The 57,671-nt window shown below is 42.1% G+C and carries 48 protein-coding genes, 1 tRNA gene and 3 pseudogenes (2 of these 52 running past the window's edge); 28 read left to right on the top strand and 24 right to left on the bottom strand.

Going from position 1 to position 57,671, the window contains the following annotated elements; translation table 11 throughout:
* A protein-coding gene (locus V7L01_RS31505; protein WP_335041965.1) for an acyl-CoA synthetase crosses the window boundary here: on the top strand, positions 1 to 1,030 show its 3' portion. It extends 473 nt beyond the left edge of the window; only the last 1,030 of its 1,503 coding nucleotides appear in the window; its start codon lies off the left edge, out of view; the stop codon is at positions 1,028 to 1,030.
* 107 nt (positions 1,031 to 1,137) lie between these two features.
* Positions 1,138 to 1,797 carry a hypothetical protein gene (locus tag V7L01_RS31500; protein WP_335041963.1) on the top strand — a complete coding sequence of 220 codons (660 nt, stop codon included), beginning with the start codon at positions 1,138 to 1,140 and terminating at the stop codon, positions 1,795 to 1,797.
* A gap of 256 nt (positions 1,798 to 2,053) precedes the next feature.
* Here V7L01_RS31500 and V7L01_RS31495 read toward each other — a convergent pair whose 3' ends face one another.
* The 3 genes from V7L01_RS31495 to acsF all read right to left on the bottom strand — a co-directional run bounded on the left by V7L01_RS31495 (position 2,054) and on the right by acsF (position 5,099).
* On the bottom strand, positions 2,054 to 3,142 hold the full coding sequence (locus tag V7L01_RS31495; protein WP_335041961.1) for a DUF1796 family putative cysteine peptidase: 1,089 nt from the start codon (positions 3,140 to 3,142) through the stop codon (positions 2,054 to 2,056).
* Positions 3,139 to 3,423 (bottom strand): CBM20 domain-containing protein, encoded by a 285-nt coding sequence (locus V7L01_RS31490; protein ID WP_335041958.1) that lies wholly within the window; start codon positions 3,421 to 3,423, stop codon positions 3,139 to 3,141. The genes V7L01_RS31495 and V7L01_RS31490 overlap by 4 nt, the downstream gene beginning before the upstream one ends.
* Before the next feature lie 599 nt (positions 3,424 to 4,022).
* Positions 4,023 to 5,099, bottom strand: coding sequence for a magnesium-protoporphyrin IX monomethyl ester (oxidative) cyclase (acsF, locus tag V7L01_RS31485; protein WP_335041956.1), 1,077 nt, complete (start codon positions 5,097 to 5,099; stop codon positions 4,023 to 4,025).
* Between the two features lie 421 nt (positions 5,100 to 5,520).
* On the opposite strand from acsF, the gene V7L01_RS31480 reads away from it, so the two are divergent.
* The 5 genes from V7L01_RS31480 (at position 5,521) to V7L01_RS31460 (ending at position 10,420) form a co-directional block, all read left to right on the top strand.
* Positions 5,521 to 6,237 carry a biliverdin-producing heme oxygenase gene (locus V7L01_RS31480; RefSeq protein ID WP_335041954.1) on the top strand — a complete coding sequence of 239 codons (717 nt, stop codon included), beginning with the start codon at positions 5,521 to 5,523 and terminating at the stop codon, positions 6,235 to 6,237.
* A gap of 220 nt (positions 6,238 to 6,457) precedes the next feature.
* Entirely contained in the window at positions 6,458 to 7,840 is a 1,383-nt protein-coding gene (hemN, locus tag V7L01_RS31475) for an oxygen-independent coproporphyrinogen III oxidase (RefSeq protein ID WP_335041952.1), read from the top strand.
* Positions 7,841 to 8,276: 436 nt separating this feature from the next.
* On the top strand, positions 8,277 to 8,555 hold the full coding sequence (locus V7L01_RS31470; RefSeq protein ID WP_335041950.1) for a GlsB/YeaQ/YmgE family stress response membrane protein: 279 nt from the start codon (positions 8,277 to 8,279) through the stop codon (positions 8,553 to 8,555).
* A 104-nt stretch (positions 8,556 to 8,659) separates the two neighbouring features.
* The gene (locus V7L01_RS31465) at positions 8,660 to 9,352 is read left to right on the top strand and encodes a manganese catalase family protein (RefSeq protein WP_335041948.1); all 693 of its coding nucleotides are present in this window, start codon (positions 8,660 to 8,662) and stop codon (positions 9,350 to 9,352) included.
* Between the two features lie 327 nt (positions 9,353 to 9,679).
* A complete protein-coding gene (locus V7L01_RS31460) occupies positions 9,680 to 10,420 on the top strand; it encodes a DUF3891 family protein (protein ID WP_335041946.1) in 741 nt (246 codons plus the stop codon).
* A gap of 265 nt (positions 10,421 to 10,685) precedes the next feature.
* Here the strand turns inward: V7L01_RS31460 and V7L01_RS31455 are convergent, their stop codons facing one another.
* Positions 10,686 to 11,810: a site-2 protease family protein gene (locus tag V7L01_RS31455; RefSeq protein WP_335041943.1), complete on the bottom strand. Its 1,125-nt coding sequence runs from the start codon at positions 11,808 to 11,810 to the stop codon at positions 10,686 to 10,688.
* Positions 11,811 to 12,125: 315 nt separating this feature from the next.
* Positions 12,126 to 12,386: a photosystem I reaction center subunit PsaK gene (gene psaK, locus V7L01_RS31450; protein ID WP_335041940.1), complete on the bottom strand. Its 261-nt coding sequence runs from the start codon at positions 12,384 to 12,386 to the stop codon at positions 12,126 to 12,128.
* A 768-nt stretch (positions 12,387 to 13,154) separates the two neighbouring features.
* Between psaK and V7L01_RS31445 the strand changes: the two are divergent.
* Both V7L01_RS31445 and V7L01_RS31440 read left to right on the top strand, forming a co-directional pair.
* Positions 13,155 to 14,390, top strand: a pseudogene (locus V7L01_RS31445) (glycosyltransferase family 4 protein); the annotation flags it as partial.
* A gap of 513 nt (positions 14,391 to 14,903) precedes the next feature.
* Positions 14,904 to 16,631 (top strand): Rqc2 family fibronectin-binding protein, encoded by a 1,728-nt coding sequence (locus V7L01_RS31440; RefSeq protein WP_335041938.1) that lies wholly within the window; start codon positions 14,904 to 14,906, stop codon positions 16,629 to 16,631.
* Between the two features lie 420 nt (positions 16,632 to 17,051).
* Here the strand turns inward: V7L01_RS31440 and V7L01_RS31435 are convergent, their stop codons facing one another.
* A complete protein-coding gene (locus tag V7L01_RS31435) occupies positions 17,052 to 17,429 on the bottom strand; it encodes a hypothetical protein (protein WP_335041936.1) in 378 nt (125 codons plus the stop codon).
* Positions 17,430 to 17,555: 126 nt separating this feature from the next.
* On the opposite strand from V7L01_RS31435, the gene V7L01_RS31430 reads away from it, so the two are divergent.
* Positions 17,556 to 17,756 carry a hypothetical protein gene (locus tag V7L01_RS31430; RefSeq protein WP_335041934.1) on the top strand — a complete coding sequence of 67 codons (201 nt, stop codon included), beginning with the start codon at positions 17,556 to 17,558 and terminating at the stop codon, positions 17,754 to 17,756.
* A gap of 514 nt (positions 17,757 to 18,270) precedes the next feature.
* Here V7L01_RS31430 and V7L01_RS31425 read toward each other — a convergent pair.
* The 4 genes from V7L01_RS31425 to V7L01_RS31410 all read right to left on the bottom strand — a co-directional run bounded on the left by V7L01_RS31425 (position 18,271) and on the right by V7L01_RS31410 (position 21,101).
* Positions 18,271 to 18,343 (bottom strand) — tRNA-Phe (locus tag V7L01_RS31425).
* A gap of 73 nt (positions 18,344 to 18,416) precedes the next feature.
* Positions 18,417 to 19,286 (bottom strand): metal ABC transporter permease, encoded by an 870-nt coding sequence (locus V7L01_RS31420; protein WP_335041932.1) that lies wholly within the window; start codon positions 19,284 to 19,286, stop codon positions 18,417 to 18,419.
* Positions 19,287 to 19,297: 11 nt separating this feature from the next.
* The gene (locus V7L01_RS31415; RefSeq protein WP_335041930.1) at positions 19,298 to 20,074 is read right to left on the bottom strand and encodes a metal ABC transporter ATP-binding protein; all 777 of its coding nucleotides are present in this window, start codon (positions 20,072 to 20,074) and stop codon (positions 19,298 to 19,300) included.
* A gap of 85 nt (positions 20,075 to 20,159) precedes the next feature.
* Positions 20,160 to 21,101, bottom strand: a complete 942-nt coding sequence (locus tag V7L01_RS31410) for a metal ABC transporter substrate-binding protein (RefSeq protein ID WP_442937054.1) — start codon at positions 21,099 to 21,101, stop codon at positions 20,160 to 20,162.
* A 407-nt stretch (positions 21,102 to 21,508) separates the two neighbouring features.
* Here V7L01_RS31410 and V7L01_RS31405 point away from each other — a divergent pair, with 407 nt between their 5' ends.
* A complete protein-coding gene (locus tag V7L01_RS31405) occupies positions 21,509 to 23,128 on the top strand; it encodes an iron uptake porin (RefSeq protein ID WP_335041926.1) in 1,620 nt (539 codons plus the stop codon).
* A gap of 350 nt (positions 23,129 to 23,478) precedes the next feature.
* Here V7L01_RS31405 and V7L01_RS31400 read toward each other — a convergent pair whose 3' ends face one another.
* The 3 genes and pseudogenes from V7L01_RS31400 to V7L01_RS31385 form a co-directional block, all read right to left on the bottom strand.
* Positions 23,479 to 24,507, bottom strand: coding sequence for a DUF6745 domain-containing protein (locus V7L01_RS31400; protein ID WP_335041924.1), 1,029 nt, complete (start codon positions 24,505 to 24,507; stop codon positions 23,479 to 23,481).
* A gap of 67 nt (positions 24,508 to 24,574) precedes the next feature.
* Positions 24,575 to 25,663: pseudogene (locus V7L01_RS31390) on the bottom strand (DUF6745 domain-containing protein).
* On the bottom strand, positions 25,650 to 26,042 hold the full coding sequence (locus V7L01_RS31385; protein WP_335041918.1) for a hypothetical protein: 393 nt from the start codon (positions 26,040 to 26,042) through the stop codon (positions 25,650 to 25,652). Before V7L01_RS31385 ends, V7L01_RS31390 begins: the two are co-directional and overlap by 14 nt.
* Positions 26,043 to 26,382: 340 nt before the next feature.
* Between V7L01_RS31385 and topA the strand changes: the two genes are divergently transcribed.
* The 5 genes from topA to V7L01_RS31360 all read left to right on the top strand — a co-directional run bounded on the left by topA (position 26,383) and on the right by V7L01_RS31360 (position 34,214).
* A complete protein-coding gene (topA, locus tag V7L01_RS31380) occupies positions 26,383 to 29,049 on the top strand; it encodes a type I DNA topoisomerase (protein WP_335041917.1) in 2,667 nt (888 codons plus the stop codon).
* Between the two features lie 258 nt (positions 29,050 to 29,307).
* Positions 29,308 to 29,448, top strand: a complete 141-nt coding sequence (locus tag V7L01_RS31375; protein ID WP_335041915.1) for a hypothetical protein — start codon at positions 29,308 to 29,310, stop codon at positions 29,446 to 29,448.
* A gap of 7 nt (positions 29,449 to 29,455) precedes the next feature.
* Entirely contained in the window at positions 29,456 to 29,917 is a 462-nt protein-coding gene (gene aroQ, locus V7L01_RS31370) for a type II 3-dehydroquinate dehydratase (RefSeq protein ID WP_335041913.1), read from the top strand.
* A gap of 77 nt (positions 29,918 to 29,994) precedes the next feature.
* Positions 29,995 to 30,936 (top strand): ADP-ribosylglycohydrolase family protein, encoded by a 942-nt coding sequence (locus tag V7L01_RS31365; protein ID WP_335041911.1) that lies wholly within the window; start codon positions 29,995 to 29,997, stop codon positions 30,934 to 30,936.
* A gap of 497 nt (positions 30,937 to 31,433) precedes the next feature.
* On the top strand, positions 31,434 to 34,214 hold the full coding sequence (locus V7L01_RS31360; RefSeq protein WP_335041909.1) for an HD family phosphohydrolase: 2,781 nt from the start codon (positions 31,434 to 31,436) through the stop codon (positions 34,212 to 34,214).
* Between the two features lie 23 nt (positions 34,215 to 34,237).
* Here V7L01_RS31360 and V7L01_RS31355 read toward each other — a convergent pair whose 3' ends face one another.
* On the bottom strand, positions 34,238 to 34,888 hold the full coding sequence (locus V7L01_RS31355) for a TetR/AcrR family transcriptional regulator (RefSeq protein WP_335041907.1): 651 nt from the start codon (positions 34,886 to 34,888) through the stop codon (positions 34,238 to 34,240).
* 315 nt (positions 34,889 to 35,203) lie between these two features.
* Here V7L01_RS31355 and V7L01_RS31350 point away from each other — a divergent pair, with 315 nt between their 5' ends.
* From V7L01_RS31350 to V7L01_RS31335, 4 genes and pseudogenes are all read left to right on the top strand, one after another.
* Positions 35,204 to 36,157, top strand: coding sequence for a Rieske 2Fe-2S domain-containing protein (locus tag V7L01_RS31350; RefSeq protein WP_335041905.1), 954 nt, complete (start codon positions 35,204 to 35,206; stop codon positions 36,155 to 36,157).
* 70 nt (positions 36,158 to 36,227) lie between these two features.
* On the top strand, positions 36,228 to 36,827 hold the full coding sequence (locus V7L01_RS31345) for a cytochrome P450 (RefSeq protein WP_335041903.1): 600 nt from the start codon (positions 36,228 to 36,230) through the stop codon (positions 36,825 to 36,827).
* Positions 36,734 to 37,585 (top strand): cytochrome P450, encoded by an 852-nt coding sequence (locus V7L01_RS31340; RefSeq protein ID WP_335041902.1) that lies wholly within the window; start codon positions 36,734 to 36,736, stop codon positions 37,583 to 37,585. The genes V7L01_RS31345 and V7L01_RS31340 overlap by 94 nt, the downstream gene beginning before the upstream one ends.
* A gap of 155 nt (positions 37,586 to 37,740) precedes the next feature.
* A pseudogene (locus V7L01_RS31335) lies at positions 37,741 to 38,337 on the top strand (Uma2 family endonuclease).
* Between the two features lie 138 nt (positions 38,338 to 38,475).
* Here V7L01_RS31335 and V7L01_RS31330 read toward each other — a convergent pair.
* The 4 genes from V7L01_RS31330 to V7L01_RS31315 all read right to left on the bottom strand — a co-directional run bounded on the left by V7L01_RS31330 (position 38,476) and on the right by V7L01_RS31315 (position 41,808).
* Positions 38,476 to 39,711, bottom strand: a complete 1,236-nt coding sequence (locus V7L01_RS31330; RefSeq protein ID WP_335041898.1) for a DUF445 domain-containing protein — start codon at positions 39,709 to 39,711, stop codon at positions 38,476 to 38,478.
* A 135-nt stretch (positions 39,712 to 39,846) separates the two neighbouring features.
* Positions 39,847 to 40,572 carry a bifunctional demethylmenaquinone methyltransferase/2-methoxy-6-polyprenyl-1,4-benzoquinol methylase UbiE gene (gene ubiE, locus V7L01_RS31325; RefSeq protein WP_335041896.1) on the bottom strand — a complete coding sequence of 242 codons (726 nt, stop codon included), beginning with the start codon at positions 40,570 to 40,572 and terminating at the stop codon, positions 39,847 to 39,849.
* The gene (locus V7L01_RS31320; RefSeq protein WP_335041894.1) at positions 40,565 to 40,711 is read right to left on the bottom strand and encodes a hypothetical protein; all 147 of its coding nucleotides are present in this window, start codon (positions 40,709 to 40,711) and stop codon (positions 40,565 to 40,567) included. The genes ubiE and V7L01_RS31320 overlap by 8 nt, the downstream gene beginning before the upstream one ends.
* Before the next feature lie 152 nt (positions 40,712 to 40,863).
* Positions 40,864 to 41,808 carry a response regulator gene (locus tag V7L01_RS31315; RefSeq protein ID WP_335041892.1) on the bottom strand — a complete coding sequence of 315 codons (945 nt, stop codon included), beginning with the start codon at positions 41,806 to 41,808 and terminating at the stop codon, positions 40,864 to 40,866.
* 238 nt (positions 41,809 to 42,046) lie between these two features.
* On the opposite strand from V7L01_RS31315, the gene V7L01_RS31310 reads away from it, so the two are divergent.
* The 4 genes from V7L01_RS31310 to V7L01_RS31295 all read left to right on the top strand — a co-directional run bounded on the left by V7L01_RS31310 (position 42,047) and on the right by V7L01_RS31295 (position 47,792).
* Positions 42,047 to 43,135, top strand: a complete 1,089-nt coding sequence (locus V7L01_RS31310) for a RuBisCO accumulation factor 1 (protein WP_335041890.1) — start codon at positions 42,047 to 42,049, stop codon at positions 43,133 to 43,135.
* A 427-nt stretch (positions 43,136 to 43,562) separates the two neighbouring features.
* Positions 43,563 to 44,336 carry an aquaporin Z gene (gene aqpZ / locus V7L01_RS31305; RefSeq protein ID WP_335041889.1) on the top strand — a complete coding sequence of 258 codons (774 nt, stop codon included), beginning with the start codon at positions 43,563 to 43,565 and terminating at the stop codon, positions 44,334 to 44,336.
* 721 nt (positions 44,337 to 45,057) lie between these two features.
* Positions 45,058 to 47,487, top strand: coding sequence for an ATP-dependent helicase (locus V7L01_RS31300; RefSeq protein WP_335041887.1), 2,430 nt, complete (start codon positions 45,058 to 45,060; stop codon positions 47,485 to 47,487).
* 140 nt (positions 47,488 to 47,627) lie between these two features.
* On the top strand, positions 47,628 to 47,792 hold the full coding sequence (locus tag V7L01_RS31295; protein ID WP_335041885.1) for a hypothetical protein: 165 nt from the start codon (positions 47,628 to 47,630) through the stop codon (positions 47,790 to 47,792).
* A 46-nt stretch (positions 47,793 to 47,838) separates the two neighbouring features.
* On the opposite strand, the gene V7L01_RS31290 is transcribed toward V7L01_RS31295, so the two are convergent.
* The 4 genes from V7L01_RS31290 to V7L01_RS31275 all read right to left on the bottom strand — a co-directional run bounded on the left by V7L01_RS31290 (position 47,839) and on the right by V7L01_RS31275 (position 50,281).
* On the bottom strand, positions 47,839 to 48,414 hold the full coding sequence (locus V7L01_RS31290; protein WP_335041882.1) for a GNAT family N-acetyltransferase: 576 nt from the start codon (positions 48,412 to 48,414) through the stop codon (positions 47,839 to 47,841).
* Between the two features lie 180 nt (positions 48,415 to 48,594).
* Complete coding sequence (locus V7L01_RS31285) at positions 48,595 to 48,840, bottom strand: ChaB family protein (RefSeq protein WP_335041880.1); 246 nt, start codon at positions 48,838 to 48,840, stop codon at positions 48,595 to 48,597.
* A gap of 114 nt (positions 48,841 to 48,954) precedes the next feature.
* Positions 48,955 to 49,623 carry a DUF1345 domain-containing protein gene (locus V7L01_RS31280; RefSeq protein ID WP_335041878.1) on the bottom strand — a complete coding sequence of 223 codons (669 nt, stop codon included), beginning with the start codon at positions 49,621 to 49,623 and terminating at the stop codon, positions 48,955 to 48,957.
* Positions 49,624 to 49,891: 268 nt separating this feature from the next.
* Positions 49,892 to 50,281 carry a DUF1499 domain-containing protein gene (locus V7L01_RS31275; protein ID WP_335041876.1) on the bottom strand — a complete coding sequence of 130 codons (390 nt, stop codon included), beginning with the start codon at positions 50,279 to 50,281 and terminating at the stop codon, positions 49,892 to 49,894.
* Positions 50,282 to 50,559: 278 nt separating this feature from the next.
* Between V7L01_RS31275 and V7L01_RS31270 the strand changes: the two genes are divergently transcribed.
* Positions 50,560 to 51,708, top strand: coding sequence for an alanine--glyoxylate aminotransferase family protein (locus V7L01_RS31270; protein ID WP_335041874.1), 1,149 nt, complete (start codon positions 50,560 to 50,562; stop codon positions 51,706 to 51,708).
* Between the two features lie 534 nt (positions 51,709 to 52,242).
* Here the strand turns inward: V7L01_RS31270 and V7L01_RS31265 are convergent.
* Both V7L01_RS31265 and V7L01_RS31260 read right to left on the bottom strand, forming a co-directional pair.
* Positions 52,243 to 53,646: a hypothetical protein gene (locus V7L01_RS31265; RefSeq protein ID WP_335041872.1), complete on the bottom strand. Its 1,404-nt coding sequence runs from the start codon at positions 53,644 to 53,646 to the stop codon at positions 52,243 to 52,245.
* 640 nt (positions 53,647 to 54,286) lie between these two features.
* Positions 54,287 to 55,315, bottom strand: coding sequence for a DMT family transporter (locus V7L01_RS31260; protein WP_335041870.1), 1,029 nt, complete (start codon positions 55,313 to 55,315; stop codon positions 54,287 to 54,289).
* Positions 55,316 to 55,566: 251 nt separating this feature from the next.
* Between V7L01_RS31260 and V7L01_RS31255 the strand changes: the two genes are divergently transcribed.
* The 3 genes from V7L01_RS31255 to V7L01_RS31245 all read left to right on the top strand — a co-directional run.
* The gene (locus V7L01_RS31255; protein WP_335041869.1) at positions 55,567 to 55,947 is read left to right on the top strand and encodes a hypothetical protein; all 381 of its coding nucleotides are present in this window, start codon (positions 55,567 to 55,569) and stop codon (positions 55,945 to 55,947) included.
* Positions 55,948 to 56,267: 320 nt separating this feature from the next.
* Positions 56,268 to 57,002, top strand: coding sequence for a DUF4079 domain-containing protein (locus V7L01_RS31250; protein WP_335041867.1), 735 nt, complete (start codon positions 56,268 to 56,270; stop codon positions 57,000 to 57,002).
* Between the two features lie 46 nt (positions 57,003 to 57,048).
* On the top strand, positions 57,049 to 57,671 hold the 5' portion of the coding sequence (locus V7L01_RS31245) for a sensor histidine kinase (RefSeq protein ID WP_335041865.1). Its footprint extends 796 nt past the window's final position; only the first 623 of its 1,419 coding nucleotides appear in the window; it begins with the start codon at positions 57,049 to 57,051; the stop codon falls past the right edge of the window.

Raw genomic sequence — 57,671 nt, 5'->3', positions numbered from 1 at the left:
TACAACAGGTAAACCCAAGGGTGTAGTTACAACTCACCAAAATATTCAAGCGCAAGTGGTTAGCTTAAGTACCGCTTGGGAATGGACATCGGATGACCGCATTTTGCATATCCTGCCACTGCATCATATTCATGGGATTATTAACGTTCTGACTTGTGCTTTATGGGCTGGTGCGGAGTGTCAGATGTTGAGCAAGTTTGATGCCGAAACTGTTTGGAACCGAATTTGTGATGGCGACTTAACCCTATTTATGGCAGTACCAACAATTTATGTGAAACTAATTGCTGCTTGGGAAACTGCCTCTAAGGAACGCCAAAAAAGTATGTCAGAAGGCTGTGCGAAGATGCGTCTGATGGTTTCTGGCTCCGCAGCGTTACCAGTTCAAGTTTTAGAAAAGTGGCAGAATATCAGCGGTCATTTTCTGCTTGAGCGCTATGGTATGACTGAAATTGGTATGGCGCTATCGAACCCTTTACACGGTGAACGATTGTCTGGATATGTGGGCAAGCCTCTACCTCAAGTTGAAGTGAGATTAGTAGATGAGAACGGGAAGTTAGTTCCAGCAGGAACACCAGGAGAAATCCAAGTTAAAGGGCCCGGAGTGTTTCTAGAATATTGGCAAAATCCCCAAGCAACTGCCAAAGCCTTCCAAGATGGCTGGTTTTGTACTGGAGACACCGCCGTAGTTGAGAACGGCAACTACCGAATTCTGGGACGGATGAGTGTGGATATCATCAAAACCGGAGGGTATAAAGTTTCAGCTTTGGAAATTGAAGAAGTATTGCGATCGCATCCAGATATTCAGGAATGTGCAGTGGTTGGGGTTGCCGATTTAGAGTGGGGCGAACGGGTGTGCGCCGCGTTAGTATTGCAAGGCTCACAACCTTTAACTTTAGAAGCTTTCAGGAGTTGGGGAAAAGAGCGATTGGCGGTTTATAAAGTGCCAACCCAAATTTTGATAGTTGAAGAATTACCGCGCAACGCTATGGGGAAAGTGACTAAGCCGACAGTGATTGAGCTATTTTGCTGATAGCGATCGTCAACGCCTAATTAGACTTGGAGTTTTAAAGTTGATAGTAGTGTCAGGAATTTATTCAATACGGTTTGTAGTTAGATGAAATTTATAACTAAAACGTCATGTTTTATCTATCTCTACCGAATATCGTTTTGCCAAAGATAGAAGCCAAAGACTTTATAGCGGCTACGTCCCTTTTAATTTCACTTTTTACTGCTTATTGGAATATTTGGCGTGGTGCAAAGTTCGTTAGTCCTCCACTAAGATGGATAGCTTTTGGGCGTTTACCAAATCATACTTTACTTATCAATTTCCCAATTGCGATTATAAACATTGGTAGTCGAACTGGAGTTATTGATGCTTTTTACATTGAACTTACAAACCTTGCAAATCATAAAGTTGAAAGGTTTTACGCTTGGAAAGAAAGCATCCTTGTTGGTCAAGAATTCAATTATAATCAGGTAGAAATACCTAAAATTACAGCTCTTAAGTCTGGTGAAAGTGCCGTTAAATACTACGTTTTTCATCCTGATACTTTAGATTTTATGTATGAGTGTGGACTCCACAAAATTTCTTTATATGCTTATGTCAATCCTTCTGAAAAACCTGTAAAACTCTACGAGCAAAAGCTAGACATTGATAGTGTTTTAAACCCAAGCTCATTGCCGAATGAAATATCTCTGTTGTTTAGTTATAATCTTATCCCTATCAAAATCCTGAGAGTATCGAATTACGGAGTTGAACCATCGATGACGTCTATGATACAGATAGCGAAGGGGTAGTCATGCGTGGTCAAAACTCAGGGTAAGTTGAAAAACTCAAACAACCCAGTCGCCGAAATAACAAATGAGTTCGCCAAAATAACAAATGCGTACGCCGAAATAGCAAATGAGTTCGCCGAAATAACAAATGAGTTCGCCAAAATAACAAATGAGTTCGCCGAAATAGCAAATGCGAACGCCGAAATAACAAATGCGAACGCCGAAATAGCAAATGCGAACGCCGAAATAACAAATGAGTTCGCCTTTACCTAATTTCTCACCCCTTTGGTATTTTAGGCGGACACCAAAAGAGATTTTTGCTGGATACACCAAGGGATTCTAAAATTCCTCGCATCACCTCTGTGCAGTACATCCAATGCCCCAAATCGTCATACATGCTATCGGGATTAAACTCAACATTGTAGTGCAGCACATTGGGAAGGTCTAAAAACTCATCATCGCTTTGGGGAGAAAGAAGCAACAGATGAAATGGCTTCCCCTGACATTGTTTTTCCAACTTCTTGACTAGATCGATCGCACCACCGCGATCGCTAATTCCTGTGCGAACAAAAAGCACTTTGTCGCAGTGCCGCAGTGCGTACCAAAACCTTTCAGCGCGTGCTGTGTAACGAACCCGCATCCGTTCATAGACGGGAGACATATCTTGAACAGCGTCGTCTGTCTCCTCAACTTCATGGGCAAAGGATAAACCCGACCATTTACTGTGGTAAATTCTATCTGCATCGGGACTGTAGTGCAGAAAAGCAGGGTTCCACATATCATCAAAACCGTTTTCGATCGCATCCGCAACATCTGCAATATTGGTGGTGCGCGTTAGATCGAACGGAAAGGCGGGGCCATCGTACTCCATCTTATACAACATCATGCGGATGGCACAGCGATCGCCAAGGGGAAGAATCGCCACACGGCTGATATCCGATAACTCACATTTATATTGGAACAGCACAGCAGACTTCGGTGGTGCTTTAACTCGGCTTTCTAGCCCATCGTTGCCAATCATCATGGTGCGAAACGGGGCATCGGGATGAAGCGGATCTTCATAGACACCCGATGGCATGGCTTTAAGTGCGTTGCAAACCTCCGTCCACATCGGCTGGATGTTGTACTCATTATCTGATTCGTTGATTACCCAGAGGTGGCGTTCGTCCGCTTGCAAAATCCCCAGATGCCCGTCATAAAACAAAACTTGTGAGTTGTTTGGCGAAAAAAGATTGAAGGCGGCACTATATTCTAGGTCGGCACCAGGAGGGATATCTACTGTGGTTGCGATCGCGCCATTCTCTACAGCAAAGAAGGGGAGCGTTCCTGGCTTGGCAGACTTCGCAATGTAAATACCTGGTATCAATCCAGCCTGATTTTGCAGTGCAGTTTGTAGTTCTTGCCAATCGGGAGCGATCGTGTAGCTGTGAGACGCACATACTTGTATTCAACTTTCTGGCCATTGTCTGATTCTAAAGACGGCTGAATGTCAATTTCTGTATCTGTCCACCATAAAGGATAGCGATCGCCACTTGTACGCAGCTGGACACATTTTCTAATGTCCCACAATCCCAACTCTGGAGTAGAACCGACCAGACAGATGGATTCGCCCATTTGCGTGTATGCACGTATCTGGAATCGATACATAGAGATTTATCCTGATTTAGTGAGTACGATACCAAACACTCAGGCTGAATCTTTAAACCTGTTTTGAGAATATCACATAGAATTATTAATAATCCGGTATTAATCTTGTTAAGTACACTGAAGCTCTGATTTACGTCACTCAAAGCTATAGCAGTCAAGCTTTTCAAAAATTAAATCAGATTTTTATAGAAGATTTAATACTAATCAAACAGAATATATTGTATTAAAAGTCTTAGCACAACCAAGAAAAGGATAAGATTAAGTTAAAATTTTTCTTCAATATCGCTGAAATTTGCAAATACTTGGTAGCAAAGGCTATCTATTCCAGTTAACCTACATTTACAGGTTACCACTGCGATCGCTCACCATCGTAGCGGTAAAAATAACTATATTGATAATTTTATAGTTAACAAATTATACCAAATTGAACTTGACAAACATCCTCTGAGTTGTAAAATTTATTGTTTTTTCTCAGCACTTATCGCAGATATTTTTAGATAGGATATTTAGCTGTGGAAACCATGCAATCGGTTATAGAATTCCAGTGAAGAGATTCCCAAAGGAGACTAGTAGATTCAGTTTATCTATGCAGTTACCAGTTAATGAACCGTCCCTCTCAATGATTCAGCATCAACGGGTTTAATTAGGTAAGTCTGCAATAAATGCCCAACAATGGAGGCTATCAAGGGTAATTTTTGGCAGAATTTTACAATTGGTGAGCGATCGCTCTTGTTAATCTCTGCTAGTTTCATATTAAGGTCAGAACACTTCTCTAACCGCCGGAAAAACTCTGGATGATTTGTATTCAAAATCAGAGGAAATGCCCGTGCGGCTGTGTTATTCGTCTCTTCAATGACTCTAGTATTATATTCGCGCGGATCTATCCCAATGGATTGATAAAAGGTTGCGCGTTCAAATACAGTCAAGGTGTGGGTAGCAAAAACAGTCAGTAAAAAGAAACGCACCCACAATCTAGCTCTCCAATTGTTCCATAGTTGAGGTTGCGATCGCAGCAATGCTTTAAAGAAATCTCCATGTCGATTTTCATCCTGACACCAACTCTCAAACTTACGGAACAGCGGATAAATTTGGTGTTCTGGATGTTTTTCCATGTGGCGATACACCAAGATGTAGCGCCAGTAGCCAATTTTCTCAGATAAGTAGACTGTGTAAATAATCCACTCTGGCGGAAAGAAGGTATAAGTGCGATTTTTGGTTAAATAACTTAAGTCAAGAGAAAGATTAAAATCTGCCATTGACTTATTCAAAAATCCCGCATGGCGTGCTTCATCCCGCGCCATAAAATTAAAAGCATCTGCCAAAATAGGATTGCGATTTTTTAGACGACGCGATAATTCTTTGAACAGTAGAAATCCAGAAAACTCTGAAGTACAAGAACGTTCCAAAAAGTCAATAAAGGCGACACGTGTTTCCCCGTCAATGTGATCCCAACACTGCTGAAATTCTTCATCGCGGACAAAGTGATGGCGGTTATAGTCTGCTCGTAACTCCTCTACAATTGCCAGTAACTCCGCCTCCTGCGCCGAAATATCCAACTGCGCCGCAGCTTCAAAGTCAGTGGTATAAAACCGGGGTGTTAATAATGTTTCCTGAACAGGTGCTTTTACACCTGGTTTCAGCAACTCAGATTGAGAGGTTTCCAGAGACTTAACCATAAGAATCCTTTTATTATTTTATGCCTCAAAAGTTATATAACCATAAATATAGTATTGAGGACATCAGTTAAATTATTGAAAGTAAATTGTGAGAAATAAACTTATCGCCCATCGTTTCAGAAGAGTTTAAATGCGTATCTCACAACCATTTTTGTTACTACTCAACGGGGATATACGTGAACGCGAGCACCAGAAAAACATAAAAAAATATTAATATCTTTCTAGTTATAAATAAATTAATAGTTAAATAATCTTAGGAGAAATAAAAATAGCTGGGATTTGCATCGGCAGTGGTAATTGCCAGATAGAGTGATGCAAATCCTCTCTAAACCTAGAATAACAATCTTTTAGCTGGCCCTGGCAGGCATCCTGAGTCGGTGACTGCCCAGAAACCTTGCGCTTGAAAATGAAGGAAGCAACAATGAGTAGCAATCTAGCCATCAAACTGCGCTCTGGAACTCAACAAGCCCACACCTCGGCAGAAAATGTGGGATTCATGAAATGTTTTTTGAAAGGAGTTGTGGATAGAGACTGCTTCGCCAAGTTCTTAAGCAACTTCTATTATGTCTACAGCGAACTAGAAGCAGCATTAAAGAGCCATTTAGAGCATCCTGTGATTAGTGCGGTTTACTTCCCCGAACTTAATCGCCAATCCTCGCTCGAAAAAGACATGGTGTTCTATTATGGCGATAATTGGAGAGAGCAAGTTACACCTTCACCTGCTACCCAGAATTACATTGACCGCATTCGGGAAATTTCTATTAGTGAACCAGTCTTATTGGTAGGTCATGCCTACACTCGCTACATGGGCGATCTTTCTGGGGGTCAAATGCTACAAAAAGTTGCTCAGTCAGCTCTGAAGCTTTCTGGCTATGAAGGCACATCCTTTTACAATTTTGAGCAAATTCCTGACAAAAAGGCATTTAAGGATAAGTATCGTCAGGCATTAAATGCATTACCCGTTGATGATATAACAGCAGAACAGATCGTTGCAGAAGCTAATAATGCCTTTGGATTGAATTTACAGATGGCTCAAGAGCTAGAAGGAAGTTTAATTCAAGCACTCGGTCAAGTTCTGTTTAATAGCCTTACTGGTTCCCAGAATTCAGGTAGCACTGAAGTCGCTGCGGCTAATTAATTTAGTCATTAGTCATTTGTCATTTGTCATTGGTCATTAGTCATTTGTCATTAGTCATTTGTCATTAGTCATTGGTCATTAGTCATTAGTCATTAGTCATTAGTTATTCTCCCCCTGCCCTCTGCCCCCTGCCCCCTGCCCCCCTGCTCCCCTGCTCCCCCTGCCTCCCCTGCCTCCCCTGCCCCCCCTGCCCCTCATACATTCATTGGAAAGCAACTCAATGGTTTTTCTATTACCTGGTGTCAAGTTCGATCTGGATCTGATCCAAAAGTACGACACTCGCGCACCCAGATACACCAGCTACCCGCCCGCTACAGAATTAAGCGAAACATTCACTGAAACTGATTTTAAGGCCGCGATCGCAGCATCGAATCAACGCAAAACTCCTCTTTCTTTGTATTTCCACATCCCCTTTTGCCAAAGTGCTTGCTACTTCTGCGGCTGTAATACGGTAATTTCCAACAACAAGAATATTGCTAAACCTTACGTGGAGTCTTTGGCTCAAGACATTAAAAACACCGCAGCTTTAATCGATCCAGACAGAAAAGTGCTGCAAATCCACTGGGGAGGTGGTACTCCTAATTACTTGGATCGTCACCAAATAGAATTTTTGTGGAAAAACATTAATCACCATTTCAACATCGATCCACAAGCAGAAATCTCAATTGAGATTAATCCTCGTTATATCGATAAAAACTACATTTTCTTTTTGAGAGAGATTGGGTTTAACCGCATTAGTTTTGGCATTCAGGATTTTAATCACCAAGTTCAAGTAGCTGTAAATCGTGTTCAGCCAGAAGAAATGCTCTTTGATGTTATGAGTTGGGTCAAAGAAGCTAAGTTTGAAAGTGTGAATGTAGACCTTATTTATGGTTTACCCTATCAAACCCGCGAGACTTTTCGGGAGACGCTGAAAAAGACTATCGAATTAGATCCTGACCGAATTGTAGTCTTTAACTTTGCTTATGTACCGTGGCTCAAACCTACACAAAAAAATATTCCTCAAGAGGCGCTACCCCCAGCAGACGAAAAGTTAGAAATTCTGAAAATGACCATTGAAGAATTGACGAATAACGAATATCTATTTATTGGGATGGATCATTTTGCTAAAACTAATGACGAACTAGCGATCGCTCAACGCAATGGCACTCTCAAACGCAACTTCCAGGGCTATACTACCCACGCTGAGACAGAACTATTTGGTTTTGGTGCCACATCCATCAGTATGCTAGAAGATGCTTATGCCCAAAACCACAAAGAATTAAAGGATTATTATCAGACACTTGCAGCAGGTGCTTTACCTGTTAGTAAAGGTATTAAACTTACTCAGAATGACATCATCAGACGGGATGCGATCATGGGTATTATGTCTCACTTTCAGCTTCATAAGCAAGACATTGAAAACAAATATCATATCAATTTTGATGAATATTTCTCCGAGGAACTAGAGGCGTTAAAACCACTAGAAGCCGATGGTCTAGTCAGTTTATCAAAAAATCAAATCCAGATTACAGATATTGGTAGATTACTAGTCAGAAATATCGCGGTCATATTTGATACTCACACCAGAACGCGAGAGACAAAATTTTCCCGCGCCATTTGAGATCGCTTCTGCAAATGTTGGCTATATATAATCCCCTCAATCTACCTTAAAAATAACGGTTGAGGGAATATGATAAATTCGATGTTCGCAATAATTAGTGCGAGCAAAATTTTATATTTTGATTTTTCATCCCCAAAAAGTTAGATAAAATTTTTCTTTCTGAAGATAGATATAAAATAATATAAATTAATTAGCTTGTTAGTGTTGTCTATTTCTACAGCCAATCAGGTCTAGAATTATATATACTTAATAATTCATGGCTTAATCTAGAAAAAACTTTTGTTTACCATTTTCATAGTATAAATGCAAATTATTATCCAATACTTGATATAAACTCTTTTGTCTTACTTTTGGATTTAGCATTTATCCCATCTGGTAGAAAGAATTATGAATCAGAGTTGATAACTTAGATACAAGTGAGATTGTTGAGGCAGTTATGAGTATTATTGCTTGGGTAGTTTTAGGACTTTTGGCAGGTGCAATCGCTAAAGCTATTTATCCTGGCTATCAAGGCGGTGGAATTCTGTCCACAATGATTTTGGGTATCATTGGTGCTTTCGTCGGCGGAAGTGTTTTTACTCTGCTACGAACAGGAACTCTACAAATTACTGCGGCTGGCACTGGTTTAACTCTTCCTGGTATTTTAGTAGCTGTGCTCGGCGCAATAATTGCTATTTATCTATGGGGATTAATCAGAAGAAGCAGCAATGCATAATCGCTGATTGAGAGTTATCAACACTGGCATGACTATAAAATAGCCTCTCCTTTCTGTCTGTCCGATCCTTTCTGTAACATCATAATTTTTGGAAGTGTAAATCTATGTTTTTTCACAAAAAAGAGCCTATTCATGCAGTTAACGTTACTGAACCAAACCCTCGTTTTGCTCAGTTGCTTTTAGAGCAGTTTGGCGGAGCTACTGGAGAACTTAGTGCAGCACTTCAATATTGGGTTCAATCATTCCATGTGGAAAATGCTGGCATTAAAGACATGCTCCAAGATATTGCAATTGAGGAATTCAGCCATTTAGAAATGGTTGGTAAACTCATTGAAGCTCATACCAAAAACACGGATCAAACAGAGGCTTATAAGAGTACTCTCTTTGCAGTCCGTGGGATTGGGCCTCATTTTCTAGATAGTCAAGGTAATGCTTGGACTGCTAGTTACTTGAATGAGGGTGGAGATGTAGTGCGTGATTTGAGAGCTAACGTCGCAGCCGAAGCTGGCGCTCGTCAGACTTACGAAGAGTTGATTAAGTTGGCAACTGACAAAGGAACCCAAGAGACTTTAGTGCATCTGCTAACACGAGAAATTTCTCATACCCAGATGTTTATGAAAGCTCTAGATTCACTGGGTAAGTTGACAGATCCATTCTTTGGTAATATTAAGCCAGATGAAACTGTTGCTCTTTACTACAACCTATCTACAAATGGTGACGGTAAAGATGAGCGTGGCCCTTGGAATTCTGAGCCAACATTCAAATACATTGCTAATCCGCTAGAAAGTCACTCTTAATCCCATAGGTTGGAGTTAGACTATAGGGTGATTTGAGGTAAAGAGATTTTTGGCAGATTCTATATAAGTTTCAATCATTCTGTGGAGTTCTGGCTCGCCTTGTTTAGCAATATTTAGCGAACAAAAAGATTCCCGACTTATTATAAAAGTCGGGAATTTCATCTGAGTATTTGGGTATTACACTCAAGTTAAAATTCAGTCCGGCTATAAATATTTAGCCAGACTGAAGAAGTCAGAGCGATCGCCTCTTCAATATCTACATCAACATTTCTGACTTCAGAAATTAATTCAACTCAAAATCAAAACTCAGAATCAGGAGATTTAATTGTGATTGTTAAGGCGACGCCAAATGGTTGGGAAGTCATTTATCATCGTGCTCATGCTTTATTAGCAGCTCAACTGGCAGGACAGTGGCGACGCAAAAATGCTCCAGCAAGATTATATGAAACGATCGCTGCAATTTCTCATCACGATGACTTAGAAAAAGAGTGGGAAGAAGATATTCTAACTGAAGCAGGTGCGCCAAAGGACTTCATGCTCTCCTCAAATGCCGATTTAGATGCAGGTGTCGATGAATTGGCTGAACTGGCAAAGAATGCCCTTTACCGTGGACGATGGGTGGCTCTATTAATTTCCATGCACATCAGCCGTTTAAATGAGTCAAGCCGGGGTAAGTCTTCAAAATTAGACAAACTTTTAGACGAGCAACTTCAAAATCAGCAACGTTGGCGCAAACAGCTGGGCATCAAAAAGGAGGAAGTTGATGCAGCCTATGCATTTATGCAATGGTGCGATCGCCTTTCTCTGATCTTATGTCAGGAAGAACTACCTGACGATGAGCGATTTTTAGAAATTAGCAAGGGCCCTGAAGGTGAACGTTATGACATCATGCAGCGCAGTGATAATTTGGTTGTTGTCAAACCTTGGCCCTTTGAGAACGAGAAATTTACAGTCAACGTCGAAGCCTGCGATCTTTCCCAAGTTAGATATGAAAGCAGCGCCGAACTAAGCCAAGCACTACAAGAAGCTCCCATCAAGGTACTAGAGTGGACATTCGTTAAGAGTTAGATTACACACAGTTGCAAAAAAGACAAAGGTTAGGGCTAGGGCGTGACATCAGTTCGACGAACCTCTCCCTCCCTTGAACTTTAGTTCAAGTCTGTCCCTCTCCGGCTCGGAGAGGGACAGTTTTGCATAGTAAAACCAGGGAGAGGTCTTTTGATTGGGCTAATTAAGCGAATATTATATGAGCCGTCGAACTCACCTCATGTTATGAAAAAACCCTCTCAAGATTTTTGAGGAGGGTTTATAAAAGTATTTTTTGATTGGACAACTATGCAGGGTTAGGTTGAGTTCTACTCTGAAGTAGCTGAATAACCGCTGCTTTTTCTAAAATTCCCACTAACACACCGTTTTGACGAATGACAGGAAGCGCAGATAGCTTTTGTTGTTCGAGTAGCTGCACTACTTCTAATAGTGGTCGATCCGATTGGACTGTGGTAGATTGGGCAATTGGTTGCATTACTTCTCTAACTTGAGTTTCTGACCACATAGCTGTCGGAATAGAACGCATATTATCAACAGCGATCGCACCTACTAATTGTCCCCCATCATCAGTCACTAAGAACCGACGCCAGTTTTCTCCACTCATTACCTGCCGATCGGCAAATTCTCTCAAGGTAAGATTAGCAGATACAACTGGGCTATTGACAGTTACAGCATCCTCAGCCGTCAAACCTGTAAGTTTTTCTTGCACTCTCGCAAATTGAGCTGTATTACCAGCATTTTGCAACAAGAAGAAACCAATTAACAAGTTCCAGAAGTTACCAAGGCTGCCAAAGAATAGTAGTGGAAGGACACCAGAAAGAACCGCTACCCAACCAAAGATTTGTCCAACTCGACTGGCAAAAACTACACCTTTATAAGGATTGCCTGTAATTTTCCAAACAGCTGCTTTGAGGATATTACCACCATCTAAGGGTAAGCCAGGAATCAGATTAAACAGCGCTAATGCCAGGTTAACAGAAGCCAAAACACCAATAACTGCTGCTAAGGGGCCTGATGCGGCGGTAGCAAAACCAATAGCTGTAAGGCTACCAAATAATAGTAGGCTGACTAAAGGCCCAGCGATCGCAACCCAAAAAGCTTCACTTGGAGTTTTCGACTCTTTTTCTAAGCTGGCCAAACCGCCAAATATGAAGAGTGTAATTGATTTGACATCAATTCCCTGGCGAATGGCGACGAAACTGTGTCCTAATTCGTGGGCGACGACAGAGGCAAATAACAACAGCGCTGTCATCAATCCTAGTACTACAGCTAATCCCCCGGATAATAAGGGAAATTGCGCCGCCAGTCCACTGCTATAGCTCCAAGTTACTAAACCTAGAACTAAAAACCATGATGGATGGATATAGAAGGGAATTCCGAAGAGATTACCAACGCGAATTGTGCCATTCATGTCGTTCACCTTTGATTTGATCTGCGAAAGGTTAAGTTTCGCTCCTCTCGATATCTCTTAGTGTAACTAAATGTTAAGTAGCTTTTAATCTTTGTAATTGTAGTGGTCACCGCCCCCAAAGGTGCGGTTAGTGGTAATTTTAGTTTAGCGATCTGTTTAAGAAATTAGAACTTAGCCCTCTTCTGTACCCACGAGTTCTGGAAATTATTAAATTTTCATTCCTTAGTATTCAATAAGAAAGAGCCAGAGAACTAACTTTCTGGCTCAAAGCTGGAGACAAAATTATCATCAAATAAAGCTAACTTGGGTGAGAACCTAAATTCTTCCCAGGTTATGCAGCCCCAAGACAGCGCCCACTCCTAAGATATGACCAAAGGCGGCACTTGCTATAAAAGCTGGTAAACCAAAATCACCTAAGAAATTGACTGAGGGTAGTTTTGGTTCTGCGTTGGGATACTTGATGGTAGATTTGCCAATGGCAATGGCAATGATATTAGCGATAATGATAATCAGTGCAACAGTTGGACTCCATTGCAGAGGTGTAGTTGCAGCAGCGAGTAAGGTTGAAGTAAACACCTGATTTGCTCCTGAAATTTATTAATGATTGAAAACATAATCTGAAACTTTCCGAAGCAAATTCCAGAAAGTACCCAATTTTGCATCAATATTTAACAGTTATTCTTACTACTTAATACAATGTGAGTTCAACGGGATAAATTCAGGACTGACGCAAATTCGCCAAAAAGCTAATTTATTGAACTACCGCCCTTGCAGACAAACCGGGATGGATTTGCCAACTTCTAAAATTCCCCCCCTGCTTCCTCTGCTTCCCCTGCTTCCCCTGCTTCCCCCACACTGTTTTGCATGTGGCTGCTTTTTTAGTTCGTCAAACTCAGGTTAATGCATGTATCGATGGGATTATATCTGCACATAACAAGACGAAAATATGATATTTCCCTATCAAAAGCATTAAATATGCTGAATTAATATAGCAATCCGAATTGAAACAAGAGAAAGTACTGAAGCTACAAGTAAGTAACTATAAGCTTTTCAGCGATTTTATTTCTCAGAAAATATTTAGTATTGATACAGAAAAATATAATTTTCATCTATCAAAAGTATGAAATATAAAGATATAAATTTTCTATATCTTTTCTCTATCTAAAGAAATTAAATCTTTGTATTTTATCTATAAAGTATACTTCTGGCAGAAGATGTAAAAAAATATTAGGCATAGTAAATTAACATCAATATTAATCAAAGTTCCTAAACAATTAAGGCAAGTGTGTTATACACGAGCTTGGAAGAGCCTAAAACTTTGTTAAAATCAGCAACACACAAACTATGAACTCTATCACCGAAAAACGTATTGCCTTAATTTCCGTCCACGGAGACCCGGCGATTGAAATAGGGAAAGAAGAAGCTGGGGGACAAAATGTTTATGTGCGTAACGTGGGTGAAGCACTAGCGCAGCTAGGATGGCAAGTTGATATGTTTACCCGCAAGGCGAGTCTAGAGCAAGACTCGATTATTGAACACAGCAACAATTGCCGAACTATTCGTTTAAAAGCTGGCCCCCTTGAGTTTGTGCCGCGAGATGAGCTTTTTGACTTTCTGCCAGAATTTGTGGATAATTTCCTCAAATTTCAATTAAAAAATGAGATTAAATACGAGTTAGTTCACACTAACTATTGGCTCTCTAGTTGGGTAGGGATGCAGTTAAATAAAATCCAAGAGAGTAAACAGGTTCACACGTACCACTCCTTAGGAGCAGTCAAGTACAACACTATAGAAAATATTCCTTTGATTGCTAATCAGCGATTAGTAGTAGAAAAAGATGTGTTGGAAAAAGCAAATCGAATTGTGGCGACAAGTCCGCAAGAACAGGAACATATGCGATCGCTAGTTTCCACTAAAGGCAATATCGACACCATTCCCTGCGGTACAGATATTCAGCGGTTTGGTTCGATTGCACGAGAAGCAGCTAGGGCTGAATTGGGAATTGACAAAGAAGCGAAAGTTGTATTATACGTAGGGCGTTTTGACCAACGCAAAGGTATAGAAACCTTGGTGCGTGCAGTAAACCAGTCTGAGCTACGCGACTCTAACAATCTTCAGTTAATCATTGGTGGTGGTAGTACTCCAGGTAACAGCGACGGAATTGAGCGCGATCGCATTGAGCAAATCGTCAGCGAATTGGGGATGAGTGACTTTACCACTTTTGCTGGTCGTCTGAGTCAAGATATTTTGCCAACTTATTACGCAGCAGCCGATGTTTGCGTTGTTCCCAGTCACTACGAACCCTTTGGACTTGTGGCGATCGAGGCGATGGCAAGCGGTACACCAGTTGTGGCTAGCGATGTCGGCGGACTTCAGTTTACTGTAGTTAATGAAGCAACTGGATTATTAGCACCACCACAAGATGTAGATGCCTTTGCGTCTGCCATAGACCGAATTCTCTTAAATCCAGAGTGGCGAGACGAATTGGGTAAAGCTGGTAGAAAGCGCGTCGAAACTAAGTTTAGCTGGGATGGCGTAGCAACTCAACTGAGCGAACTTTACACTCAACTGTTACAGCCACAACCAGTAGCGTCAACAGCCAAAGAACTAGTGCAGTCAACAGCCGAATTAGTGCAATCAACAGCCAAAGAACTAGTGCACTCAACAGTCGAATTAGTGCAAGCAACAGCAAAACAGCCAGTTTTGGTTGCTAAATAATTCTCTTGCGTAACAAAGAATGGTGAGTGGGTAATTCGGAAGTAAGCAATAATTTTCTTTCCCTAGTCCCCAGTCACCATTACTCAATCAGTTCAATATTTCTCTAGGGTGAATGATTTCCACTATTAGTTTAATTAGTGGAAATCATTCACCTTACTCTTTAGCTTGGAAAACTCGACGCTAAAAAAACTGTATAAAAAAGTAACTTGTCACCTAAGTGCAGAAGTTTATCTGATGATAGATTTGTGCGTTTTTTTGTTTGCAGCTATCACCAAAGCAAGTAACCGCTATGATAGTTTAGGTCTGCTATGCTTTGACTAAACGAAAATAGAAGCATAGCGATCGCTACCATTTGAATGTTAAAAACTAATCGCTTTGCAACCAGTTGACTTTACCACTCTCACAGCTGCTTGTAGCGAAATCCGCGCTAACTGGCTACCATCACGCTTAGAACAGGTTTACCAGCGCGATCGCTACACTATTGCGATGGCATTACGCACCCTCAAACAGCGAGATTGGCTACAAATTTCTTGGCATCCCCAAGCTGCACATATTTGCATCGGCGATCCACCACCGCGATCGCCAGATACCTTTACCTTTAGCCAACAACTGATACACCAATTGAGTGGTTTGGCACTGGTGGCTATTGAAGCGATCGCCCCTTGGGAGCGGGTTATTGATTTACAATTTGCCCGTCGTCCTGGAGAAAGCGCTCTATATCATGTCTATGCAGAAATCATGGGCAAGTATAGCAACGTCATTCTCACCGACGCCAACAATATAATTATCACTGCTGCTCATCAAGTCAGTCAGCAACAATCTAGTGTCCGTCCCATCCAAACCGGACAACCTTATGAAACACCGCCAAAACTGACTGGGACTGTCCCCAGTTTGAACGAATCACAAGAACGTTGGCAAGAACGGGTAAGTTTAGTGCCAGGAGCAATCAAGCGGCAATTGCTGAAAAGTTATAGTGGCTTGAGTGCCGCACTGCTGGAGTTAATGCTGTTAGAAGCAAATATCGCACCAGAAACATCCACCGATAGCCTCAACCCCGACGATTGGCGACGGCTATTTGAACGTTGGCAAGAATGGCTGCAAGCATTGGATTCGAGTAAGTTTCAACCCGCTTGGACAAAAGTTGGCTACACCGTCATGGGTTGGGGTGCAGTTGAAAAAGTCAAAGATATCCAGGAGTTGCTCAACCGCTACTACAGTAAACAGATCGACCAACAGTTATTTTTACAATTGCGCCATCAGTTGAGTCAGAAATTGAATAATATTCTGGTAAAATTACGCAATAAAGCTCAAACCTTTAAGACGCGCTTGCAGCAATCAGATAAAGCCGATGAGTATCGACAAAAAGCTGATTTATTGATGGCTCATCTGCAAAACTGGGAACCGGGGATGAAGGAAATGATCCTTTCTGATTTTGATACAAGTTTGCCAGTAGCGATCGCTCTCCAACCAGATAAAAATGCTGTCCAAAATGCCCAAAGTCTTTACAAACAGCACCAAAAGCTCAAACGCGCTCGTGCTGCTGTGGAACCGCTACTGTTAGAAGTAGAGACAGAAATTGAGTATTTAGAACAAGTAGAAGCTGCGATCGCCCAGATAGACACCTACCAAACAGCAGAAGATTTACGAGCTTTAGAAGAAATCCGCGAAGAGTTGATTGGACAAAAGTATTTAGAAGATCCAGAATATCGCAGCCGCAGTGCCAATGAACCCCCCAGCACCAACTTTCATCGTTACGTTACCCCCAGCGGCTTTGAAGTATTAATCGGTCGCAACAATCGCCAGAATGACCAATTGACCTTTCGTGTAGCCGGGGATTATGACATCTGGTTCCACGCTCAAGAAATTCCAGGCAGCCATGTGCTACTGCGTCTAGAACCCGGTGCTGTTGCAGAAGAAGCTGATTTGCAATTTGTAGCTAATCTTGCCGCCTACTACAGTCGCGCCCGTCAAAGCGAACAAGTCCCAGTAGTTTACACTCAGCCAAAACACGTCTACAAACCCAAAGGAGCAAAACCGGGAATTGCAATTTACAAGCAGGAAAGCATCCTCTGGGGAAAACCACAAATGGTTATTAGTCATTAGTCATTAGTCATTAGTCATTGGGAACTGGCTATTAATTCTTCTCCCCCTGCCCCCTGCTTCTCTACTCCATTTCTACCTTGCGATTTGCTGAATTATCCTTATAGATAGAAGCTTTTAAGCTTTGTTCGGATATTTTTTGATGAAGTTTCACGAAAAATCTGTGTTGACTGTTACAATATTGTTAAGAAAAGTTGCCCGTTGCATTTTGGGAACGCGCAATTGGGTTTTAACTCTCTTGAGAAGACAACGCAAAAAAACATTTTATAGACCAGCTGTGGGAGGCTGGTCTTTTTGTTTTTTAAGTCCCATTATAAGGTCGATTTTTAGGGTCAAATTTTGACCCTATTTTCCATGCCTACGCACCCATTAAAAAAGCTTCCACAAGGGAAGCTAACAGGCAATGGGCATCAGGGATTGGGTTTACTGGCTTAACAGCCCTAACGCTACCTCTAGGTGATGTTTAGCTTTATGCAGTGCTAGCAGTTTCTCTTGGACGTACCTATCGGGAGCATTTAAAACTCTTCCTTCCAAGCTTGCTTTGATAAGTGCTGACTGCTCATCGGTCGGTGAGTTCATCTGTTCTATAGCGCTTGATAACTCTTGCATAAAGGCAAAAGTGACATTCCTTAGTCCTTTACCTACCTCAAATTGAGAAAGTGCTATTTGAGGGAACACCATAAGGGATGTAATGTAACTAGTCTTATATGCTCTGTTCCCTGTAGGCTTTAACCCATAGCGCAAACACAATTGCGCTAATTCTGGTTTAGTTTTGATTTCGAGTTCCGTTCGTGTAAACATGGAATTGTTCATTTAATAGATGGACACTGGGTAGCTAAAACTTTCCACGGTCAACAGCTACCCACTAAATGATTATTCTCCACTGGTAGGCACGTTAAGAATAGCGTTAGTTATATTTCTACATAAATGACTAAAAACAAAGGTAACCCAGAAAATTTACGGCCGTTCACTACAGATAGGGAAGAGTCGTTAACCGAAAGATTGAATTTACGTGTTACCAAAACAATGAAGGAAAAATTATCTACCAAAGATGACCCGCCAGAATTCTGTAGACGCGCTATTCAAAAAGCACTGGATGAAGACGAGCAATCGAACTTAGATAGCTAAAGATAGCTAAAGATAGCTAATATTATTTTTTTCAAAAAGAATATGAGATAAGACGCTTGTACGAAAGTTAGACAGAGTTACAAGCATCTTATTTTCTTGTTCCATTGTACTTTTAATAACATTGTTACCAAAAATATATACTTGCAGAAAATATTTACTTAATATATATATCTGTAAAATCATATTACACGATAATTCATATATTAGATTTGTCATATAAATATTGAATTACCTTTGCGCTAAACCATCGTGCCAACAGTTAGGCAAAACATACTACGATAATAGGATTTTATAAAAGTTCAGTACTACTGTATGACAATTCATGTATTGCATTCGGCATCATGTACTGAAGATAAAGGATAAAACACCACGGCATCAGCGTTTTTATTCATGCTGTCAACTGTATGACTCACAAGCATTGTTGCTCCTATTGATACCTACACCAGTCCTAGACTGGATGCAAGTTCACTGCGAGTAGATGCAGGATGCAAGTGGTGTTTTTGTCTGTAATGTATGCCAGGAACCGGACTTGAACCGGTGACACGAGGATTTTCAGTCCTCTGCTCTACCAACTGAGCTATCCCGGCTGGGCTTTTGTGAGCCACGATTAATCAATGTAGCAAAGATTAAAGAATATAGCAAGGCCTTGGAGAAAAGTATTTATGCAGCTTTCAACCTCAACTTAAACCAGATGAAAACGGCTACAAATAGCAAAAACTGGACAAGAACAATACTCGGGCCAGAAGCAAAGTTGAAAATACCTGATATAATGATGCCAGCAATACTGCTGATGGAACCAACTATCACCGACATGACTAGAAAGCGGCTAAAGTGGTGACTCATCAGTTTGGCAGTAGAGGCGGGAATAACTAAAAAGGCGTTCACCAGTAAAACGCCGACAGCTTTTATCGCTACAGCAACGGCGAGTGAAAGTAAGACCACAAACGCATAGCGGTACAATTGGACGGGGACGCCTTGAACCTGGGCTACATCGGGGTTAAGGGTCAATAAAATTTGTTGCCGCAGAGTTGATAGTAAGAATATGCTACCTCCCACAAGTACTAGCAACGTCAAAATCAAATCTGTGGTATCGATCGCTAGAATATCCCCGAACAGCACAGTCATCAAGTTGCCACGATATCCTTTAATTAGGCTCGTGAGAATTAAACCGATCGCTAATGCCCCAGATAGCACTATGCTAAGTACGCTATCGCTAGCTAAATCGGTTTTGTCGATAAAGTAAAGGACAATAACGCCAAACACTAAGGTAAAAGGTAACAGCATCCAAGTAGGATTTATTTGTAGCAGCACACCTAACGCCACACCTACTAATGCTGCATGACCAACCGCGTGGCTGAAAAAGGATAACTGGCGCAAGGTGACAAAACTACCTAACATCCCGCCAAGTATTCCCATCAAGGCAGCACCGACGATCGCACGCTGTATTGAGGCAAGTTGTAACAACTCTAGCAAGTCATTACTACTAGCGATCGCAAGCCAAGCTATTTGACAATCATTGAATAAATTCATACTTATGGGCGTTAATGTTGGTGCTGGTAGCGGCTGAAACCTGGGCCATAGGTTGCTAACAGGTTTTGCGGTGAAAGGGCAATTTCCGGCTTACCAGTACAAACAATACTTTGGTTCAGGCAAAGCACGCGATCGCAATGGCGATTTACCATATCAATATCATGGGAAACTTGCAATACTGTCCAATCCTCCTCCCGCTTTAATTCATTTAGCAAAGCGTAAAAATCTGCTGCACCTTGGACATCAACACCAGCAAAGGCTTCATCAAGTACCAAGAGTTTGCGAGGCATTACCAAACAATAAGCCAATAAAACCCGCTTGAGTTGACCACCGCTAAGAGTCCCAATAGCTTGATGCTGTAAATGATAAGCATCGGTTCGCCGTAAAGCTTCTCCTACTGCTGCCGATTTTTCTTGGTCTTGTCTCCACAGCTTGGAAAAAAATGAATCGCCTCTTTTCTCTTCCTTGTCCCATCCCAGCCCCACCAATTCGCTAACAGAAATGGGAAAGCTGCGGTCAAAGATGAAGTTTTGCGGCATATAGCCCAACAGGTGACGTAAACGCCCCAGCCTTGCAATTGGACGACCTAAAATTTCAATCGTCCCAGCGCTTCGAGGGATCAAATCTAAAACCGCTTTTACCAGGGTACTTTTACCGGCACCATTGGGGCCAACGATGGCTGTATCTGTTCCTGGCAATAATTCAAAGGAAACATCTCGAACAGCTAGATAGCTGCCTTGATAGACAGTTAATCCTTCTACTTTCAAAGTAGCAATGTTATTAGTCATTGGTCATTAGTTATTAGTCATTGGTCATTGGTCATTGGTCATTGGTCATTTGCAAAGGACAAAAGACAACTGACTAATGACAAACCTATTTACATGAGGTTTGCAGAGTTTGCAAGTTTGCTTTCATAGCCTTGAAATAATGCTGCGGATCTGTTTCGCCAGTTTCCAGAGAATCCAAAGGACGCAAAGTTAACTTCAAGTCTTTGGAAAGGCTGGATAGAAGTTTGTTATCTACTCCTGGTTCGCTAAATAAAGCTTTAACTTTGTACTTTTTCACCGCATTGACTGCATTTTGCACATCCGTTGGCGAAAGTTGATCTTCGGGAATTTGTACCACAGCAACTTGCTTGAGTTTATAGCGTTGAGCTAAATATGGAAACGCATCATGAAAGGTAATAAAGGTACAACTAGGAGTTTTCTGCAAAGTCTGTTGAAATTCGCTATTTAAACTTTCTAATTCTTTAATATAAGTCGCAGCATTCGCCTCATAAGTAGCTTTGTTCGCTGGGTCAGCAGCAATTAATCCATCCCGAATATTAGTTACCTGCTGTTTTGCCAAAACTGGATCTAACCAAACGTGAGGATTACCTTGGGCATCTTCGTCGTCTTTTTCCTGTTGTCCCGTTTTCACAACAGGTGAAATCTCATTTAAAGGTTTAATACCAATACTTGCATCAATTTCGGCTAATTTCGGATTTTGGGCATTTTTAACAGTATTTTCTAGAAATTCCTCCAAACCTAAACCATTTTTTACTAACACATTTGCAGTTGCGATCGCTTTGACATTTTGGGGTGTCGCTTGGTATTCATGTACCTCCGTACCCGGTGGCACTAGAATTTCTACATCTGCCACATTTCCAGCTACTGCCTTAGTAAACAAATATATCGGCAAAAATGTTGTCACTACTTTAGTTTTTCCCGACTGCGCCCGTAGGGTAGAGGCAGCTTCCTGTGCTTGCGGCGACTGTTCGGAAGTTGTTCCCCGATTCGGATTCGATTGGCTACAGCCAGTAGCCATAGATAACATTAGCAAAGCAATTATGGGCAAGAAGCCGCTTCTTTGCCTGCCTGTGATAATTCCTCTGCAATTCACAATCACGGTATTTTCTCCTCAAAACCGATGCTTACTCTGCCTCTGTCACAATTGCTATTGACAATAAGACGTATTCTAAATTTTATACTATAATAATTCTCATTCTCATTCAATACAGACAAGATCGTTCTGGATTACCTATGTAATGAGTAACAAGAAAAATTTTTCAGACGGTACAGCCCTGTGCAATTTAGTTTTACCTGAATCATTAGGATTTCTTGACTTTTTTTGTTAAAAAGTTTGCTTACTTCTGATAAGATTGCTGACAAATATTCTTATAAAATACACGTTTAAAAAAAACGTGGTTTGGGTGTGAATTGGAGATCGGTGTGAGGAGAAAAATGCAAAAATTCTGGAAATATCTGCTAGTTAGTCCAGCAGTCTGCGGTGTCATGCTATCTTTTCATACTGCTACATTTGCAGGTGAAACATCGAGTAAGTCTGAAATCAATCAACCGCAAGTTTTAGCTAATCCAGATATAAAAGCTACGAACATAGCGCCAGATGGGATAATGGCGCAAGTTACCTCCGTGTCTCAATTTTCCGACGTACAACCCACCGACTGGGCATTCCAAGCATTGCAGTCATTGGTTGAGCGCTATGGCTGTATTGCAGGATACCCAAATAGCACTTATCGGGGTAATCGGGCATTAACGCGATATGAGTTTGCGGCTGGTTTGAATGCTTGTCTCGATCGGGTTAACGAACTTATTGCTACAGCCACTGGCGATTTAGTTAACAAACAAGATTTAGCGACATTACAAAAGCTGCAAGAAGATTTTTCAGCAGAATTGGCGATACTCCGAGGCCGTGTGGATGCAGTAGAAGCACGCACTGGTGAATTGGAGGCGAATCAGTTCTCAACCACAACCAAACTGCAAGGACAAGTTGTCGCAGTCGCCAGCGATGTTTTGTCAGGAAATACAGTCAACGGTGCGGAAATTACAGACAAGAATACAACTTTAGGGGTACGCGCACGGATAGAACTTGTGACCAGCTTCACAGGAAAAGATACGCTGTTCACCAGAATCCAGGCTAATAATATTCTCACCCCTAACATTGGTACACCAGAGGGCAACTTATTTTTTGCTGGCGAAGACGGTACTACTGATGCTGCTATAGATGCACTCTTGTACAGATTTCCGTTGGGCGAAAAAACAGAGGTTGTCGCGATCGCCAACGCAGGTGCAGCAGACGACCTTACCAATACTGTCAATCTCTTTGACGGTGATGGCGCTTTTGGTGCTTTGTCCACCTTTGGTACGCGCAACCCAATTTATGGCCAGATAAACGGCGCAGGATTGGGAGTAACGCACGAGTTCGGTGAGAAATTGGCACTAAGTCTAGGGTATTTGAGTGGTACAGCTAATGACCCTACGCCCAATAATGGTTTATTTAATGGTTCTTACGGTGCGCTGGCACAGTTGACAGTTAAACCAAGCGATCGCATTACTATTGGTTTAACTTACATCAATTCCTACAATCAGCCACTACTTACTGGTAGCAATGCAGCAACTTTCGCGCCCTTGGATTTAGATGGAAATGGTACGTTAGATTCCCGATTTTCTAGTAATTCTTACGGTGTCCAAGCATCCATTGGCATCACTAAGAACATTGTCTTGGGTGGTTGGGCTGGATACACCAATAGCCGCACATTAAATGGCGATCGTGGTGAGGTTGACATTTGGAACTATGCCGTCACTCTCGGCTTTCCCGACCTTGGTAGAGAAGGTAACTTAGCAGGTATCATCGCTGGTATAGAGCCGAAAGTAACAAGCTCTACCATCGCAGGATTGGATAGCGATCCTGATACATCCTATCATCTTGAGGCGTTCTACCAATATAAGCTGACTGACAATATCACCATTACCCCAGGAGTCATCTGGTTAACATCGCCAGATCATAACAATGATAACGATGATGTTGTTATTGGCGCACTGAGAACTACATTCAGTTTCTAATTTTCAAAACTCCAAAGAAGACGCAAAAGTTAAATTTGCGTCTTTTCTTTTGTGTAAGGGTTTCACTTCGTACCCCTACGGTAGGGCTATTTCATTCTATACATAAACCGCCCAGAACTAAAGTTCTAGGCTAATAGCTAAAGTCCGTTAAAACGGACTAGAACTTTTTCTCAGTCATCTTTAGATGACTTTCGCTATTAGACTCAGAATTCATTCTGAGGCGGGCTAGATGAGAATGAAATAGCCCTGCCCCTATGGGGATCTTGCTACAACCCAACCGGGAGCAGTTTATGGTTTTTGACGCTAACTAAACTGTATTGGGTTCTAAATGGGGAAAGTCCTTTAAGCAATTATGTTTGCACGCCAAATTCTTCTGGATCTACACCCCAATTTACCCAGCGAATCGCTTCACGCGCTGAGTTCATATTTGGTGGAACTCGCAAGGCGTGAATAAACCCTGTACTAGGGCAAGTCATTTTTAATAAGTAAATTGCTTCTTCATCGACATCATTATCTATTTTTAATAGAGTATATTCTTTCCAAAAATCTAATTCAATAGCTTGTAATTCTTGGCAAATTCTGGCATAACCTATACCCTGAATTAGTACTCGCCGTATTTCGGCGTTTCCCTCTGTTAAAAGCCATTGAGATTGCCATTGCTGCGGGTGGATTTTACCGTATTTTTCAGGCAAAGTTACGCCGTGGTAGGAGTAGAGGCTATATCCATCGGTAAATTCAATAGCAGGTTCGCCTTCAGCGTGGAGGCGATTTTGATTGTCTAAAGATAATTTTTTGGGGCGATCGCATATCATACAAATGTTATCATCAGCAAAAATACGACCGCAATGCTTGCATATATTTTGTAAAATTTTCCATATTTCTTGATTATAATCGCATTTTAATACATAAATACAAAACTCAAAAAGACTATATTGACGTAGCAAACCGTCTAATCTGACGCTGCCATCTACAAAATACTTTAAGCCATTTATTTTAAGTTCTCTCTCTAATAAGACTCCCAACTCAAATTCTATTTGATTAATTCTATCAATATCAATATTTAATCTTTGATTTAACACATATAAACTGTCGTAACCTAATTGTTTTTCTAACTGATCGAATAGTAGGTACTCTATATCAGTATAAAGTTTGTCATTACTGTATTTTAGCTGAAGATCAATATCGAGGCACAGAGATGCATAAGGACTATCACAGAAAATTATTGTAGGCTCTGGCTCATTAATAATAGCATAAGCAGCTTTTATAGATTCAGCAGCTTTGTCTCGCTCAATTCTTTCTGTAGAAAACGCGATCGCTCGCCACTTTTCCCGATAAACTGGAATCAAAGCCTCTTGCTCAGGTGTTAGCGTGTAAATCATTTATTTTTACTAATCAAGAACTTTTACCTATTTGAACAATTTCTAAATTGGGAAATCCTTTAAGCAATTATGTTTGCACACCAAATTCTTCTGGATCTACACCCCAATTTACCCAGCTAATTGCTTCACGCGCTGAATTCATATTCGGTGGAACTCGCAAGGCGTGAATAAAGCTTGTACTGGGGCAAGTCATTTTTAACAAGTAAATTGCTTCTTCATCGACATCATTATCTATTTTTAATAGCGTGTATTCTTTCCAAACATCTAATTCAATAGCTTGTAATTATTGGCAAAATCTGGCGTAACCAATACCCTGAATTAACACTCGCCGTAGTTCGGCATTATGCTCTGTTAAAAGCCATTGAGATTGCCATTGCTGCGGGTGAATTTTACCGTATTTTTCCGGCAAAGTTACACCGTGGTAGGAGTAGAGGCTATATCCATCAGTAAATTCAATGGCGGGTTGACCTTCAGCGTGGAGGCGATTTTGATTGTCGAAGCGCAGGTGAAGGGGGCGATCGCATACTATACAAATTTCCTTAAAAGGATAAACCCAACCACAATTCTCAACCAGTCCTCGCAATAACTGCCATCCTTTGGAATTGTAAGGTGCATTGAATACAACAAAACCAATTTCAATCAAACAGCATCTTTGTATCCATTCTTCAGGCTCCACTCGCATATCGCTCTCTAAGAAGCTCAAAACTTCATTAGGAATATCTTCTTGAGTGATTAAATGCTGTATGACCTGTTGCCAGAAGAAAAAACATATATCTAAGTCAAAGTAGAGTTCATTGGATAGAGAGGAAAATAAATCTTCAGACAATAACTCTCCTAAAAAATTAAGTATTTTATTAAACAAGTCATGGTATGTTTTTAGCAGATCGCCTGGTAAATTCCATCGATACCAATAATTTTCAAGATTGCTGTAGCTATTTTTTAAATCAGCATTAACACTTTTAAAAGCTGCAAGAGGGCTATCAAAAAATAAAATTTTCGGCTTAGGTAAGCCTAAAACTTCGTAGGCTATTTTTACCGCTTCCGCCGCTTTTTCACGATCAATCCGCTCAGTTGAAAGCGCGATCGCTCTCCACTTCTCTCGATAAACTGGAATCAAAGCCTCTTGCTCAGGCGTTAACTTCTCAATCAGCGACATATCGCCAACCTTCAGGCTCGTATTCCCGTTGAATTTTCACCATCCAGTCACCTTGGGGAATAGAAATAGCTTTATGCTCCTCATGGGCAAGCAATGCCGACTCTGAAAACACACGCAAGTAGAGTGTGCTATCTTTCTCGTATAATTCTGCGTTTCCCTCAGTAATGCGATGCTTATGCCCAGTAACTTCGCCTTCTGCCAAAGTTAAGTGAGGTATTTTTTGTCCTTCAATTTGCTGCACAGGCAGTAAGATTACATCACCTTGGCGAATCGGTTTCATGGTTTTGCTTTCCTGACATGGGTACAAACCCCACTTCGCTTTTGCTCTCAAGTTTGGTTTAATTTTGGCACAAGCTCTTGGGTATGGGGCATTATGCATAGGTCAATTCAATATTTCTTCTTCCCCTGCTCCCCCTGCTTTCCCTGCTCCCCCTGCTTCTATTCCCCATTCCCCATTCCCAATATTTTGAAAACTGTAGTCGCCAATTATGCGTTAGATAAGTTAAAGATTGAAATAGCTGGAAATTCACACCCAGCGTTCACCTCTCCTATCCTCTGGGACAGGCTGGGCCCTAAGTTCAGCAGATTCTATCCCAAGCAGGCAGTTTATGTGAGGATTAAATCACCGCTCTAAGCGTGACCTTTTATCTTGACAATTTGCAAAAATTACCTCAATTTGACTGTTTAGCTTTGTAGCTCTTCTTTTTATTGAAATTTCCATGTCAACTCTCGTCATCGTCGAATCTCCAACCAAAGCTCGTACCATTCGCAACTACCTGCCAGCAGGCTATCGGGTGGAGGCATCTATGGGTCATGTGCGTGACCTACCCCAGTCGGCTAGTGAAATTCCCGCTGCCGTCAAAGGGGAATCATGGGCACAGCTAGGGGTAAATGTGGACGCCGACTTTGAACCGGTATATGTTGTCCCGAAAGACAAAAAGAAAATTGTCACCCAGCTTAAAGAAGCCCTCAAGGATGTAGATGAACTGATTCTGGCAACGGACGAAGACCGGGAAGGTGAAAGCATTAGTTGGCATTTATACCAATTGCTCAAGCCGAAAGTTCCCACTAAGCGGATGGTGTTTCACGAAATTACCCAAGAGGCGATCAAAAAAGCTCTGAAAAACTGCCGCAATATTGATGAGCAGTTGGTTCGCGCCCAAGAAACGCGGCGGATTTTAGATCGACTCGTAGGCTATACCCTGTCTCCACTGCTATGGAAAAAAATCGCCTGGGGATTATCTGCTGGACGAGTGCAATCTGTAGCCGTGCGACTTTTAGTCACTAGGGAACGCCAACGCCGCGCTTTCCATGAGGGTACATATTGGGATTTGAAAGCTAGTTTGTCAAAGGAAAAAACCCCCTTTGCCGCCCAATTGGTAACATTGGCAGGAACCAAAATCGCTAACGGCAGTGATTTTGACGCAACGACCGGACAAATTACCGCAGGTCGCAATGTCTTGTTGCTCAACGAAGACCAAGCTGTAGCCCTCAAGGAACGCCTAACTGGGAAAACCTGGAGTGTTACCGAGATGGAGGAACGCCCAGTGACGCGCAAACCGTCGCCACCGTTCACCACCTCGACGCTGCAACAAGAATCTAACCGTAAATTACGCCTCTCAGCCCGTGACACGATGCGGGTTGCTCAGAATTTGTACGAGCAGGGGTATATTACCTATATGCGGACAGATTCGGTACATTTGTCAGATCAAGCGATCGCAGCTGCTCGGAGTTGTGTAGAAAAGCTTTACGGTCAACAATACCTCAGTCCCCAACCCCGGCAATACACCACCAAATCTAAAGGCGCACAAGAAGCGCACGAAGCAATTCGTCCAGCAGGTAGCACCTTTCGCACGCCCCAAGAAACTGCTTTGGGCGGTCGGGAACTTGCCGTTTACGATTTGATTTGGAAGCGGACTGTTGCCTGTCAAATGGCTGATTCCCGGCAAACTCAAATTACCGTGCAATTGCAAGTCGAGGACGCTGGATTTCGTTCTTCTGGCAAACGGATTGAATTTCCAGGATACTTACGTGCCTATGTCGAAGGTTCAGACGACCCAGAAGCAGCACTAGAAGACCAGGAAGTAATTTTGCCGAATCTGAAAGTGGGAGATCGTCCAAATTGTACAGAGCTAGAAGCAGTTGGGCACGAAACCCAACCGCCAGCTAGATACACCGAAGCAACTTTGGTGAAAACCTTAGAAAGCGAAGGTATCGGTCGTCCCAGTACCTACGCCAGCATCATTGGCACGATTATCGACAAAGGTTATGCCCATTTGGTGAGTAACGCTCTCATTCCCACCTTCACCGCTTTCGCCGTCACCGACTTACTGGAAAAACATTTCCCAGACATCGTTGATCCTAGTTTTACCTCGAAGATGGAGCAAACCCTTGATGATATTTCTACAGGTGAAGCGAAATGGCTACCCTACTTGCAGCAATTCTATCTGGGAGAAAAAGGGTTAGAAACCCTTGTAAAAGAACGGGAAAGTCAAATTGATGCCACCACAGCTAGGACTGTAGAACTGGAGAATCTAGATGCCAAAGTCCGCATTGGGAAATATGGCCCCTACATTGAAGTCGATAATGGTGACGGAGTTATCACCGCTTCAATTCCCAAAGACTTGACCCCAGCCGACCTCGACCCCAAACAGGTAGAAGTATTGCTGCGACAAAAAATTACAGGGCCTGACCAGGTAGGTCGGCATCCCGAAACTGGCGAACCGATTTATGTGAAAATTGGTGCTTATGGGCCTTATGTCCAATTGGGTGATAAAACCGACGAAAACCCCAAACCGAAACAAGCCTCCCTACTCAAAGGTGTTACCCCAGAAACCGTTACCCTGGAAATGGCTGTTGGTCTGTTGGCACTACCCCGAACATTGGGAGTTCATCCAGTTACTGGCGGCAAAATCCAAGCAAGTTTGGGACGCTTTGGCCCTTATGTCGTTCACGACCAAGGTAAGGAAGGTAAAGACTACCGTTCCCTAAAAGCTGCTGATAATGTATTGACAATTAGCTTAGAACGTGCATTGGAATTATTGTCCGAACCCAAAAAGGGACGCAGTTCCACCAACAGCAAGTCAAAGGCAGCCTTACGTGAATTGGGTACACATCCAGAGGACGGGGAAACAATTAACATCTACGATGGCCCCTATGGCCCTTACATCAAGCATGGCAAAACTAATGTGAGTATCCCAGAAGGTCAAACAGTAGAAAATATAACCCTGACGGAGGCGTTGAACTTGTTGTCAGCTAAAGCATCGACAGCGAAATCGACTCGCAAAAGTAGTAAATCAACGAGTTCTAAATCAACGAGTTCTAAATCTAAGTCAACTGCTAAGTCATCAACGACTGCTGCGAAAAAAAAAGGTACAGAAGGTTAGTTGCAAGTCAAGAGTCCAAAGTCCGATCCTTAACTCTTGACCCTTAATATTCATCGTTGATAGGATGCGGTTCAGTAGGTTGCAAGTGTGATACTCTAAAAAGTAAGGGAAAACACAACGCCAAATTTTAGAAGTGGCTTATGTCCCAAACACGGGATTGTGTATCAGCCCGGTTGGAAGCCAGAGGTGCGAAAATATGCCATTTTCTGCGTACCTGTTAATCAAAAATTGAGGTAGTATCTCAGGAGCGATCAGTTCATGGACTATATAGAAAAGGTGCTGGAAAAGGTTAAGGAATTAGCACGTAGGCTAATTGATAGCCTGTTTGGACCAGAGGCTGAACCGGAACCGGAACTGATTCCGATTCCTGTGAACGATCGCTCGCGCCGTCGCCACTAGCCCGAAAGTGTTGAACTCGACTTTAACACCCTTAAACATTCTGGCACTGCACGGGCCAAACTTAAATTTGCTAGGACAACGAGAACCAGGAATCTATGGTTCGTTGACACTGGCTGAAATTAACCGCCTGTTAGAAGAAGAAGGATTCAAATTGCAGGCGAAAGTTTTTCCTTTGCAGTCAAATCATGAAGGAATTTTGGTAGATACTATTCATGGCGCATTGGGAGTATATCAAGGAATCTTGATTAATGCGGGAGCATATACCCATACAAGTGTGGCATTACGAGATGCGATCGCTGCTGTTAATTTGCCCACAGTAGAAGTACATCTGAGCAATATATATCGTAGGGAAGATTTTCGCCATCATTCCTACATTGCTCCGGTAGCGATCGGGCAAATAAGTGGTTTCGGCGGACAAAGTTACTTGTTGGGCTTACAAGCTTTGGTGAATCATTTAAGAAGCATATAAGCATGAGAAATGAATTGATTTTAGATTTTTGATTGAAGAATTTAATCTAAAATCCAAAATTTAAAATCCAAAATTATATGCGTTACTCTCCTGCAAATCGGTTTAAAGGTACTTTACTCGGAGCATTCCTGGGAGAAAGTGTAGCCTCTGCTGGCATACAGTTTCAGAGTTACGCGAATTTGGGCAGAATGGCGCTTCTAGGTACTGAAAGTTTAATTGCCTTAGGTAGATTAGATTTAGATGATTGGATAGGGCGTCAGCAACAAGAATCTCTTCATTTAGCTGCAACTGATGACATATCGATCGAAATAATTATTGCCACACTACCAGTAGCACTTTTTTTTCACGAAAACCCAATTAAGCTCCGACAAAACTTGCTGCATGTCCTAAAAATCTGGGATGATGACCCAGTAGTACGGGATGGAACACTAGCAGTAGGATATGCGATCGCTCTTGCTCTAACTGAAAAACTCGACCCCATAACCCTCATCCCGCAAACAATTTCTTTTCTCGGAGAAACACCGACATCAATATCAAAAAATTTATTAATAGTCCAGAATTTATTAGAGCAAGGGGCTGGATTGTCAAGGGCGCAAGCTGAGTTTGCTAAGGAAGAAAAACTCAGTAACACTATTCCTATGGCATTTTATTGCTTTTTGAGTACCTTAGAAGACTTTCGCCTGGCTGTTTTGCGGGCTACTGACAATGGCAATTCTAAAGTGCAAGCCGCTAGGCCTATAAGCTCACAAGCTACAGGTGCAATTACTGGTGCTTTATCAGGAGCATATAACGGTATAAGCGGGATTCCCGTAACTTGGCAAGTCTTGCTCTTGCAGAGGAATTCTCCAATATGGGGACTAACTAGCTTTTCCCAAATGTTAAAATTGAGCGATGCATTGGTGGCGGTGTGGTCAGGAGTGTACGATGTTGCCTTAAATGTAAGGGAGTTAACAGAGGAGGGATGTGTGGAGGCTCCGCTTTCAGTTTACGCAGCTCCTCGGGTTATTCGGTCGCGTTAATCCTATTTTCACCGAACAATGGTGCGGGTGCCAAACCCTGAAGACTAGAGAATCTAGCCAAAAACTAAAAAGCTTACTAGTACAGCTTGGTAAAAATCCAGCTAGCATCTCAAACCAGACAAGTTGCTCAGAGCAACTGATTAAAGGTAGGTAAGTGGGCAAGAATAAATCAAACCATGTTACGCAATGTAAATTTAATTAAATTAGCTCATAGTAAGCAGATGTAGCCCCAAAAATAGGGCTAGAGCCGCTTAGTACAAACCTTTGATTATTCACGCCTACTTCACTCAGCTAGGCAAACTTCCGCCACAGCGTACTAATCTTATATACTAGAATTTTTCCGCCAATCCTCGAACAGACTGATTCTGTAAGTAGCTATTGTGGCAAATTGGTAACAAAAAAGCCCCCGCCACCGTAGTTGCAGCAGCCGCAGATCAAACTTCCCTGATGATTGTCTTTTTTTGATCTATCAAAGTCGGCAATTGCAGGTAGAGATAATGAAAATGCAGCAATTTTTGCAGTTCTTGACCCAGCAATTGAATCATTGGCGGCGAGAGTATAAAGTACTACGCCGTAAGGGAAAGTTAATCAGAAGTCCCAAAGGTCAAAGCCATAGAAGGGAACTTCTAAGGACTATGTTCAAGAATGTACTTCTGTTTTTATCAAAAACCAATGAGAAAAGCGAACGCCGAAAACAAGAAAGACTGCTCAAGTCAAAGGCAAAGGCCAACACTAAAAGTAGTATTTATGCAGTCGGTTTAGATTGGGCACACGAACAGCGTTGTTGGGTGATTTTAGCGATCGCTTTAGTGTCTCTCACAGGTATTATTGGACATAAATTATACAATCAAACTCAAATCCAAATAGGAAATCCCGCGCCTCAGACAATTACAGCGCCTTCCACAGCTAGGATCGAAGATCGGAAAAAAACAGAAGCCGAGCGCAAAGCCGTCAGCAAAAGCTCCTTACAAATGTTGATGATTGATGCGCGAATGAACGAACAAATCAACGAAAATTTGCAAAAACTTCTGGATGATGGCAACGAAATTCGCGCCGTTGCTGGAGCGTTTCCTTTTTTCGATCCTGTAGTTTTCTCCATCTTTACTCAGCGTTACCTCCGCTCTTGCCAAGACTCAGAATGGCAAGCACTGCTACTGACTATAGAAAATAGTAAAAATCAGCAGAAGAAAGGAACAGGACGAACCGCCGCCTCATCTCGTCCATCATCTATAGGTGCACCCAATCAGCAACGCCAGCCGCGCACCACACCAACGCCAGCCCGCTCAACGGGGGAAACCTCCACACGCCCCTGGCTTTCCAAATCTGATTCCCAGAGTCCGCAGGTAACGCCACAGAAGACAGAGCCAGTTGATTTTTCTCAAAATACTGACTTTACTCAAGCAGAAGCAGAACTAGAATCTTACCGCCTCACAACTTCTGAGAAAAACTTGTCCTTAGCGATCGCCCAAATTTCTCAAGCACGCCAAAGATACACCCAAGCCACAGCCAAACTTTTACAGTTAGAGACTGTTAGCCCAGAAGGAGTATACGAAGAATCCCTCCTTTTGGATTTGTCAGATGGGGAGTGGGAAAAAACACAAATGGGAATCCATCAGAGTACAGAGCGGATTCTCACCCAAGGCATCCCACAAGGACTGCCAAAAAATATCTTACAAGATGCGGTGAGTTTACAATTGCAGAACTTTGTACCAGAATCCGCCGAAACTTTGGCAAAGAACCTGTTGTTAGCTGTACTCAAGCCGAATCTGCAAGAAGATGAAGAACAAACCAGACAAAACGCTCAAAAAGCTGCTGCTGGGGTGGCACCTATGATGGTGAAGGTACGGCATGGTGAGGTGATTGTCAAAAAAGGAGAGCCGATTACTGCATGGAACTTTGAGGTGCTAGAGCATTACCACCTGATTCGTCGGGAGGTAAAGTGGCAGGAGTTGGTGACATTAGGAGGCGTTATTGCGATCGCCATTGGCATTTTTGTTTGGATAGAACGCCATATCGATTACGAATTGCGGCAACGCGATCGCCTATTAGTGTTATTGCTGACTTTGAGTGTGCCAGGATTGGTAACAATGGGATTGCCTTATACCACCTGGAGTGCCCTTGGTTTATTGTTGGGAAGCTTCTACGGCCCCACTTTGGGGTTAACAGTTGTCGGGCTGCTGTTGCCGATATTAGGAATTAGCTTGGATATGAGTAAGGCTGCACTTTTAGCTGGTGCGGGGGGAGGATTATTAGGTAGTTACATTGCACAACGATTGCGATCGCGTGAAGAATTAGCATTATTAGGTGTTGCGATCGCCTTAACTCAGGGCGGCATTTACCTGGTTGTTAAAATCTTAATTGGTCAAGCATTTGGTTCAACTTGGTATATCGTCCTCCGAGAAGCCGGATTGTTTGCTTTATCCGGCTTAGGCTGGAGTGTTATCGCCTTAGGCTTGAGTCCTTATCTAGAAAAAGTTTTTGATTTAGTCACTCCAATCCGTTTAGCAGAGTTGGCAAACCCTAACCGCCCCTTATTAAAACGACTCGCTACTGAAACTCCCGGAACTTTTCAACATACGCTGTTTGTGGCTACCCTTGCCGAAGCTGCTGCCAAAGAACTCGGATGCAACGTTGAACTAGTCAGGGCTGGGACGCTATATCACGATATTGGCAAAATGCACGACCCCCTTGGCTTTATTGAAAATCAAATGGGGGGGCCGAATAAACATGATACAGAGATTAAAGACCCTTGGAAGAGTGCAGAAATTATTAAAAAGCATGTAACTGAAGGGTTGGTGATGGCGCGTAAACACCTTTTGCCGACAGCGATTCAAGCTTTTATCCCAGAGCATCAGGGAACGATTCTGATTGCATATTTCCATCACCAAGCCCAGCAAATGGCTCAGGAAAACCCAAGTTTAACAGTAGACGACGCAGATTTTCGCTACGATGGCCCGATTCCCCAATCACGGGAAACAGGAATTGTCATGTTGGCAGATTCTTGCGAAGCGGCGTTGCGATCGCTGCAAGCGTCAGGTTCAGGTAAGCATGTGGGGGAAAAGCCATTACTTAAAGATGTCTCCACAGAACAAGCTTTAACAATGCTCAACAACATTCTGCGTGCAAAATGGCAAGACAATCAACTCGTAGATTCAGGACTAAAACGGGAAGAGATGCCACAAATTGCTCAGATATTTGTGGATGTTTGGCAACAATTTCATCACAAACGGATTGCTTATCCTAAGTTGAAGGCTAGTACTGTTGTGCGGAATTCGTAATATTGCCTTGGATATAGCTGCCGTCAATTTCGTCGCATACCAGCCAAAATAAAATTAACTGCTGCTTGAGTATGCTGCTCAATCATTTCTGGACTCAGCAGTTGCAAATCGGGTCTAGTATGCTTGATGTTTTCGTAAGCGTTGAAGTATAAATTACAAACCCCAATAATATGCAGGGTGGTGAGAAATGGATCGATTTGACGGAAACAACCCTCCGCCATCCCCCGCTCTAAAATCTTGATGAGATAGCTAAAATTTTCTTGCCAATTTCCCTGTTTGAAATACTTTCCCTGATTTTGGTTTGCTTCTTGAAACCAAAGCATCCCTCTATGCGGGTGAGCAGCTTCATAAGCGATCGCTCCTTTGACAAGTACCTTTAACGCCTCCTCTGGTGGGAATCGATCCAAATTTAGCTGTTGAAACCCTTCGTGCATCTCTACCGCCGGACGTTGCAGAACAGCTTGATATAGTCCTTCTTTGCTCTGGAAGTAGTAGTAAATCATCGCTGTGGTGACACCTGCACCTCTAGCGATCGCTTCTGTCCGCGCCCCTTGAAGTCCATTTCTGGCAAACTCCGCTTCCGCCGCATCAAGAATCTGCTTTTTCGTCGCTTCTGCATCCCGCACCTGACGCGGCTTTTTACCTGAGAATTTTGACTGCGTTGAACGACCCACGTTGCTCCATCATCATAACGAAAATATATTAACTAAAAAATTGGTTAGTAGTTGACATAGAAGATGAAATTTATTAAGTTATTACTAACTAAAAAATTAGTTAGTTAATCGCGTAATTCAGCAATGCAGTAGCCAAAATTAGCCGAGTAAATGCGCGGTTGTATTAGTTCGTCCATTGCAGATAAGACTTTAATTATCCCAATTTGCATTCAAAAGAGTGATGTAGGACAGGCGACACCAAGTTTTAATATTGCGTGACGTTTTACTAACTCATCTAGCGATTTTTCAATAAATTATCAAGATTTTGGAGGAAAAATGGAACCAATTGTACCTGGTGCGCCTTGGTTAATCGCGCACAAATCTATATTGGGAGTGAATAAACCGAATAAAATTACATTAAATGGGCAGGATTATGTTATTTGGCAAAACCAAAAAGGCGAAGTGTTTGCCCTTGATAATATCTGTCCACACATGCAAGCACCATTATCAGACGGCTGGGTTTGTCAAGAGAGGGATACTATTACTTGCCCTTTTCATGCACTAGAATTTGATGGACAAGGCAGACTACAGCAAGGAGATAAAAAAGATACTCAGCCAATTACAAAACCATTAGAGCTAATTATTAGCAATGATTGCATCTGGACTTATGCTGGATTTGAGCCAAGATTGCCTATACCAGATTTGCATCAGAAAATTGTCGATGATTACGAGTTCATCGGAGTAACTGGGGACAAAAGTATTCAGGGTGATTTTTTGACTAATCTGATGGTTAACTATGACTATAACCACCAAAATGGGACTCATAAAGAACTATTTAAAATTACATCTTGCAATGTAAGTCATTTTGAAGAAAATGGATACTATTCCACAGTTAAACAAGAACTGACAAGAGCCAACAACACGCTAGGAGAAATTCTCAAAAACCCTATTTTGGGAATCTTCCCTAAAAAACTTGCTAACACACTAGAATACGCTTTTCCTTCAACTACAGCTTTTTTTGCTAAAACGCCTATTGGTGATATTGTTCAAATTCATATTCTCTACCCGGAAACAGAAAAAATCACCAAGACATTTATTTTGATGTATGCCAAAGTCGTCAATCCTTTGATGAAATTTATGTTTAAAAACTCAGTTTTACAAGCAGCAGCCACAGTCATTGAACAGGATACAGGTGCAGCTGAAAGTTTGTATACTCGGCAAAAACCAAAAATTAGATTGCCAAATGAAGAGATTATGTTCTATGCAGAAAGACTCTACCGCGAGTGGTAATTTAGATTTGCAAAACCTAACTACGTTTTACAATTAAACTGTAGCTAATTACTGCTGGAGGTACTCAAATATGCGACAGCTAAAATCCGCCGAAGAAATGCCTGGTAGCTATGGCTTGCCCATCTTGGGGGAGACTTTGGAAATATTTCGGAGTTCAGAGTTGTATTTATGGCGACGATTCCAGCAGTATGGTTCAGTTTTTAAAACAAGCGTCATGGGGTATAAACGTGCTTATTTAATTGGCCCTGATGCTAATCGGGTGGTGCTGGTGGAACAGGCGGAACACATGTCGTCGCGGATAGGATGGTATTTCTTAGAATCAACATTTGGCAACAATATTTTATTACAAGATGGGGAAGAACATCGCCTAACTCGTCGCTTAATGTATCCAGCATTTCACGGAAAAGCGATCGCTACATATTTCGACACCATTCAAAATATTGTGCAAGACTTCCTCAAAGATTGGGGACAGAGAACGATTCCCTTAAATTCTAGTTTCCGCCAGCTTACCCTGATGGTTGCTACTCGCCTGTTTTTGGGAAGTCAGAACAAGAGCGAAGTTGAGCAAACTAGTCAGTGGTTTACACAACTGCTAGATGGCAGTATGACGATATTCAAATTGAATGTCCCTTTTACTTTATTCGCGGTCAAAATGCTAGGGGTAAGTTAGTAGCTTTCTTGCATGAAGCGATCGCACAGCGTATTGAGCAAGGTAACTTAGAAGAATCAAAAGATGTTTTGGGATTACTGCTAGCAGCTGTTGATGAAGACGGCAATAAATTAAGCGAAGCACAGATAATCAACGAGGCATTGCTATTACTGTTTGCTGGACATGAGACAACAGCCTCTTTGCTGAGTTGGGTAATATTTGAACTAGGTAATCACCCAGAATGGCAAGAGCGACTGCGCCAAGAACAATTAGCAGTTGTGGGAAATAATCCCCTTAATCTGTCTCATCTCAAACAACTTCCAGATTTAACCAACGTCCTCAAAGAAGCAGAAAGGCTTTATCCGCCAGTGTATGCATATAATCGTGGAGTCCTCAAAGATATTGAGTATGCAGGTTTTCGCATTCCTGCTGGTTGGTTTGTGACTATCTCGCCGATGTTGACTCACCGTCTACCAGAACTGTATACCGATCCCGATCGCTTCGACCCCGATCGCTTTGCACCACCTCGTGAAGAAGATAAAAAACATCCTTTAGCACTAATGGGTTTTGGTTATGGTTCGCACAAATGTTTAGGCATGGAATTTGCCCAAATGGAAATGAAAATCGTGCTTTCCATACTGCTTCGCCATTATGACTGGACAGTAAAACCAGATTATTCTGCGATCGCTCCAATTCGTCAGCCTTCTAAAGTTAAAGATACTCTAGAAGCATGTATTGAGCCTTTGCTGATAAAGCATCCCTTGAAAAGTCAAACATAAATTTTTGATGAAACAAATCGATTTTCCGCATCTAGTATGAAGTTGTAGGTATTTAGAAAATCAGACTGCCACTTTTCAGGCTTTTGACAAATTGATGGTGAACCTAGTATGTCAAGCCAGTGCTAGGCTACAGTTAGTAAGATTGAGAGGCAACTATGACTGCCGTGATTCTGAACCTCAGCCCCACCATTGAACTAACAGATGAGCAGTTCTTCCAACTGTGTCAAAATAATCGAGATTTGCGACTTGAGCGCACGGCAGAGGGAGAATTGATTATCATGCCACCAACTGGATGGGAAAGCGGAAATCGTAATAGTAGACTGACGCAGCGCTTAGGTAATTGGGCTGACGCTGATGGCACAGGTTTGGCTTTTGATTCTTCAACTGGTTTTAAACTCCCCAATGGTGCAAATCGCTCTCCCGATGCATCCTGGGTGAGCCGAGAGAGATTAGAAGCCCTCAATCCAGACCCCGCAGGATTCCTACCACTCGCTCCAGATTTTGCGGTAGAATTACGCTCTGCTTCAGACAGCTTAAAAACTGTGCAACAAAAAATGCAGGAGTATATTGACAACGGTGTGCGTTTAGGATGGTTGATCGATCCGCAAAACCAACAGGTAGAAATTTACCGTCTAGGACAGGAAGTTGAGGTTTTGCGTAGGCGTAGCCCGTCGTAGACATCGCCTACTAGCTTATCAGGAGAGGATGTATTGCCTGGGTTTGTTCTTGATTTAGCACAGATTTTGAGTTAAGCGATCGCTTCTCACTCGCACCTCTTCTCAAAAGGCGTAGGTGTAGCCCGTCGTAGACATCGCTCAATTTCACTCATTTCACAATCTGGGCAACTTGCAACTCTAATTTGATAAAAATTTACAGTCAAAAATACAAAATCAATATTGACTAAATATTAAAAACCCTGTCTGCAATAACCCGATGACAAAACCCAAAACACCGCCTAAAGTCACAATTGCTTGCAATTCATTTTTTACAATTCCTTCAATAGCAGCTTCTAAATCAGCCGGTGAAGTTGATTTTACTCGGTCAACTATCACTTGATCTATCGACAAAATTGGAATTGCTTGCGCCACAATTACTTCTAAATCTTTTTCCAAATACTTATCTAATATTAAAGCCAACTCTTGACTCATCACTTCTAAAGAAGTACTGACAACAGGTGAAGTACTCAGACGATTTAGCAAGACTACAGCAATATTTTCCCAATCAACAGAATCAGTTAATCCTTGTAAAAAATCGCTGCCACTATTTTGTAGATAATGGCGGACACTTTCGCGGGTGGTCTTTCGGAGTTGGCGCACCGTTCCCATTGGCAAGTTTTGTAATGATAAATTTTGCAGTAATTTCCGAATGCGATCGCGCATTTGCAAATCTTGAGTCAATTCCTGCAAGCGAGTATTGGCAGCCTCCTTTTCATCCAAGCAAAAACTCCGTAACCGTGTGAGAGTATTACGTAAGCCAAACAAATTTGCTACTACCCAATAAGTCCCACTGGTTTTTTCGCGGAAGCCTTCATCAATAATTTGAATTGTGCGATCGGTCAAAAAATCAACTATCGTCTGCCGCAGCACATCTGGCGGGAAAACTGCTTGCAACAACCAATCAGCAAGCCGCGTGGCTTGTTCTTCACTCAATTGAAATTCCAGCAATATCTGGTCAAAAATTTGATTGATCTGCGCTTCCAAAAAGTCTTCACGTCGCGCTAAAACCTTGAGTAACCGTGGCAAGGATTCTCCTAGTAAATCCCGCAAAATCCCCGCCACAATTTTGGCACTTTTCTCATTTTTATCTGTTTTGATTTGTTCAATCGCCAGCCGCAACAACCAGAGAATTGCTGCTTGCACGCGTTCTGTTTGCAACAGACGCCGCGCCAGATTTTGCAATTCTTGTGGTGTCAACAGTGACCCCATGATTGTCTTAGAAATGTTCAAAGCCAGACGTTCCTGGTTGCGGGGAATCAATCCAGGGGTGAAGGGTACTCTTCGTCCAGCAATGTAAATTGCTCGGTAAGGACGGAACAACATTTTGATGGCTATATCATTTGTGAAATAGCCAATAATTCCACCCAGTACCGGGGGAGACACATAAAGCCAAAGATGAGACCAGTCCAAGGGAAGAATTAAAAGAGTTAGGAGTTTAGAGCCTGGAGTTAGGAGAGAAGCGATTAATCGCGTCTGTACAAGAGTTACGAGTTAGGAATGATAAATTTTAAATGAGAATTTATCACTACTCATAATTCATAACTTTCAACTAATAACTCCTAATTTACTAAGCACTAGCACTCCCATCATACCGTTCGCAATGGGGTAGTGTGTGGCAACAGCAAAACCAACTTGCCGCGCTAACTCTATTTGCTCTCTCCCGATGGGAAAGCGGTCTAAGCTAGGGCTGATGTAAGCATATTCTTCTTTTAAGCCTAAATAACTGGCAACTGGCACCACGAAACCGTCCAGATACAACTGCTGGAAGGCACGTAGCTGAGGATTACTCGGTCGATGAAAATCTAAAATTGCGGCTTTCGCACCCGGCTTCAAAACCCGGTATAACTCTTGGAGACTGCGGGGAATATCTTTAACATTTCTTAAACCATAGCCCATTGTTGCGGCATCAAATTGGTTATCCTCAAAGGGTAAATTTAGCACGTCGGCTTCTACCCAGGCGATGCCTACGGCAGGCATTGCCAACGCAGGTTGAGGGTACTGCTTTTGGGAGCGTTCTTTAGCAGTTGCTAGTAGGTTTGGGGAAAAATCCACTCCGTACACCTGCCCTGTTGCCCCTACACGCCGTGCTAAACGTAAAGCTAAATCACCGCTACCGCAACACAAATCTAATGCAGTATCGCCCGATTTAGCTGCACTCCATTTCACTGCCATTTCCTTCCATATTCGATGCTGTCCTAGACTCAACCAATCGTTCAACTGGTCATAAACTGGAGCAATACGGTTAAAAATGGACTGAATTTCGTTAGTCATTGGTCAATAAATCATTAGTCATTGGTGAGCCAGTGCGGTCTTCTCCCAAGGGGAGACGCCAAGGGCGATAGCGTAGCGTAAAGCCTTCGGCATGGCTTCGCTTAGAGCGAGTTATCGAGCGTCTGGGGGTTTCCCCCATGAGCAACTGGCGTTAGCGCAGCGTTAGCGATAGCGCAGCGTTAGCGAGGAACGAGCGTCGGCACGAGCGTCACCCGAAGGGTCATCACTCATTTGTCATTTGCCAAGCATAAAGGACAAATGACAAAGGACAAATGACAACTACACAGTGGTTTAATGGCAACCACTACTAGTAAGAGCGATCGCCACCAGTTGCGCTGATAAATTAATTAGCATTAATTCATCTTCTCGCAAAGTGCAAGGTTGTTTCCACTGTAGCGACAATACGCCCAAAAGTTGATTGCGGTAGCTAATTGGAATAACTAAATGTGCTTGCACACCCGTATTTTGGTAGTGACTAGCCTCAACTAATTTAGTGTCTTTAAGTACATTTAAGGAAACTTGCATTTGCCTGGTGGCGATCGCTTCCCTTGTTAGTGGGTCAAGAGATAGCCAATTTTCTATTGTACCTGTATCGCTGTAACTTCCTTGAGTCGCAATCAGAGTATTTCCATCTGTAAGTTGTAGGATACAGCCTTCTGCCCCAAAAGTCTCACTCACAGCCTTAGCAATTGGAGCCAGAGTTTCTTCTAAGCTAGAAGCTGCTTGAGTTACCTGTACCAAAACACTCAGCAGCGCCATTTGAGCATGAGCGCGGCGTAATTCTTCTGTACGTTGCTTGAGCAAGTCGTAGGTTTCTGCTGCTCTTTGTACTACTGCCTTCAGTTCGCCTGGGTCCCAAGGCTTGGTGATATATTTATAGACTTGCCCAGCATTAATCGCCTCTACCAAATCTTCAATATCAGTAAATCCAGTGAGAATTATTCTGACTGTATCGGGAAACTGAGGTACAGTTTTGCTGAGAAACTCAGTTCCTTTCATTTCTGGCATCCGTTGATCGGAGATAATCACCGCTACCTCCCCTTCTGATGCCAAAACTTGTAGGGCGTTCACCCCACTATCAGCTTTCAGAACATTAAAGTCGCGTCGAAAGGTGCGATAAAGCAGATCGAGATTATCTGGCTCATCGTCAACTACCAGGATTTTCAGCTTTTTTGGTCGTTCGAGAGTCATCACTTGATATTGGACTTTATCAATTTCGACACTGGGATTATCCATAAGATATTTCCTTTAAATATTCACTCTCTTGTTATATTCCATACCAAGTTTAGTTGAGAATAGCCGAAAATCGCCAAGGGTTTATACGGAGTTATTTTGCATATTTTAAAACTCTAAAAATCGAGATAAGTTTCTACAGATGAACTCAAGGCAGTAGGTCTGGGTAGTTCATAGATTAGAATAAGACTTGCTCATGAGGTATTAATCAACCTCTCAAGTTGAAGTTCGCACTCCGATTATGACTGATCTACCACCCAACGCTCAGAATCCCGAAGAAGATACTACCAACGATGTAGCGCAAGAATTACTGCGAAGGCTGAGGCAAAAACAAGGCAACTGGGTGGAATGGGGAACGGCGATCGCCTCGTTGCTAAAAACTGGTTACAACCCCCAAGACATTTTTGAGGCGACTGGATTTGAGCCAATTCAACAAAATCAGGTAGTTGTTGGTTCTCAAGTTTACAATTCTTTGGAAAAGTTTGGAGTATCGGAAGCAACGCGATCGCACTATGCCACACGCGGTAGTGATGTTTTATACGAACTGCGTTTGCTCACCCAAGAAGAACGCGCTGCCGCCGCCGAACTAATCTTCGTCCACAATGTTGATGCCGATGAGGCACGGGAAATAGCAAAAGCACTAAAAGAGTTCTCTTATTACCGCACTTTGCCAGAAGGGTTTTCTGCCCATCCTGGAGATGCTGTTGCTCATCAAGTTTGGAAACTGGCACGCCAAAATGCAGATTTACAACAGCGATCGCGCCTGATCGCCAAAGGTTTGCGTTTTGCTCACACGCCAGCAGCAAGGCAAAAAATCGAACAACTACTGACTGATTTTACTACTGCTCCCCAACGTCCAGCGCCAATTCTACCCTTTTACCGTCTGGAATTTGAAGAACAATTACCCCGAATTTTGCCCGTGGTAGGCGAGTTGCCGTTATCACGACAAGACTTGCAAGCTGTGCCCATACTGACAGAAATTGAACCATTTCGGTTGGTCAAGTTTTCTGGAGAACAAGCTTGGATACCATTACCAGGTTGGCAAGTGTTGTTGGCAGCAGTTGATCCAGTAGTGATTTTAGCGAATAGCGATCGCTTCCCCATCCAAACCCAAAGCCAAATAGGGCCAGTTGTAGTAGTGATAGATCGTGCCCAACGAGAATGGGATGCCTCCAGCTACTTTGTCGTTGAAAATGGTGGTGAATTAGATTTTCAGTGGTTTGAAACTGAGCCAGAAATTCCCTTACTAGGACAAATTATCATCATCGTTCGTCCTAAGAAAATTTTGGATGAAGAATTAACTAAGGATTCCTGGCAGATTGACGAATAAATTCAATTTTAGACAGATAATTTAACGGCGGGCTAGCCCCTAAATCCTATTTATGAGGGTTAGCCGTTGGCGATTAAAATTGCCCTCCCAACTCTTCGATTCATTTGCTTAAAAAAGTGTATAAAATCATTACAAAAGTTATTTGAGTGTTGTAATGAATTTTAATAAAATGCACTGGTTCAAGAATCTTAACAGATAAATTATGAGAGCAAAATGCTTAAGAAATTAAGCATTTTTTTTGTGATTTTAGTTTTTCCGGTATCTTCATATTTTATCACCACAATTATTCAAGAAAAAACAAATTTCTCTTTTTTGAATTTAATTTCATCACGAAATAAACGCAATGGATTTCCTGTTGACAGGAATAACTCAAGCATTGTGGAACATAGCCATCACTCGTTTCTAGCTGAACAGGAGTTGTCTAAAAATGTCTCTTACAAAACGTTGTTTGGCCGAATTTATCGGCACATTCTGGCTTGTTTTAGGTGGCTGTGGTAGTGCTGTTCTAGCCGCAGCCTACACAGCAGATGCAGCAAAAATCAGCGAGAATACTTCTTTTCCATTGGGTATTGGATTAGTAGGTGTATCTTTGGCATTCGGGCTTACCGTCCTCACAGGGGCTTATGCGTTTGGTCATATTTCTGGTGGTCATTTCAATCCAGCTGTTTCGTTTGGACTGTGGGCAGGTAAACGCTTTCCGGGGTCTGACTTGTTACCTTATATCGGCTCTCAAATAATCGGTGCAGTTGTTGCTGCGGGCATTATCTACCTGATTGCTAGCGGCAAGACTGGATTTTCCCTGACTGGCTCGAACCCATTGGCCACTAACGGCTACGGGACTCACTCTCCAGGTGGATACAGCTTGTTTGCTTGCTTCATTAGTGAAGTTGTGATGACTTTCATGTTTCTGCTGATTATTCTGGGTGTGACTGATAAGCGTGCTCCTAAAGGATTTGCTCCATTGGCAATTGGCTTTGGACTCACCTTGATTCACCTGATTAGTATTCCTGTAACCAATACCTCGGTTAATCCTGCCCGTAGTACTGGAGTTGCTCTATTTGCAGGTGTAGAACTTTTTTCCCAAGTCTGGCTGTTCTGGATAGCTCCTATTTTGGGGGCTATTGTAGCGGGATGGTTGTACGTAGCCGTCTTTAGTGAATCAACTGTGGATGAACGGCAAAATGTCAAAGAGCTAGTCTAAATGTCATTTTCAACTGTACGAGTTAGCCCGGTATTTCTGGTTTTGATAACGGGCAATAGATTGGATCTGCTTTGTGCCTATAATCCAATACGCTTGGGTTAAGACCAAAAAACTTGTAGAGACGGCGATTTATCGCGTCTCAAAACCCACGATTTTGTACAAGTGGCGCTTAACCCAAGCGTATTGCCTTATATCTCAATACGCTTGGGTTAAAAATTATTGGTGTAGATAATTGGTTTTTGAAGACGCGATAAATCGCCGTCTCTACATGAGCGATAAATTGCGTTTTTACATGAGGGTTTTGGGCTTATCTGAACTGTATTGGTCTATAATCAATCTTCAGATGAAGTTGCGTAGGTGCACCCCGCACTTTTCTCCGACAGGCTGCGCGTAGCTGGCTTTTGAGTAGGGGGTACGGCAGAGCTACTCGATCGCCGTAGGCATCGCTTGAAATTTAGTTTTGAGATTTATTAACAATCCTCCGACTTAGAGAACAAATGAGCAAAGCGAAATTTGTTTTGTCGGGGGATTATTATGTTGTTCCAGGTTCCGATTGGCAAAAAATAATTGAGTAGTGGAAATTAGAAAGTCTAAACTACGAACCTATTAAATAAAACTTGATAGACTACTATCAGCAATCTAGTAATTTGGGATTAATAATCACCAAAGATTATTTATCTCTGCGGTTTGCAAATTACATTCAACATCTATATATAAAATTATGTCAGACTCTAAATTTACTGCTCCTGTGGTTCAAGAATCACTCCACTCAGAATTGTCTGAGCGATCGCCTGTTCCTTCTCTGCGGGAGAAAATTCTAGCAATTCGCAACAGTCTCCGCCCCGGACAGCAGCAAATGGCTGATTGGCAATCTGGCCCCCTAGCTATTTCCGCCGTCCCTGGTGCAGGCAAATCTACTGGGATGGCGGCGGCGGCAGCGATCGCGATCGCACGTCAGTACGAACGTTTATCCTCGCGCCGTCACTTAGTCGTTGTTACTTTTACTCGCTCTGCTGCTGCCAACATTAAAGCGAAGATCCGCAAAGACTTAAAGAAATTATCTCTACCTCAGACGGGCTTTTTTGTTTATACCCTACATGGTCTAGCGTTGAACATTGCCAGTCGCCATCCTGATTTATCGGGTTTGCAGTTAGAAAATGTCACATTAATTACACCAACCCAAAGTCACCGTTTTATCCGAACAGCCGTAGAGCAATGGATTGCAAATAATCCCGGAATATATTTGCGGTTATTAGAAGGTCATCAATTTGACGGAGAAGAGACAGAAAGATTGCGTCGCCAATCGGTGCTACGAACAGAAGTATTGCCGGAATTGGCTAATACGGTAATTCATGAAGCAAAAAGTTCTGGGATATCGCCAGAAAGGTTACGGGAGTGGAGTAAACAAACCACAGACGAATATGCAATTTTGAGCGTAGCAGCGGGATTGTATGAACAATATCAAAACTTAATGCGATCGCGTGATTTCATTGACTACGACGATATGATTTTAGCCGCACTGCGCGTTTTAGAAAACGACAGCGCCCGTCGCATCGAGCAAAACCAAGTTTTCGCCGTCTTTGAAGATGAAGCCCAAGATTCTAGCCCCCTACAGACGCAGTTGTTAGAAATTTTGGCGAGTGATGGGGGATATGAGGGGATGAATACAGACGCGATGAATCGCGTCTCTACGCACTCCCCACTCAATCTAGTCCGAGTTGGCGACCCCAACCAAGCAATTAACTCTACTTTTACCCCAGCCGATCCGATTTATTTTCGGCAATTTTGCGAAGAGTGCGATCGCATTGAACGATTGGCAACGATGGATCGAGCTGGTCGCAGTACTAGAATTATCATTGAAGCTGCTAACTTTGCCCTCAAATGGATCAATAATCAGTCCTTAGCAAAAACGAATAACGGACAACTGATTCCTGACAACCGACAAGTACCATTTCGCTTGCAGACAATTCGCCCTGTTGAAACAGGCGATCCGCAAAATAACGCCAACCCAGCACCAGTAGGGCGAGGATTAGAACTTTATACCCCGCGTGACATTCATCACACCGTTGAATTGTTATCTCAAAGAGTAATCGAGTTATTTGGCGAAGACCCAACACAAAATAGTGCAGCGATTTTAGTGCGAGAAAATCGCCAAGGACGATGGTTAGCAGAAGCTCTGACACCTGTGTGCAAAGAGCATAATATTACACTTTACGATGTGGGAGAACGCGATCGCCGTTCCCATGTTCCCCAAGAAATTTTAGCATTACTGCAATTTTGCGATCGCCCCCACTCCCCCGATTACCTCAAAGCCGCACTAGAAGCATTAGTACAGCGCCAGTTAATACCTACTCAAGACCTCAACGCCCTTGCTAGTCTCCCAGAAGAATTTTTGTATCCTGGCCCCCTAGCAGCAACCCAGCCAGAAACAGTCCAAAAAGCTGCTCGCTTGTGTCGCAATTTACTTCGTGCCCGCTTGGAATTACCCCTGTACCAGCTAATTTCCTTTCTCGCCTTGACCTTAAATTACGACCAGGCAGAATTGGCAACTGCTGACAAACTTGCAGAACGGGTAAACCAGCAGATAGCTGGGAATAGTTCGATGGGGGGAATGCTCTCAGCTTTAAGTGAAATCGTCAGTTCCGAACGGTTTGAACCAGTGGAAACCGAAGATTCGGAAGAACGTTACACTCGTCGCGGTCAACTGACCATTATTACGATGCACAAAGCCAAAGGGCTAGATTGGGACTATGTGTTTCTTCCCTTTCTCCACGAAAACTTGATTCCTGGGAGATTTTGGGTTCCTCCCCAAAGCCAGTTCTTAGGGGATTTTACCTTATCAGAAGTAGCCCGCGCCCAAATTCGTGCTGCTCTCCACGGTGAATCTACCATACCAGATGTTACACAAGCATGGGAACAAGCAAAGCACTTGAAAATATCTGAGGAATACCGTTTACTCTACGTTGCGATGACACGAGCAAAGCGTCTGGTGTGGATGTCAGCAGCGCAGAAAGCCCCCTTTACTTGGAGTAAACCGGACAATTTACAAGAACAAGCGCCTTGTCCGGTTTTTCCAGCATTAAAGCGCCAATTTCCTGAATGTGTGATGAATTTAGCAGTAATGACCAAACAAGCGGGAGCAAAACTCTAACAAAACTGAATTGAATTCACAGTTAGTAGCGATCGCATTGTGAATATTTGTACGAAATAAGCTATCTAAAGTGAAAGTTGCCATTTGAAAATTGGTGTTATAAATTGGTGCTGAGATTTTAATCAGAAATTGATTTACCAATGAAAACCCAACAGTTGACAACGACACAAGAAAATAGACCGAGCAAGACAAAAAAACAGTCTTTTCCTGGCATAAATATTGGTACTCCTAAAGTACCATTCCGCCAATGCAAGAAAATAGTACAACAGCATGAGTTACTCAGTGACTGGGAACACGCGAGTTAATTTTGTAACATCCTCTCATACCAACTTACCAGTCATGATGCATAAATTAGGAGTGCAATGGATTCTTTTGATCTATTGCCATGAGCCAACAATCTGAGTATTCCCCTTCATGTAGTTCATGGGCGGGCAATAGCTTAACTTTCACAAAACCACATTTTTCATAGCAACGGATAGCGCGAGGATTGTCAACATGAGGATCGATGACAATTTTATGAGCTTGTCGCCGTTCAAAAAGATAACTGATAACTGCTGACAATATTTTTGTACCAATTCCCTTGTTCCAATAGTCGGTTTCGCCTATGAACAAGTCAATTCCGTAGACAAAATCAGTTCGATCGAGATGATACAATTGCCTATCAGTTTGAGATAAGTCATTGAGCGCACAATACTGCAAATAACCAATGGGAATATTTCGATAGTAGAACAGACAGGGAACAACCGGGTCATCTCCCCTAATCATCGGTTTGTACGTTTCTATAATTCTTTCTAAATCAAAAGGATTATCTCTTCCTTCATAAAATTTCAAAACTTGTGCATCAGTTAACCATTTTGCCATCAACTCATAATCATATATTTCATCTTCCATTAGACGAATAGCAATTTCGTCTTGTTCAATTAGCATGTTTTATATAGATTTTTCTAGCCAATATTTAAATAATTATAGTTTGTTCAAAATGTCTATCATCTTGCAAAAATTCTGAAAAAGCAAAAGGGAATCCCATGCCGACTTCGTAAAAATGGAATTCCCTTTAAATTTTGCTTTATCTCTAACAAAAGATGCCTATGCCAAGCTTGAATTTACTCAATTGCCACCAGAGACAACAGATTTATTATGTATAGCAGTGTCTTCAGCCTTTCTCTGCCATTTGCCATCGCTGCCTGGTTCGTATTCATTTTTTACACTATTCCAAGCAATTTCACGCGCACCCTCTTCATTTGAACCATTACTTTGAGCAGCACTATATGCAGCTAGAAAAATCTGCTGTGCGTGTTCGGGCAACTGTTCTCTGATTTCACCAGGTAATTCATTTATTGTTCGATCGGTCATAAACTTACTCCGATTATCTCAAGTTAAGTTCATGCTAAAAAACTTGCAATAGAATTTCCTCTTTCTGCAAGTAGAGAAGCAAATAATCATACTTTTGGCTGAGTTAAGCGATTTTTAAATCAGCGATGCAATAATATTGATGCTCATCGCTACAATTGTGGTATTGAAAAAGAAGGATAATATGCCATGAAGCAGAGTCAAGCGCCTCATCTCGCGTGATGTCGTCTGCACATCTGAAACTTGGCTAGTCATCCCAACTACAAATGAATAATATAAAAATTCCCAATAGTCTGGATAGTCGTTATTAGGAAAATCTAAACCTTTGGTGATTTCTTCTCTATTATTACGACTAATAGATTTGTAATAACTGTGTGCATATTGCACTGCAAACATCGTATGCACTAGTAACCAGGAACCGACAATGGTCATAATTGAAAGTATGACATGTAGGGTCAGCAGAATTGTTGTTAACCCTTTTTTCTCAGTTAGTAAAAACCCGATCGCTAAAACACTAGCACAAGCCGCAGCTATCACCAGCATAAATATAGCTAAATGCCCTTCATATTCATTCTCAGCATAACGGCGAATTTTTTCTGGGTTAGCCTCGATCATCTTCCACCAGGTTACGGCTAAGAAAAAGTCAGCACAAGAGTTCCAAGCGCAGAGAATGCGAGTAGGTAAGTGCAGCCAAGATGGAAGGATTATTGAAACTAATACAGCGAGTCCGACTGCAATTATCAGTCTGGGGCGGGGGTCAAAGTTTTTAAATAAATTAAGTTTCACAAATATTGCGATCGCAGATATTATCCAGACTGGTATAACTAATCCGTAATGACGTTCGCGGACTCGCTACCGCTACGCTAACCTAATTGTCAGTGGAAGATCGCACCAAATTATAAAATTGGTAGGCTTTAAGCTAATCATCATTCAAATTGCATCTTTGTGTCTTTGCATCTCCATCTTTCTAGCGATTTGAACTACTCAACTTAAAAGTGCATCAGCTTACTTCTTGTGGTGTAAATTTTTAACTAATTCAATTACGAATTACGAATTATTTTAACTGATCCCTAATCGTTTCTATTCGTTGACGATTAACACCCAAATCGCTTTGACCTAAGCGTGAGGCTGAACGTACTTGGATAACATTAGCATTCCGGTCTAGATAGAATTCTACATCATCCACAAATCCCAGTAAAGCACTTTTAAATTCTGCATATAAATAATCTTGGCTTTCGCTAATGATTTTGGTTCTTGGTAATGACTCAATAATCTGTTTAAGATTAGTAATGGCTTGTTCTGGGGTAGATGTAAAAGTCAGTGGTGCAATTTTGTGGGTTGCATCTGTACTCTGACTAGAAACACAATTAGGGGAATTAGGGCAGGGTGCTAATTTACCGTTGCTAATACCTAAATTATTTGGTCGTTTGCCAGCAAAAACCATAATTATGTATTCGGGTAAGTGAATAAGTATACTCTCTCACATTTGGTTGAATCACTGTAATACTTTGCCGTAATCGCATCTTCTGGCAAATGACCGAAGAGGAAGGGGAGCAGGGGAGAAGATACTGTAATTTCCCAGCAATCGAGGGTTTCAGAGCAAACAAATTTATTTATCGGGTTCTCCCCCCTGCCCCTTTCCTCTTCATGACAGATTCGCTAAAACATCGGTGATGCGTTCGCTCTATGATCCGGTAAGTATCGTCTAAGCGAAAACAGATTATGACGCAAACAATTTCAATCAACGACTCTGGGCGCTTGCAACTCACACCGTTAGAAATTCCATCCCGTTTGCTGTTGGGGCCTGGGCCCTCCAATGCCCATCCCACAGTTCTCCAGGCGATGAATACTTCACCGGTTGGGCATCTCGATCCAGCTTTTCTCGCACTGATGGATGAAATTCAGTCGTTGCTACGCTACGTATGGCAAACAGAAAACCCACTCACCATTGCAGTCAGTGGTACGGGAACAGCCGCAATGGAAGCAACCATCGCCAATGCTGTAGAACCCGGTGATGTGGTTTTGATTGGTGTAGCTGGTTATTTCGGTAATCGCCTTGTGGATATGGCTGGACGTTATGGTGCGGATGTGCGAACCATTACCAAACCTTGGGGACAAGTTTTTAACTTAGATGAACTCCAAACTGCCTTAAAAACTCATCGTCCAACTATTTTAGCCCTAGTTCATGCCGAAACTTCCACCGGCGCACGTCAACCATTGGAAGGAGTCGCTGATTTGTGTCGTGAATTTGGCACTTTGCTGTTAGTGGATTCAGTCACAAGTTTAGGTGGCGTCCCCTTGTTTTTGGATGCTTGGGGAGTTGACTTAGCTTATAGTTGTAGCCAAAAAGGGTTGGGTTGCCCCCCTGGTGCTTCGCCTTTTACAATGAGTCCGCGTGCCGTTGAGAAATTGCAGCAGCGCCAAACAAAGGTTGCAAACTGGTATTTGGATATGTTGTTACTGGGTAAGTATTGGGGCCCTGAACGCACCTATCACCACACAGCACCGATTAATTTATATTATGCATTGCGGGAAGCACTGCGTTTGCTTGCAGAAGAGGGGTTAGCAAACTCCTGGCAGCGTCATCAGAAAAACGTAGAATATCTCTGGGAAGGGTTGGAGAACTTAGGACTGAGTATGCACGTTGAGCAAGAGTATAGACTGCCAACACTTACCACTGTCTGCATTCCAACAGGGGTAGATGGGAAAGCGATCGCTCGGCAGTTACTCAATGAGCATAATATTGAAATTGGCGGTGGTCTTGGCGAACTAGCTGGTAAAGTTTGGCGCGTCGGATTGATGGGCTTTAATAGTCGAAAGGAAAGTGTTGACCAACTTTTAGCTGCACTACGGCAAGTTTTACCTAAGTAGTTTTCGGGCGATCGTGGTGCGTTAACAGTAGCTTAACGCACCTGATAGAAAAGGCATCGTGCTAACATTCGTTTGAAAATTAAAGCTAACTCATTGCGATAAAAAACCAACAAACAGTAGAGGCACAAGTATTAGTAGCGACACAATTAATACGAGGGTTGCTGGCTCAATTTTAATCTGGTTCTTTTGTGGATCGCGCATTTGGCATTCCCTCGAACAATAAGTATATTAACTCAGCGTAAAGGATATTTATTCCTTTTTCCAAGCCCAATCAGGTTTAAAAATGTAAATTTTTTAAGTAGGCTTAATGCATTAAATTTACATTTTTTTGATTTTAATAACTGTCAATCTCTTGATTCATCCCCCCATCTGCTTATTTCTTCCAGGGGAGTTTAGTTCCCATTTCAGTCAATGCAGAAAAGATGAGATAGAGGACGAGTAACCCAGCACCCGCCAAAAAAGCCAGTAAATCGTTATCCATAAATTCTATTTGCTAAAATTTCGCTAATCTAATATTTAGCATTTTCCACAGCCCTACAATCTTTGGTCTTTTGGATGCAAACTGTACCAACCATACCAGTGACGAACTGCTAGCCAAACGGCTGAAAGCAAACCCGCGAGGCTGAGGGTTAGTCCACTGAACGGTACTAATAAGCCAAAGATGGGTAATACTGCTCCGGCAATAGTGCAGATAATAGCAGCAAGGGAAGCACTGCGATTTGCCCCCAATCCCCATGTCAGAAACAGTAAGATGATGGAAATTAAAGTCCAAGCTAACTCAGCATTCATGACGCGAGCTAGATAGGTCAAAGTCAATAGACAAGCAAAGAAAATACTAGCAGCGATCGCAATATTTTTAAAACTCATTGGTAGTGACAAATATAACAACAATATCCACCACAAAAAGATTGCTGGTGCTAGCAATAAAAGACGCGGAATTACGCCCGTATGACGAATAGGTTCAGTGTTGGTAAACACTCCAAATGGATTTTTGACTGAAACATTATCGTCAAACTTCCAAGTAAATTGCGTACTGCGTCCGTTAACTTTAATCTCATTCGGTACAACACCACTAGCAAAATCAGCCGGAGCAAAGTTAGCAGTTGCTATGAGGCTAAAATTAGAAAGCAACTGTCCCGTTGCGCTATAAACCCAGCGAGGCCCTCCTTGAGCCTGATAGGTGACTCGAAAAGTGGTTTCTTCCCCTGGTTGTAGCTGGAAGGGAAAGCCATAGTCTCCCGGATTGGTTTGTTGTAACCTAGTACCATCACGTTCAACTTTGTAGCTAGCAAGAAGTGTGTAGCCGTTAGGTGGCGGTACTTCAAAGAAAAAATTATTAATATCCTTGAGTTGGTTAACTACTTTATAATCAGCAGTATAATTTACCACATAAATCGAGCTGCGACCTGGAACATCTACGCTTTGGTCAAGCTTGACTTGAATTTGCGAACCAGCCAACGTCAAGAAGCGGTTGATTTCTCGTGTCTCATTTACCTTGACAATCTTGCCATTGACTTGAGTGTTATAAGAGTATGGCTCTCGAATAGAGTAGCGTACTTGCGGCGCAAATTGTTCGAGCTTTTCACCTGCAACACTTTCAGCAACTTGAGCCACCCTTGCTTGTTCCCAGTAGTGGTAGCGATTGCTTAAAGTTGAACAGAGAAAAAATCCCGGTATTAACAGAACTAATACTAAAGTTAAATGCTGTAATCCCCGCAGCAGTTGAGAATAACCAACAGCCCATTCGCCGATGAATATAACTTGTTCCGGCTTGCTTCGACGTAGAGAAAAACTGATTAGTGCGATCGCAACTCCCAAAGCTACGACCAAAAATACTAATAGCAGTGACGCTTTGAGCGCCTGAGTTCCAAATTTGACAAGCTCAATCGGATGCGTCAAATCGGGTAATCCGGGAATACCTTGAGCAGAAGATAACATTGGCTGATTTTTGCAGAATTTGGAGAACCAGACCGATAAAATCTCTTAAAAGTTTCTGGAATAAAGTTTTATTTGATACGCGGATAGTTTAGACAAGCGCTGCGCTCGCTCTAACCCTGGCTCACAAAAAGCTCTCTCGAACCCTTATTTCTCTGTGTTCTCTGTGCCTCTGTGGTTAGTTTTTCCCGTACTCATCTTGGTATAAACATCAAAAGCCCAGTCTTCATGACCAGGCTTTTGAAACAATGGGGCTATATTCCCCGAAGGTTAGTTATAGAAGTTCAGTATAATATCGATGCTCTAATAAGTGATACCACTTTGCTGTTATCGATTCCGGAAAATTTGCTAAAAATTTTTGAGTAGCCTTTATCTCCCAAAATACAGCAAGCGACTGGCAGCTTCAGCGTGTAGGATCTAAAAATATTAATTTTCCGACTTTTGCTGATGAATAATGAATTTGGTAGCTGGCAAGAATGGCTGACAGTATTCACCTATCTAGGTTTCACGGTCTTTATTATCTGGCGCGTGTTTTCCACCCAGAAGAATTAAAAAAGCTGCATATCATCTCACCAGTATCTTTTTGCTCAAAGTGCCATTCGGGACAAGCAGACAAGGAAGATGAGGGAGAAATGAGAAATTTTCAGATCCCTTTAAATCCCATACCTTGTTCTACTTGAGCTGCAACATTACGAGAAATCTGAAAGCGAACACCAAGTTGACCCAGGAATAAACCAACTAAAATCAAGCTACCACCGATATATTGAGCAAAGGTAGGGACTTCACCCAATACCAAATAAGCTGCCAAAATTCCCACAATTGGAGTAAAAGAGCCAGCCAAGGAAGCCGTTGACACGGTAGAAGCTTTCAAGCCCTTGAGCCAAAATGACTGACCTAAAACCACAATTACAGCAGCATAAACAAGCATCCACTGCCACAGGAAAGGTGAAAATACATCCATAAAGTGGTCGTTGCCATAGAGAACTAAAGCAGTAAAGAAAAATATTACAGTTCCTAGAGCAGTACGAAAGATACTAAAGATTCCCACAGGGATATTGGAAAGCCATCCTTTAAAAATAATCGTTGAAACTACTGAAACTACAGATGCGATCGCCGCTAAGATTTCCCCAACGCCTACTCTTAAAACACCCATGTCGATCGTATTCGTCTGTGAGGGTTGCAGGAGAATAGTTAGGGCAACCCCGACAAATGCAGCGATCGCTCCTACAACTTCCCAACGATTTACCCGTTCCTTCAACAACCAGACTGATAAAGCTATAGCCAGAGGTGGTTCCAAGCGTCCAATCAAAATAATATTGTTCACCCCTGTTAATGCTAATGCCTGGAAAATTAAGCCAGGGACAAGCGCTCCTGATAAAATAGCGATCGCTATCAGCGCCAACCAATCTTTCTTTGACAATTGCTGCAAAGCTTTTTTGTTCCACTGTCGCCGATAAATAGGTAACATAACTATCAAGGCACATAGATTCCCTACAAATAAAACATTACAGAGAGATATCGGATTTCGACCATCCATTAAATGTTGAGCGCCAATTTGTGTCAACTTGCGGGTAACTGCACTCGAAGCTCCAAAAATCAAAATTGCTAGCCAGAGATAGGTTTGACCGGGAATTTTATAAATAAAAGAATGCCATCTTTTCGGTCTGCTCATAATAATACTGCTGCAAAAAATACTCTTTACTATACTCAGCTAACTTGGGTAATTTAAGGTGAAATGAATCTGATAAAACACTTAAACCAGGCTGAGATTGAAAATATCAGAGTTTCCTGAGAATCTGCTGAGTCTAAACTAAATTTTTCTAAGGAATAAATTCAGTCAATTACTAGATTGGTTTCACTTGAACTTCAGTAGCAGATGAGATGCTTTAGTTCATCGGGAAACTTCAACACAAGGAAAAACAAATGAAAATTGCTTCTTCTCTGCTTACAAGTGTTGCTCTTGCTGGTATGCTAACAGTCTGGGATGTTCCACTTCAAACTGTGAGTCCTTCACTCATGCAAGCATCAGCCGCAGAAAAGAAAGATGCTACAGGTTTGAGTACTCAACAAAAGATTGATTTGGTCATCAAGCATAAAGGTCAGTTTGGTGGTGGTGATGAACTACGTCGTTTCTTTTTTGGCGATCTTGAACCGTTAGCTGTTCAACCCGGTGGTGCAGGTATGGTGGTTAATCTTTACAATAAAGCCAATAATGTGACCTTTGCTTACTGTTCTACCTTTGATGTAATAGTTGCGGTTAAAAAAGGTAAAGTAACAAAGTTTGACGCTGATGAGGTCAAATAATCCTTATTTGTAAATAGGTCGGGCTATTTCATTCTCATCTAGCCCGCCTCAGAATAAATCGCCTCAAAATAAATTCTGAGGCTAATATCCCAAGTCGTCTAAAGGACGACTAATAAAGGCTTTTAGTCGTCTTTAGACGACTTTTGCTATGAGCCGCGGAACTTTAGTTCTGGGCGGTTTATGTCTAGAACGAAATAGCTCTGATAAATAGGTAGACATAAATAATTTAAGAAGAATTCAGGAGCGTCTTTGGCTTTGCTCCTAACTCCTGAATTCTGTTCGATAAAAACTAATTTGTAACTTCTGGTGAGAGGTTAAATATGGAATTTAGAGATGCTATCTTGTTGTTACATCCAGCGATCGCTGTACTCGTAGTCTTTCCCTTAATTGGCATCATTGTCAACCGCGCTTTACAAGTCCGTCAACGCCGATTGCAAACTTTAGCCACAGGTAAGAGTAAAATCCCCCCCACTGTGGGACAAGAGCATACTCAGTTGGGGCGCTGGCTAGCTGGAGCAGTTGTAGGTATTGTTTTAATAGCGTTTGCCAACGATATTTTTGGTAATATTTTAGAAAATCAAGTTTGGATGAAAGCACCATTTCAGGTAGCCTTTATCAGTTTATTGTTTGTGGCTGCGATCGCTTCTCTGTATCTACTCTATCAGGCAAAGCAGAAAAACTGGCGTGGCATATTTGCAACCCTCACAGGAATTGCATTAGTAGTGCTTGGATGTCAAGATGGTATCTACCGCAAAACTGACCAGTGGTATATCTCCCATTATTATTATGGGCTAACCTCTGCTCTGCTGATGATTATTTCACTCTCCATTTTGCCAGACATTTATAAAGATAAGACCAATCGCTGGCGCAAGGTTCACATTATTCTTAGTTCCCTCGCTCTCTTACTATTTATCGGACAGGGGATAACAGGAACGCGTGCATTGTTAGAAGTTCCACTCACTTGGCAAGAACCCTATATCAATATGCTTTATAAGCAAAAATGTGATAATAAAGATTGTACAATCCAGCCACTTTCTCTCCCCAAAAATCAATAATGAATAGAACTAACAATAATTTTCAATCCCTAGATAAAACTAAAAAGTGAAGCAACCCAGAAAGATTTGGATAAATCTTGACCCTTTTTCATTGCAGTTACGCCTAATCATTGGTATAGCTACATTTTCAACTTTAATATTAGGTAGTTTTGCTGCATGGACTAATTGGAAAATGCAGCAAATTTTAATTGATAGTCGTAAGCATGATATAGAAAAAATCGCTAGACGTTTGCCACACGATGTGCAACTTTATAGTGAAATGATGCAACCGGAAACTGGATTGCAAAAGGCTATCAATAGCTTGGCAAATACCAACATACTTTTATGGGTAAAAAGTCCCGATCATAAAATTTTGATAAAATCTGCTAATTTGGATTTATTATCTGACTCTACGGTGACTGAGCTAATGTCCCTGAGTAATATGCAGATTAAAGCACAAATTTACAAAGTTAATCAAAGCTACTTTGTTATGAGTAGTGGTTCTTTACAAGTGCAGGGTAAGTTGTTGGGTAAACTCTTTGTAGTGCAGGATATTACCCGCGAACAAACTATGTTTATGGCAATGCTGCGAAGTTTGAATATTAGCAGTATTGTGGCAATTATTGTAATAATAACGATAAGTACATTTTATATTAGGCGTTCTCTGCAACCACTGCGCCAGCTAAGTCA

It is taken from the genome of Nostoc sp., from assembly GCF_036917095.1.
In the GTDB taxonomy this organism is placed as follows: Bacteria; Cyanobacteriota; Cyanobacteriia; order Cyanobacteriales; family Nostocaceae; genus Nostoc.
Note: the sequence above shows the minus strand (reverse complement) of the source record. Positions and strands in the feature narration are given on the sequence as shown.

What these genes read in the sequence shown, in the direction of transcription:
- V7L01_RS31500 (WP_335041963.1), top strand. Translation starts at nt 1,138, where the DNA reads ATGTTTTATCTATCTCTACCGAATATCGTTTTGCCAAAGATAGAAGCC.
- V7L01_RS31490 (WP_335041958.1), bottom strand. Translation starts at nt 3,423, where the DNA reads ATGTATCGATTCCAGATACGTGCATACACGCAAATGGGCGAATCCATC.
- acsF (WP_335041956.1), bottom strand. Translation starts at nt 5,099, where the DNA reads ATGGTTAAGTCTCTGGAAACCTCTCAATCTGAGTTGCTGAAACCAGGT.
- V7L01_RS31480 (WP_335041954.1), top strand. Translation starts at nt 5,521, where the DNA reads ATGAGTAGCAATCTAGCCATCAAACTGCGCTCTGGAACTCAACAAGCC.
- hemN (WP_335041952.1), top strand. Translation starts at nt 6,458, where the DNA reads ATGGTTTTTCTATTACCTGGTGTCAAGTTCGATCTGGATCTGATCCAA.
- V7L01_RS31470 (WP_335041950.1), top strand. Translation starts at nt 8,277, where the DNA reads ATGAGTATTATTGCTTGGGTAGTTTTAGGACTTTTGGCAGGTGCAATC.
- V7L01_RS31465 (WP_335041948.1), top strand. Translation starts at nt 8,660, where the DNA reads ATGTTTTTTCACAAAAAAGAGCCTATTCATGCAGTTAACGTTACTGAA.
- V7L01_RS31455 (WP_335041943.1), bottom strand. Translation starts at nt 11,810, where the DNA reads ATGAATGGCACAATTCGCGTTGGTAATCTCTTCGGAATTCCCTTCTAT.
- V7L01_RS31435 (WP_335041936.1), bottom strand. Translation starts at nt 17,429, where the DNA reads ATGTTTACACGAACGGAACTCGAAATCAAAACTAAACCAGAATTAGCG.
- V7L01_RS31430 (WP_335041934.1), top strand. Translation starts at nt 17,556, where the DNA reads ATGACTAAAAACAAAGGTAACCCAGAAAATTTACGGCCGTTCACTACA.
- V7L01_RS31420 (WP_335041932.1), bottom strand. Translation starts at nt 19,286, where the DNA reads ATGAATTTATTCAATGATTGTCAAATAGCTTGGCTTGCGATCGCTAGT.
- V7L01_RS31415 (WP_335041930.1), bottom strand. Translation starts at nt 20,074, where the DNA reads ATGACTAATAACATTGCTACTTTGAAAGTAGAAGGATTAACTGTCTAT.
- V7L01_RS31410 (WP_442937054.1), bottom strand. Translation starts at nt 21,101, where the DNA reads ATGTTATCTATGGCTACTGGCTGTAGCCAATCGAATCCGAATCGGGGA.
- V7L01_RS31405 (WP_335041926.1), top strand. Translation starts at nt 21,509, where the DNA reads ATGCAAAAATTCTGGAAATATCTGCTAGTTAGTCCAGCAGTCTGCGGT.
- V7L01_RS31400 (WP_335041924.1), bottom strand. Translation starts at nt 24,507, where the DNA reads ATGATTTACACGCTAACACCTGAGCAAGAGGCTTTGATTCCAGTTTAT.
- V7L01_RS31385 (WP_335041918.1), bottom strand. Translation starts at nt 26,042, where the DNA reads ATGCATAATGCCCCATACCCAAGAGCTTGTGCCAAAATTAAACCAAAC.
- topA (WP_335041917.1), top strand. Translation starts at nt 26,383, where the DNA reads ATGTCAACTCTCGTCATCGTCGAATCTCCAACCAAAGCTCGTACCATT.
- V7L01_RS31375 (WP_335041915.1), top strand. Translation starts at nt 29,308, where the DNA reads ATGGACTATATAGAAAAGGTGCTGGAAAAGGTTAAGGAATTAGCACGT.
- V7L01_RS31365 (WP_335041911.1), top strand. Translation starts at nt 29,995, where the DNA reads ATGCGTTACTCTCCTGCAAATCGGTTTAAAGGTACTTTACTCGGAGCA.
- V7L01_RS31360 (WP_335041909.1), top strand. Translation starts at nt 31,434, where the DNA reads ATGAAAATGCAGCAATTTTTGCAGTTCTTGACCCAGCAATTGAATCAT.
- V7L01_RS31350 (WP_335041905.1), top strand. Translation starts at nt 35,204, where the DNA reads ATGGAACCAATTGTACCTGGTGCGCCTTGGTTAATCGCGCACAAATCT.
- V7L01_RS31345 (WP_335041903.1), top strand. Translation starts at nt 36,228, where the DNA reads ATGCGACAGCTAAAATCCGCCGAAGAAATGCCTGGTAGCTATGGCTTG.
- ubiE (WP_335041896.1), bottom strand. Translation starts at nt 40,572, where the DNA reads ATGACTAACGAAATTCAGTCCATTTTTAACCGTATTGCTCCAGTTTAT.
- V7L01_RS31320 (WP_335041894.1), bottom strand. Translation starts at nt 40,711, where the DNA reads ATGGGGGAAACCCCCAGACGCTCGATAACTCGCTCTAAGCGAAGCCAT.
- V7L01_RS31315 (WP_335041892.1), bottom strand. Translation starts at nt 41,808, where the DNA reads ATGGATAATCCCAGTGTCGAAATTGATAAAGTCCAATATCAAGTGATG.
- V7L01_RS31310 (WP_335041890.1), top strand. Translation starts at nt 42,047, where the DNA reads ATGACTGATCTACCACCCAACGCTCAGAATCCCGAAGAAGATACTACC.
- aqpZ (WP_335041889.1), top strand. Translation starts at nt 43,563, where the DNA reads ATGTCTCTTACAAAACGTTGTTTGGCCGAATTTATCGGCACATTCTGG.
- V7L01_RS31300 (WP_335041887.1), top strand. Translation starts at nt 45,058, where the DNA reads ATGTCAGACTCTAAATTTACTGCTCCTGTGGTTCAAGAATCACTCCAC.
- V7L01_RS31295 (WP_335041885.1), top strand. Translation starts at nt 47,628, where the DNA reads ATGAAAACCCAACAGTTGACAACGACACAAGAAAATAGACCGAGCAAG.
- V7L01_RS31290 (WP_335041882.1), bottom strand. Translation starts at nt 48,414, where the DNA reads ATGCTAATTGAACAAGACGAAATTGCTATTCGTCTAATGGAAGATGAA.
- V7L01_RS31285 (WP_335041880.1), bottom strand. Translation starts at nt 48,840, where the DNA reads ATGACCGATCGAACAATAAATGAATTACCTGGTGAAATCAGAGAACAG.
- V7L01_RS31275 (WP_335041876.1), bottom strand. Translation starts at nt 50,281, where the DNA reads ATGGTTTTTGCTGGCAAACGACCAAATAATTTAGGTATTAGCAACGGT.
- V7L01_RS31270 (WP_335041874.1), top strand. Translation starts at nt 50,560, where the DNA reads ATGACGCAAACAATTTCAATCAACGACTCTGGGCGCTTGCAACTCACA.
- V7L01_RS31265 (WP_335041872.1), bottom strand. Translation starts at nt 53,646, where the DNA reads ATGTTATCTTCTGCTCAAGGTATTCCCGGATTACCCGATTTGACGCAT.
- V7L01_RS31260 (WP_335041870.1), bottom strand. Translation starts at nt 55,315, where the DNA reads ATGAGCAGACCGAAAAGATGGCATTCTTTTATTTATAAAATTCCCGGT.
- V7L01_RS31255 (WP_335041869.1), top strand. Translation starts at nt 55,567, where the DNA reads ATGAAAATTGCTTCTTCTCTGCTTACAAGTGTTGCTCTTGCTGGTATG.
- V7L01_RS31250 (WP_335041867.1), top strand. Translation starts at nt 56,268, where the DNA reads ATGGAATTTAGAGATGCTATCTTGTTGTTACATCCAGCGATCGCTGTA.